The 57,671-nt window shown below is 45.0% G+C and carries 44 protein-coding genes, 2 tRNA genes and 1 riboswitch (1 of these 47 running past the window's edge); of the genes, 43 read left to right on the top strand and 3 right to left on the bottom strand.

From position 1 onward, the window contains the following. The 7 genes from D6855_RS12365 to D6855_RS12335 form a co-directional block, all read left to right on the top strand. Positions 1-102 carry the end of an MBOAT family O-acyltransferase gene (locus D6855_RS12365; protein ID WP_120741544.1) on the top strand. The gene continues 1,359 nt to the left of window position 1, outside the view, so 102 of the gene's 1,461 nt are visible here — the last part of the coding sequence; the start codon falls outside the window, past its left edge; it ends in the stop codon at positions 100-102. A gap of 30 nt (positions 103-132) precedes the next feature. Then, positions 133-1,227, top strand: coding sequence for a hypothetical protein (locus D6855_RS12360; protein ID WP_120741542.1), 1,095 nt, complete (start codon positions 133-135; stop codon positions 1,225-1,227). Next, positions 1,227-3,146, top strand: a complete 1,920-nt coding sequence (locus D6855_RS12355; RefSeq protein WP_120741540.1) for a DUF6020 family protein — start codon at positions 1,227-1,229, stop codon at positions 3,144-3,146. The genes D6855_RS12360 and D6855_RS12355 overlap by 1 nt, the downstream gene beginning before the upstream one ends. A 73-nt stretch (positions 3,147-3,219) precedes the next feature. Then, positions 3,220-4,368, top strand: coding sequence for an ATP-grasp domain-containing protein (locus D6855_RS12350; protein WP_120741538.1), 1,149 nt, complete (start codon positions 3,220-3,222; stop codon positions 4,366-4,368). Beyond that, positions 4,368-5,864 carry a hypothetical protein gene (locus tag D6855_RS12345; RefSeq protein ID WP_120741536.1) on the top strand — a complete coding sequence of 499 codons (1,497 nt, stop codon included), beginning with the start codon at positions 4,368-4,370 and terminating at the stop codon, positions 5,862-5,864. The genes D6855_RS12350 and D6855_RS12345 overlap by 1 nt, the downstream gene beginning before the upstream one ends. Positions 5,865-5,894: 30 nt before the next feature. Then, positions 5,895-7,574, top strand: a complete 1,680-nt coding sequence (locus D6855_RS12340) for a hypothetical protein (RefSeq protein WP_120741534.1) — start codon at positions 5,895-5,897, stop codon at positions 7,572-7,574. Positions 7,575-7,699: 125 nt separating this feature from the next. Then, positions 7,700-11,272: a GH25 family lysozyme gene (locus tag D6855_RS12335; protein ID WP_120741532.1), complete on the top strand. Its 3,573-nt coding sequence runs from the start codon at positions 7,700-7,702 to the stop codon at positions 11,270-11,272. A gap of 70 nt (positions 11,273-11,342) precedes the next feature. On the opposite strand, the gene D6855_RS12330 is transcribed toward D6855_RS12335, so the two are convergent. After that, the gene (locus D6855_RS12330) at positions 11,343-12,302 is read right to left on the bottom strand and encodes a glycosyltransferase family 2 protein (protein ID WP_120741530.1); all 960 of its coding nucleotides are present in this window, start codon (positions 12,300-12,302) and stop codon (positions 11,343-11,345) included. Between the two features lie 111 nt (positions 12,303-12,413). Between D6855_RS12330 and rfbB the strand changes: the two genes are divergently transcribed. The 18 genes from rfbB to D6855_RS12240 all read left to right on the top strand — a co-directional run bounded on the left by rfbB (position 12,414) and on the right by D6855_RS12240 (position 38,351). Further along, complete coding sequence (rfbB, locus tag D6855_RS12325; RefSeq protein WP_120741528.1) at positions 12,414-13,499, top strand: dTDP-glucose 4,6-dehydratase; 1,086 nt, start codon at positions 12,414-12,416, stop codon at positions 13,497-13,499. Between the two features lie 10 nt (positions 13,500-13,509). After that, on the top strand, positions 13,510-14,379 hold the full coding sequence (rfbA, locus tag D6855_RS12320) for a glucose-1-phosphate thymidylyltransferase RfbA (protein ID WP_120741526.1): 870 nt from the start codon (positions 13,510-13,512) through the stop codon (positions 14,377-14,379). A 20-nt stretch (positions 14,380-14,399) separates the two neighbouring features. After that, positions 14,400-14,972 (top strand): hypothetical protein, encoded by a 573-nt coding sequence (locus D6855_RS12315; protein WP_147368144.1) that lies wholly within the window; start codon positions 14,400-14,402, stop codon positions 14,970-14,972. Positions 14,973-15,014: 42 nt separating this feature from the next. Then, the gene (gene rfbC, locus D6855_RS12310; protein ID WP_120741523.1) at positions 15,015-15,560 is read left to right on the top strand and encodes a dTDP-4-dehydrorhamnose 3,5-epimerase; all 546 of its coding nucleotides are present in this window, start codon (positions 15,015-15,017) and stop codon (positions 15,558-15,560) included. Beyond that, complete coding sequence (locus tag D6855_RS12305; RefSeq protein ID WP_243111927.1) at positions 15,560-16,558, top strand: ABC transporter permease; 999 nt, start codon at positions 15,560-15,562, stop codon at positions 16,556-16,558. Before rfbC ends, D6855_RS12305 begins: the two co-directional genes overlap by 1 nt. 4 nt (positions 16,559-16,562) lie before the next feature. After that, a complete protein-coding gene (locus D6855_RS12300; protein WP_120741519.1) occupies positions 16,563-17,909 on the top strand; it encodes an ABC transporter ATP-binding protein in 1,347 nt (448 codons plus the stop codon). A gap of 90 nt (positions 17,910-17,999) precedes the next feature. Then, positions 18,000-20,168, top strand: coding sequence for a class I SAM-dependent methyltransferase (locus tag D6855_RS12295; protein ID WP_120741518.1), 2,169 nt, complete (start codon positions 18,000-18,002; stop codon positions 20,166-20,168). 6 nt (positions 20,169-20,174) lie between these two features. Then, the gene (locus tag D6855_RS12290) at positions 20,175-22,292 is read left to right on the top strand and encodes a glycosyltransferase (protein WP_120741516.1); all 2,118 of its coding nucleotides are present in this window, start codon (positions 20,175-20,177) and stop codon (positions 22,290-22,292) included. A 9-nt stretch (positions 22,293-22,301) separates the two neighbouring features. Next, a complete protein-coding gene (locus D6855_RS12285; RefSeq protein WP_120741514.1) occupies positions 22,302-24,359 on the top strand; it encodes a glycosyltransferase family 2 protein in 2,058 nt (685 codons plus the stop codon). A 28-nt stretch (positions 24,360-24,387) separates the two neighbouring features. Beyond that, complete coding sequence (locus D6855_RS12280) at positions 24,388-26,481, top strand: CotH kinase family protein (RefSeq protein ID WP_158589521.1); 2,094 nt, start codon at positions 24,388-24,390, stop codon at positions 26,479-26,481. Positions 26,482-26,509: 28 nt separating this feature from the next. Continuing rightward, on the top strand, positions 26,510-28,249 hold the full coding sequence (locus D6855_RS12275; protein WP_120741510.1) for a hypothetical protein: 1,740 nt from the start codon (positions 26,510-26,512) through the stop codon (positions 28,247-28,249). Next, positions 28,209-29,909 carry a ribonuclease J gene (locus D6855_RS12270; RefSeq protein WP_120741508.1) on the top strand — a complete coding sequence of 567 codons (1,701 nt, stop codon included), beginning with the start codon at positions 28,209-28,211 and terminating at the stop codon, positions 29,907-29,909. Before D6855_RS12275 ends, D6855_RS12270 begins: the two co-directional genes overlap by 41 nt. Before the next feature lie 202 nt (positions 29,910-30,111). Further along, positions 30,112-31,563: an MBOAT family O-acyltransferase gene (locus D6855_RS12265; RefSeq protein WP_120741506.1), complete on the top strand. Its 1,452-nt coding sequence runs from the start codon at positions 30,112-30,114 to the stop codon at positions 31,561-31,563. 36 nt (positions 31,564-31,599) lie between these two features. Beyond that, on the top strand, positions 31,600-32,694 hold the full coding sequence (locus D6855_RS12260; protein WP_120741504.1) for a hypothetical protein: 1,095 nt from the start codon (positions 31,600-31,602) through the stop codon (positions 32,692-32,694). 105 nt (positions 32,695-32,799) lie between these two features. After that, positions 32,800-34,539, top strand: coding sequence for a phospho-sugar mutase (locus D6855_RS12255; RefSeq protein ID WP_120741502.1), 1,740 nt, complete (start codon positions 32,800-32,802; stop codon positions 34,537-34,539). Positions 34,540-34,593: 54 nt separating this feature from the next. Further along, positions 34,594-36,051, top strand: coding sequence for a glycosyltransferase family 2 protein (locus tag D6855_RS12250; RefSeq protein WP_120741500.1), 1,458 nt, complete (start codon positions 34,594-34,596; stop codon positions 36,049-36,051). 43 nt (positions 36,052-36,094) lie between these two features. After that, positions 36,095-37,114 carry a glycosyltransferase family 2 protein gene (locus D6855_RS12245; protein ID WP_120741498.1) on the top strand — a complete coding sequence of 340 codons (1,020 nt, stop codon included), beginning with the start codon at positions 36,095-36,097 and terminating at the stop codon, positions 37,112-37,114. A 31-nt stretch (positions 37,115-37,145) separates the two neighbouring features. Beyond that, a complete protein-coding gene (locus D6855_RS12240; RefSeq protein WP_120741496.1) occupies positions 37,146-38,351 on the top strand; it encodes a protoporphyrinogen/coproporphyrinogen oxidase in 1,206 nt (401 codons plus the stop codon). 7 nt (positions 38,352-38,358) lie between these two features. On the opposite strand, the gene D6855_RS12235 is transcribed toward D6855_RS12240, so the two are convergent. Continuing rightward, a complete protein-coding gene (locus D6855_RS12235; protein WP_120741494.1) occupies positions 38,359-39,072 on the bottom strand; it encodes a glycosyltransferase in 714 nt (237 codons plus the stop codon). 168 nt (positions 39,073-39,240) lie between these two features. Between D6855_RS12235 and D6855_RS12230 the strand changes: the two genes are divergently transcribed. The 7 genes from D6855_RS12230 (at position 39,241) to D6855_RS12200 (ending at position 47,623) form a co-directional block, all read left to right on the top strand. Further along, positions 39,241-40,647, top strand: a complete 1,407-nt coding sequence (locus D6855_RS12230; protein ID WP_120741492.1) for an undecaprenyl-phosphate glucose phosphotransferase — start codon at positions 39,241-39,243, stop codon at positions 40,645-40,647. Between the two features lie 97 nt (positions 40,648-40,744). Next, a complete protein-coding gene (locus D6855_RS12225; RefSeq protein WP_120741490.1) occupies positions 40,745-42,163 on the top strand; it encodes an LCP family protein in 1,419 nt (472 codons plus the stop codon). Between the two features lie 98 nt (positions 42,164-42,261). Next, a complete protein-coding gene (locus D6855_RS12220; protein ID WP_120741488.1) occupies positions 42,262-43,203 on the top strand; it encodes a glycosyltransferase family 2 protein in 942 nt (313 codons plus the stop codon). Further along, positions 43,194-43,847 (top strand): GTP pyrophosphokinase, encoded by a 654-nt coding sequence (locus D6855_RS12215; RefSeq protein ID WP_120741486.1) that lies wholly within the window; start codon positions 43,194-43,196, stop codon positions 43,845-43,847. Before D6855_RS12220 ends, D6855_RS12215 begins: the two co-directional genes overlap by 10 nt. A gap of 267 nt (positions 43,848-44,114) precedes the next feature. Beyond that, positions 44,115-44,639, top strand: a complete 525-nt coding sequence (locus D6855_RS12210; protein ID WP_120741484.1) for a hypothetical protein — start codon at positions 44,115-44,117, stop codon at positions 44,637-44,639. Positions 44,640-44,641: 2 nt separating this feature from the next. Next, positions 44,642-46,237 (top strand): M23 family metallopeptidase, encoded by a 1,596-nt coding sequence (locus D6855_RS12205; protein WP_120741482.1) that lies wholly within the window; start codon positions 44,642-44,644, stop codon positions 46,235-46,237. Between the two features lie 96 nt (positions 46,238-46,333). Further along, positions 46,334-47,623, top strand: coding sequence for a UDP-N-acetylglucosamine 1-carboxyvinyltransferase (locus tag D6855_RS12200; RefSeq protein ID WP_120741480.1), 1,290 nt, complete (start codon positions 46,334-46,336; stop codon positions 47,621-47,623). A gap of 74 nt (positions 47,624-47,697) precedes the next feature. Here D6855_RS12200 and D6855_RS12195 read toward each other — a convergent pair whose 3' ends face one another. Next, on the bottom strand, positions 47,698-48,783 hold the full coding sequence (locus D6855_RS12195) for an HD-GYP domain-containing protein (protein ID WP_120741478.1): 1,086 nt from the start codon (positions 48,781-48,783) through the stop codon (positions 47,698-47,700). 106 nt (positions 48,784-48,889) lie between these two features. Continuing rightward, a riboswitch (FMN riboswitch) is annotated at positions 48,890-49,015 on the top strand. Positions 49,016-49,119: 104 nt separating this feature from the next. Here D6855_RS12195 and D6855_RS12190 point away from each other — a divergent pair. From D6855_RS12190 to D6855_RS12140, 11 genes are all read left to right on the top strand, one after another. Further along, entirely contained in the window at positions 49,120-49,902 is a 783-nt protein-coding gene (locus D6855_RS12190) for an ECF transporter S component (RefSeq protein WP_243111918.1), read from the top strand. A 194-nt stretch (positions 49,903-50,096) separates the two neighbouring features. After that, positions 50,097-50,534 (top strand): tRNA (adenosine(37)-N6)-threonylcarbamoyltransferase complex ATPase subunit type 1 TsaE, encoded by a 438-nt coding sequence (tsaE, locus tag D6855_RS12185; protein ID WP_120741476.1) that lies wholly within the window; start codon positions 50,097-50,099, stop codon positions 50,532-50,534. A 9-nt stretch (positions 50,535-50,543) separates the two neighbouring features. Further along, positions 50,544-51,800: a tRNA (adenosine(37)-N6)-threonylcarbamoyltransferase complex dimerization subunit type 1 TsaB gene (tsaB, locus tag D6855_RS12180; RefSeq protein ID WP_120741474.1), complete on the top strand. Its 1,257-nt coding sequence runs from the start codon at positions 50,544-50,546 to the stop codon at positions 51,798-51,800. Next, positions 51,797-52,717, top strand: coding sequence for a ribonuclease Z (locus D6855_RS12175; protein ID WP_120741472.1), 921 nt, complete (start codon positions 51,797-51,799; stop codon positions 52,715-52,717). The genes tsaB and D6855_RS12175 overlap by 4 nt, the downstream gene beginning before the upstream one ends. A gap of 12 nt (positions 52,718-52,729) precedes the next feature. Continuing rightward, entirely contained in the window at positions 52,730-53,305 is a 576-nt protein-coding gene (locus D6855_RS12170) for a DUF6715 family protein (RefSeq protein ID WP_120741470.1), read from the top strand. Further along, positions 53,298-54,194, top strand: a complete 897-nt coding sequence (locus tag D6855_RS12165; protein ID WP_120741468.1) for a ChbG/HpnK family deacetylase — start codon at positions 53,298-53,300, stop codon at positions 54,192-54,194. The genes D6855_RS12170 and D6855_RS12165 overlap by 8 nt, the downstream gene beginning before the upstream one ends. A 20-nt stretch (positions 54,195-54,214) precedes the next feature. Then, entirely contained in the window at positions 54,215-55,375 is a 1,161-nt protein-coding gene (gene tsaD, locus D6855_RS12160; RefSeq protein WP_199712448.1) for a tRNA (adenosine(37)-N6)-threonylcarbamoyltransferase complex transferase subunit TsaD, read from the top strand. Between the two features lie 29 nt (positions 55,376-55,404). Next, positions 55,405-56,118: a 2-C-methyl-D-erythritol 4-phosphate cytidylyltransferase gene (ispD, locus tag D6855_RS12155; protein WP_120741466.1), complete on the top strand. Its 714-nt coding sequence runs from the start codon at positions 55,405-55,407 to the stop codon at positions 56,116-56,118. Beyond that, a complete protein-coding gene (locus D6855_RS12150; protein ID WP_120741464.1) occupies positions 56,115-57,176 on the top strand; it encodes a glycosyltransferase family 4 protein in 1,062 nt (353 codons plus the stop codon). Before ispD ends, D6855_RS12150 begins: the two co-directional genes overlap by 4 nt. Before the next feature lie 152 nt (positions 57,177-57,328). Further along, positions 57,329-57,414, top strand: a tRNA-Ser gene (locus D6855_RS12145). 55 nt (positions 57,415-57,469) lie between these two features. After that, positions 57,470-57,558, top strand: a tRNA-Ser gene (locus D6855_RS12140). Positions 57,559-57,671: the final 113 nt, after the last annotated feature.

Here is a 57,671-nt window from a genome sequence, read left to right as displayed (position 1 = left end):
TGCAGGATCGGAGTTAAGACAACAGTATTTACAGCAGTTCTTCTGGTGTGGAGCATTGTGAGCTTTGCCGGTGTAAGTACATTTTTGTATATGAATTTTTAAAGCGTTTTTTTTCGGAGACAGATTAAGTAGATGAGTGATTCAGTAAAGATCGAAAAAACTCAATATAAGACTCTATTTGTGGTGCTGATGGTATTGGTTCTGACAGCTCTTTTAGCATGGGCTGCTGTTGTGGTGTATGTGGATCCGTTTTTCCATTACCACGCACCTATCAAGGGATTTCCCTACGTTGTTGACAATCAGCTCAGCCAGAATCCCGGAATGGCAACTCACATGGACTACAACGGATGCATCATCGGTTCATCAATGACGGTCAATTTCGATACAGATGACTTTAAGGAGCTTCTTGGTTATGATACTGTTAAGCTAAGTTACAGCGGAGCTTATCCCAAAGATGACTACAACATCCTGTCCATAGTGTTTGATGAGAGCACCTATGCAAGGAAGACGAGGCCCATGGGAGCGGTGTTCTTTGCAATGGACATTCCTACCATGACAGCTGATACAGAGGAGACCAAGTATCCTCTGCCTGATTATCTCTACGACAGGAATCTGCTTAACGACGTTAAGTACCTATTGAACAAGGATGTGTTCTTCCAGTATATCCTTCGCCCGGTGGTTCAGAGAAAGGGCTCAGACTTATCTGAGATTTATGCAAGCTGGTGGACTCCTGAGTACTACAACATTCAGTGGGTAATGCACACCTATGAAGAACCTCCAAAGTCAGACCAGGTCATCACTAAAGAGGATGTTCTTCCTACTACGGCTGCAAACCTTGAAAAGAACATTCTTCCTTTCGTGAAGGAGCATCCTGAAACTGAGTTTTATTTCTTTTTCCCGCCCTACAGTATCCTGTATTGGCATAACCTCAAGCAGGAGAACTTTTATGAGGCGGCATTTGCCCAGTATCAGTATGTGGCAGACGAGCTTTTGAAATATCCAAATGTGCACCTGTTCTATTTCCAGACCATGGATGAGGTGACAGATCTTAATAACTACGCAGACTACTCCCACTACAAGCCGGAGATAAACAGATTTATGGTAGAATGTTTTAGTAATGGGCAGTATCAGATAAAGTCCTCAGAAGAGATGGAAGCGGCTCTTGTTAAGATGAGGAGCATAGTTGAAAGCTTTGATTTTGAGGAACTGTTTAAAGGAGAGTATTGATGAGATTTTTGACTGATGACGGTAGGCCATATTCAAAGACAAAATGCTTTTTTGCAGGTTTTCTTTCTGCGGCAGCTCTTTTTGTCAGCTTTGATACAGCTGAGCCATATGAATCACATATTGGAGATCCAATAAGGCGAGGTCTTTTTAAACTGTTTGAATATACGACAGATGCTTTTGGAGGAAAAGCTTTTGTTATCACGCTTGTAGCGTTGGTTCTGTTTTTTATCTATAGTGAATTTCTTGGTGATAGTTTAAGGAGTGTAAATAGCTTTAGTCATGAAAGAGTTTTAGCTGGGTTCTTTTCTTTCATGTATGTTGGAGGGAGAGCGTTTAGGCAGGCGAACACTCTTAAAGTGCTGATAAGACCAGTATATAATTCTTTTAAAGCTCTGATAATTCTTGTCGGTTTTTATTTTTTGTTCATCATTTTTATCAGACTTGTGGGATATGTACTTGAAAACAGCAATACAGTATTTCAAATTAGAACTGAGAAGTTTACGAGAATATGTACCTTTTACAATAAACATCCATTTCTTTCAGTATTTATAGCTATATATTTGATGTGGATTCCTCATCTGATTTTGAGATATCCTGCGGCAATGGGCGCGGATGACTGGAATCAGTTGCAATTTTATTTTGGAAATCTTACATACAGTGCTTGGCAGCCTATTTTTCATACATGGCTTATGGGATCTTTTGCTAATGTTGGAATGACTCTTTTTGGAAGTGCAAATGTTGGTTTGTGTATTTATAAAGTTGTTGAGTCTGCATCGATGTCTGCTGTTCTGGCTTATACGATATATGAAATGTATAGATGGAGAACGGCTTTGTGGTTTAGACTTTTTACGTTGTTTTTGTATTGCGTTACCCCATATTTTACGGGCAACGCAGCATGGGTTATAAAAGATTATCCCCACATGATTGGGTACGTTATGTGGTCGTTATGTGTTATCAGAATTGTGTTGTCTGACAACCTTAAGTTCAGTTTCAAGAAGGATTGGGGACTGTTTGCTGCTTGGATTTATGGAGCATCAATGATGATTATGTGCAGGAAAAATGGTTTCTATATTTATGCCGCCATGACTGTTCTTCTTGCTGTTATCTGGATGGTAAAGCTGATTTCTAAGAAAGAAAGATTTAATGTATACATTTTAGCAGGACTACTGCTACCTTTTTTGATCACAGGGGGAATAGAAAATGCCATAACTGTGAAATATAATGTTGTTCCTGGACCTGTAGGTGAAGCTTTATGCCTCCCATTTCAGCAGACTGCAAGATATGTTGAGGAACACTATGATGAATTAACAGACGAAGAGATAGAGGTTTTGTCGTCGTTTTTCAATTGGGAATACTTCCCAACTTCTTATGATCCGTTATGCGCAGATGACATTAAAACCCTATATAAGGAAAGTGAAAGTCATAGGTTGGGACAATATTTTGTTCAGTGGATAAAGTTGTTTTTTAAGCATCCTATGAGTTACATAGAAGCAACTTGGAATCAAAGTTACTTCATTTTCATGCCAGACTATGACAATGTTGTGTACAATCAGGATTGTGATGCGGGAAGAGCTGTGGCAGATAAAGAATTTCAGGAATGGATTAATATCCATGTTCCAGAAACAATGCAGGGGCTTCCTATTATGGTGTGCAGTATGTATAGAATGTTAAACCAATTACCCTTTATAGCACTTATGAATAATCTGGCTATATATGTTTACATAGCATTTATATTAAGACGGTTGATGAAAGATAAGAAGTTTTATCGTGGAAGGATAGCCATGATTCCAATTTGGCTATCGTTGGTATTCGTGGTTTTGGCACCTATGATTCATGATCAGCCAAGATACTCTTGGGCTGTGATTTATATTCTTCCTACAATCTTAGCAATGTATATGTATGAAAGTTCTAAGGCGTGATTTATATGTAGTGATTTCAGATTGTTGATTGGTTGTAATATAATATAGTCAGTTTGATTTTTAAGGAGTATTCATGAGAAAGCTTGCGATAATTGGAGCGTCTTACCTTCAGAATCCACTTATTCTGGAGGCAAAGCGGATGGGATTGGAAACCCATGTGTTTGCGTGGGCAGCAGGAGATATAGGTGAAACTACGGCAGATTATTTTTATCCCATAAGTATCACTGAAAAAGAAGAGATCCTGAAAAAATGCCAGGAAATAGGCATTGATGGTATCTGCAGTATAGCCTCTGATCTTGCAATGGTGGCTGTAAACTATGTTGCAGACAAAATGGGATTATCAGGCAATTCCCTTGCTTGTACACTTAAGTCCACCAATAAATTTGCTATGAGGAATGCTTTATCTGAAAAAGGTGTTCCCTGCCCTAAATATGTTCTTGCAGATGCTTCAGTAAAACTGGACAGTCTGGATATGGAGTATCCGATCATTGTCAAACCAACTGACAGATCAGGAAGCCGTGGCGTTACTAAGCTGATGAATAAGTCAGGACTTATGGCTGCTGTTTCATCTGCCAGAGATGTAGGCTTTGAAAAGAAGGCTATAGTCGAGGAGTTTATTGAGGGAAAAGAGTACAGTGTAGAATGTATCTCTTTTAATGGACAGCATAAGCTTCTGGCAGTAACAGAGAAATTTACAACAGGAAGCCCGAACTTTATTGAGACAGGACATTTTGAGCCGGCACCAATTGATGATGCGGGTTATGATCATGTTAGAGAAGTTGTGTTTAGGGCGTTGGACGCTCTGGAAATAAGAAACGGTGCATCTCATTCAGAGATAATGATAAACGAGAACGGAACCATCAAGGTTGTTGAGATTGGTGGCCGAATGGGTGGAGACTGCATTGGAAGCTCTCTTGTCAGCCTTACTACAGGCATCGATTTTGTACATGCTGTTATTGATGTGGCACTTGGACAGGCACCAACACTCACAGTAGGCAAAAAGCATAACGCCGCAGGAATAAAGTTTGTTTTTTCAAAAGAAGATGCAGAATACTGCAACCATATCTGTGAAAAGTATCCGGATATGATCGTGGAAAAAGAAGTTGAAGAAATAACTGATAGAATAGTTGTGGACAGTTCATCAAGATTTGGATATTTCATTGTGGCTGGAGAAGATCCGGTTTTGGTCCGCAGGATAGTCGAAGGAGATAAAAGTCTTTAATGAAAAGTATATTTGCAAACAAAGAGCTACTAAATCGCATCTTTAATGTTATTCTGGTCATTCTGATAATCGGAGTGATCGCTACTCCACTTACAGGAACCATGTTTTCTTTCCTGAGTGAAGATGATTTCTCCTATGAGAGTGGCGGATTAGAAGGAGCTGCAGAGTATCAGTCTTCTATTGTTGGATCTTTATATAAGACCATCAATATCTATAAGGCACAGCAGGGCTGCTATACTCCAATGTTTTTAGATCACCTCGTAAGACCATATTCAAGGTATGGGCTTCCAGGTTTTCATATTGCATTGTTTTTTTATGTGGCATTCTGTCTGGGGGCTCTGGCTCTTACTTGCGCTATACTTGGGAAAAATAAGACAGTTTCGCTGGCAGCCATTCTTGCATCATTTATGTCTGTTTTCACCATGAGTGTAACAGAGCTTGATACAAGTATTATTCTCTGGTATACGGAGACTTTGGGATTTACACTTCTCCTTGGTTTTACGCTGCTTGCTTTGAGCTTCAGTATTCTGGCATTCAGGAACAAAGGTTGGAAAACTGTGATATATATTATTCTCAGTTCTATTTTTGCTTTCCTTGCATCTGGAGCTTCATTGACTCTCACTGCAGTTAACTGCGCACTTTTGCTGGCAGTGTTGATCCTGGACTACAAAGAGCTTGGTGAGAGAAAGTACCTTGCAGTACCATTTGCTGTCGGCTTCATTGGAGCGCTTATCAATGCAGTAGCTCCTGGTAATTTTATCAGAGGAGCGGAGTCGGTTACTCCCGGACATGAGACAGTTTTTGATGCACTTAGGGATTCTTTCAGCTGTCTGTTTAAGGCTTTTCCTCAGGCACTTGATCTGGTTTTTGTACTGGTTGCTATCGCACTGTTTGCGCTCTGCATGATATACAAGACAGATGTTTTACCTGATGGTGTTTCCCATGTGAGGATGGTAATAGTCATTGTGGGAGTATTTCTTTTGCAGTATTTTGAAACGTTCCCTGCAGCATTTGGAAACCATTATGATGAACAGGTAGGACACCTTCTTATTGAGCATGTGATAGTCACAAGGCTTACAGTATTGTTTGTAGTTATGTGCCTTGCCCAGTGGTGCAGAGAGAATTTCATTACATCAGGAAATAGTGCTGCCAAAGCTTTATCAAATAGCACTCTTTGGAAGGTAGTATTTGCTGCAGCTATCCTGCTTGTGCTTGTTCTTCCTGCTTCCAGAAGTATTATGAACAACAGCTTTACAGCGAGAACTTATAGAGACTTCAGATCCGGGGCTATGGTCAGAGTGTACAGGATAAGAGAGTTCCAGCTGGTAACCTTTGAAATGGCAGAAGATGGAACAGACTGTATAGTATATACGCCATGGGACGTTTCATCAGAATCGCTTCCAAACCTCGGAATCACAGCTGATTCTGAATGGCTGGTTAACAGATCTGCTGCTAATCTTTTTGGACTTCACACTACTACGGTGTTATATCCATAAACATGCGTGATTTTGGAGGAATAAAGAACAATGCTGAAAAACAAAAGAACGCTTATTATGGCTGTATCGCTGCTTTTGTGGATGATATTCATAACCGCGGGCTATGTTTCTTTCGAAGTCAACGATGACACGTTTCTTAACCTGTTATCTGCAGGAGCATACGGGACTGGGCGTCAGTACTTCATTTTTAGCAATGTAATCCTAGGCGGATTACTACGGGGCCTGTTTGATGTATTCCCACATATTAACTGCTATCTCTGGTTCTATCTGGTGTTTAACCTGATAGCAGTTATATCGGTATGCCTGGTTATTACCGACCATATGAAAAAAAGAGCTGCTCTTTTTACAGCCGTTGGTATTAATCTGCTGATGGCAGGCGATTTTTATGTACATATAACCTTTACCAAGAGCGCAACTTTATATGGAACTATTGGTCTGGTCATGCTGCTCTGGCAAGTTAAAAAAGAGAAAAGAGACAGAGGATATATGGTGCTGTCTTTCATTCTGATCGCAGTTGGAATGTGGGCGAGATGGACTTCGTTTGCGTTATGTGTTCCAATGGTGATCGGTGTTGAACTAATTGAGATTTTGTTTGGCGCTGTTACGAACAAGACAAAAGTATCCTGGAAGCGATATATTCCAATCTTTGTGGCTGGAATAATGTGTATAGCAAGTTTCTTTATTGACAATCTGGCATATAAAACCAATGCTGGATGGAATGAGTTCAAAAAGACTGACAACCGTCTCATCGAGATGAGAGACTATAACAGATATGTTTTTACAGATTCACCAGAGGAATTCCTTGCAGCTGGAATAACAGAAAATGATTTCAACATGATCAAGGGATACTGGATGTGGAATGATCCGGTATACTTTAGTTCTGAAAGGCTGCAGCAGATCAAGGATATAGGCTCAAAGTATGAAGAGCCAAATGTCAGGTTTGATATTGCTTTGGTCAAAGGTGTAGTCAAAGAAGCTCTGTGGATTTTGACAAGCAAATCCTTTGGTATCATTTTTGTTATCATTCTTTTGCTTGGCGCTATACATGGAAACAAGGCTATGTTCATGAAACTGGCATATTTATCTGTTGTAGCGGTTGGAGAAATCTATTACATGTTTTGCCTAAATCGCGTCTTATGGAGAGTAGAGGTTTGTGCTGTTTTATCTGCGGTTTTAGTAGGTGGATATCTTATTTCACAGGTTATTGTGAGAAAAGATGAAGAAAAAACAGAAAAGCATGTGTATCCATATGTGATATTTGCCACGATCTGCATTGCTTTTATATTAGTGAAATCTTGGGTTGTTGATAATTCAAGATATACTAATGGCGATACAAGATGTGAGGAGTTCCAGAATATCACACAGGCTGATGGTTTCTTTGTTGTACAGGATATTTCAAAATACGGAATGCTACTAGGGGCACGGGACATTTTTGGAATTACCCGCGCAAATTATGAAGATTTTTATAGTAATGTTGTTGAGCTTGGAGGCACTTCAGAGTCTCCGGCTGGAATGTACTTTGCAAGAAGTCATGGGATAACTAATCCGGTAAAAGATCTGATCGACGCCGATGGTGTTTATTTTGTAGGCGATGAGGAACCAAGACTTGCCCTTGCAGAATTCATGGATGAAAAATACGGCTCGAATCTGGTTTGGGAGCAGGTTTCTGTAGATGGAGTCGATGCCTGGAAAGTTTCTAGTGGCAAGTAGTGTTTGAGAAAAGTAGATAATAAAGCTATAAAGTGATAAGCTGTAATGTGTGTAATATGCTTATGAAATGGGTGTGAGATATCGATATACCGATATCCGTTGGGAGAATCAGAGTGAAAAAAAGTATGAATTTATTTGGAAAAAAGAAAGTGCGAAGACGTCAGAGGGAAGACGACTTCGTGGATTATGACGAGCGATACGACGAGTACGCTGATGAAGACTACGATGATGGATATGACGAGGATGATTATCCGGATGAGGAGTTTGAAGAAGAGTACGGAGATCAGGTAGACGAGCGCTATGAGGATGAAGAGTATCCCGAAGACGATCGCTACGAGGATGATCGCTATGAAGAAGATCGTTACGAGGATGATGATTATCCTGAAGATGATCGTGACTATGAGGCCGAGGACGATTACGACAGCGACTATGAGCCTCGCCGTGACGAGCGCTACGAGGATGAAGAAGACTATCCGGATGATGATCGCTACGAAGATGATCGTTACGAGGACGAAAGATACGCCGATGACGATTACGAAGATGGCGACTACGCTGATGAAGACGACTACGATTACGATTACGACCGCGAAGATGATCGCTACGCCGATGACGATTATTATGCTGGCGGACGCGGATCACGTGGCTCAAGAGGCGGCCGCGGTGGACGCGACGACCGCAGAAGTCGCAGGGGACGTGACAGAGATAGAGATGGCGAGTCTGTAGGAGCTAAGATCCTGGCATTTTTAGGAAATACTTCCGTTGCAGAGAGGGCAGCAGCAGTTGTAGCGGTTCTCCTTCTTGCAGGTGGTATTGCGTTCATGTCATTCTATGCCAAGGCCAAGAATTATGCGGCTGAAGTAGGCTCTTTTGCCGAAGTTGGCGCAGACCTTCAGATAGACGGTGTTGTAGGTTCTTCGGGACTTCTTGCAATTGCCGATGCTGAGATGGCAAGGGCTATGGCAGCAGGTCTTGTAGAGGAGATCGAGGAAGAAGAGGAAGAAGTTCCAGATACCGCTTCTAATGTCACCATCAAGATGACCCTTACAAGTATCAAGAGTGATATGAAGATCAAGTTCATTAACTCTGAGACCAAGAAGCTTGTTGCTAATGTACCTTTTGTTGTTTCTGTAGTGACACCTGATGGAACCAAGGTCAGCTACGACGATCACGACAGAGACGGAATTATTTACAAAAAAGATCTGACAGCAGGAAAATATAAAATCACACCTGAAGCTCTTTCTTCAGAGTATGACAGCTACAAGCTTGATACATCCACACAGACTCTCACTGTCAAAGATACTGTTGAGATGAAGGCTGTTGACGTATCAAACGAGATCAAGAAAGAGTCCCAGATCAACGCAGCCAAGGAAGATACAGCAGTACAGACTCAGGTGGAGTCAGTGCTCAACGACACTGTCGAGTGGGTAGATTCTAACCAGAACAGCTCTAACAGTGATGGAAGCACATACGAGAAGATCGATAAGAGCAAGCTTGATGGCATCCTGGTTGGAGCAGCTCTTAAGAATGGCAGCGTGAAGAGAATGGCTGCTACAAGAGCAAGAACTGGCACAGAGAATGGCGAACCTAAAGAAGGGGAAGGCGAACAGCAAGAGCAGCCTGAAGTTAAGAAACTCGAGCTGTCTGAAAGCTCAGTTACTGTAGAAGAGGGATCATCTACAACTGTAACTGCAAGTGGAAACACTGAAGGACTGTCATGCACAAGTAGCGACAGTTGTGCTACGGCTAGTGTAAGCGGTACTACAATAACAATAAATGGTGTTTCAGCAGGAACTGCAACTGTTACAGTGAGCGCTGGCGATGACAGCAAGACTATCAGTGTGACTGTTAAGGCAAAACCCAAGGAGAAGGTAAGCATTAAGTTTGACTCATCCTCGGTTACTATGAAGGCTGAAGAAACTAAGAGTGTCACTATTACTGAAGGTCCATCTGATCCACAGTGCAGCTCAAGTGATTCAAGTGTTGCCACAGTATCAGTAAGTGGTAAGACTATTACTATTACTGCAAAAGGAAAAGGTGAAGCAAAGATCTCAGTAAAGGGTAACGATGATTACCTTGATACTGATCTTTCTGTAAGTGTTTCTGATGCTGATCCAAAGGCAATGACTCTTAGCGTTAATAAGCTTTCTATCAAGAAGGGTGGACAAGGCGCCATAGATGTTACCGGACCAGCTGCTATAGAAAGCTGCACTCCTGCAAGCAATAACAATATAGCTAAGGCGACAATAAGTGGAAACAAGATAACTATTGACGCACTGAATGTTGGTACAGAGAAATTCACTGTAAAAGCTAAAGGCTATAGCGATGCTACTTTTGACATTGAAGTTACATCAGCTGATAAGAAAAACATGAAGGCAAGTCCTTCTGATGAAACCATCAAGATCAAGAAAGATGCAAAAACTACTATTACATTCTCAGAGCCAACTGATCTAAGCTGTGAAGTTGATAAGGATGGCAAGGATGTAGTCAAAGTAGAAAAAGATGGTGCCAAGTTCAACATTACTGGTCTGAAAGTTGGAACAGCAAAGCTTACATTCAAAGACAGCAAGGATGATTACAATCCATACCCTGTTACAGTTGTAGTAGAAGGTTTGGGAGAACTCAAGCTTAAAGTCTCAAGAGTAACTCTTGTTCCAGGTAAGACCTATAAGATAGAGACCACAGATTCTAACGTTAAGCCAACATATGAATCATCAAAGACCAGTGTAGCTACTGTAGACAGCGATGGTAAGGTCAAGGCAGTTGCAGAGGGTGAAACTACTATCACGGCCAAGTACTCTGATAAGACTGCAACTGTAACCGTTAAGGTTATTTCTGGAGAGACTGATCTTAAAGACAAAGATGGAAATGTGCTTTATGTTATCAAGTCAGATGGTACTTACAGAAAAGCTACTTACGCTGACCTGTTTGATTCATCAATAAAGGATTTCTATATTAAGAAAGCCGGTTCAGGTATCCGTCAGGGATGGTGGACTATTGATGGTAAGACATACTACTACAATAAGTATGGCGAAAAAGTAACTGGTGAACAGGTAATCAAGGGAGCCAGATACACATTTGGTTCTGATGGAGCTCTTTCTAGCTCATCGGGAACTATGGGTATTGATGTAAGTAAGTGGAACGGAAATATCAACTGGGCACAGGTTAAGAATGCTGGTGTAAACTACGCCATCATCAGATGTGGATACAGAGGTTCTTCCGCTGGAGCACTTATTGAGGATCCTAAGTTCAAGGCAAACATTCAGGGTGCTCAGGCTGCAGGAATCAAGGTTGGTGTATACTTCTTCAGCCAGGCGGTGAACGAAGTTGAGGCGGTTGAAGAGGCTTCCATGTGCATCAATCTGTGCAAGGGCTACAACTTAAGCTTCCCTGTTTACATCGACGTTGAGGGCAGTAACGGACGTGGTGACCAGATCAGCGCAAGCCAGCGTACAGCCAATATCAAGGCTTTCTGCGGAACGATCCAGAGTGCCGGATACAGAGCTGGTGTTTATTCCAACAAGACATGGTTCACACAGAAGATGAACGCATCAGCACTTACAAGCTACAAGATCTGGCTTGCACAGTATGCAGCTAACGTTACATACACAGCTACAAGATATGATATGTGGCAGTACACATCTAAGGGATCAATTTCCGGAATCTCTGGAAATGTTGATATGAACATCCTTTACAACTGATGATTGTCAGATGTCATAATAGACAAAAAAGAAGGTACAGAAGTTTTAAGCTTCTGTACCTTTATTATTTTTATTCTTCTTTTTCAGGGATGTTGATAGTTTCCTGAACGATGTAGAGTGGTCTCTCTTTTGTTACATCAAAGATATTGCCGATGTAGATACCCAGGACTCCAAGTGTGCTGAGGATCAGGCCTCCGAAAAAGAATACTGCGGCAGCTAAGGTGTTCCAGCCCTCTGGATTGGAAACGTTGGTTGCCCAGGAAACCAGCACAAAAATGATATAGATAAGTGATCCTACTGCTGAAATGGAACCAACATAGATCGGAACAAAAAGAATTCTGTTGGAAAATGTGGTCATGGCTCTTAAGGCGTATTCACATTTTTTGAGGAAGGTGTAGGATGATTTGCCTGCAAACCTTTCTTCATGTTCCAGTTCAACAAAGCCCTTGCGATAGCCTGTCCACAACAGGAACATTGTGAAGTCTCTGCCCTGTCCCTTGGTTTGGATATAGAGATCTGCTGCACGTCTGTGGGCTATCAGGTATGTTCCAAGCTCGTAATCAAAGGTGAGTTCAGACAGATAGCTGAATACCTTGTGGAACATTTTGGACAGCAGCTGTACAATAGCTGAATCCTTGCGCTTTTGACGTCTGACGATAAGTACATCCAGATTATCGGATCTTACCTTGTCATATAGCATTGGGATATTCTCAGGAGCATCCTGAAGATCACAGTCCATGGTGATCACCCATTCGCCTCTTGACACCCCTATTCCTGCGGTGATGGCCTTATCCTGTCCGCAGTTTTTGGTAAGGCTTATGGCCTTTACATGGTAATCGGAAACAGCGACTTTTTTTATCTCATCCCATGAGCCCATTCCGTCTCTGTCATCTACAAGGATGATCTCGTACTCTACCTTCATGCCCTGAAGGGTATCGGATAATCTGCGATGAAGTTCTGGTATGGCTTCAGGACAGCCATATACAGGTACTACAATGGAAATATCAATTTTCTCTTTAAAGTAATCCATAAAAACCCGGTTCTCCTATAATTTCACACCTATTCTAGGTCATTCTAACACAAATAAATACATATGTGGTATACTCTAATGGATAATGTTTAAAAATAAGAGAGGTTTACTATGAGAACTTATTTAGTAACAGGCGGAGCTGGATTTATCGGCTCAAACTACATTCACTATATGTTTAAAAAATACGGCGACGAGATTCGCATCATCAACGTAGATGTGCTTACTTACGCTGGCAATCTTGAGAACCTTAAGGATCTCGAGGGCAACCCTAACTATACATTCGTAAGGGCTAACATCTGCGACAGAGATGCCATCAACAAGATCTTTGAGGAGAATGACATCGACAGAGTTGTTCATTTTGCCGCAGAGAGCCACGTTGACAGATCTATCGTCAATCCTGAGATCTTTGTTGAGACCAACGTTCTTGGTACAGCTACAATGCTTAACGCTGCCAAGAAGGCATGGGAGAACCCAGATGGCACATTCAAGGAGGGCAAGAAGTTCCTTCATGTGTCAACTGACGAGGTTTACGGAACACTGGATGAGGATCCAAACGCTTACTTCTATGAGACAACTCCATATGATCCTCACAGCCCATATTCAGCTAGTAAGGCAAGTTCAGACATGTTAGTTAAGGCATATATGGATACTTACAAGTTCCCTGCCAACATCACTAACTGCTCTAACAACTACGGACCTTACCAGTTCCCAGAGAAGCTCATTCCACTTATCATCAACAATGCGCTTGCTGGTAAGAACCTTCCTGTTTACGGAGACGGCAAGAATGTTCGTGACTGGCTCTATGTAGAGGATCACGCCAAGGCTATCGATATGGTTCAGGAAAAGGGTAAGCTCTTTGAGACCTATAACGTTGGCGGACACAATGAGAAGCAGAACATTGAGATCGTTAAGACTATCATTGATATCTTAAGAGAAGAGCTTGATGATTCAGATCCTAGAAAAGAGCATCTGACCTACGATCTTATTACATACGTAACAGACAGAAAGGGTCATGACCGCAGATATGCCATCGCCCCTGACAAGATCAAGGCAGAGGTAGGCTGGGAGCCTGAGACAATGTTCAAAGAGGGTATCCGCAAGACCATCAAGTGGTATTTCGACAACCACGACTGGATGGAGCACGTAACCAGCGGAGACTATGAGAAGTACTACGAGAAGATGTACTCAAACAGATAAGGAGTAAACCATGAAGGGAATTATTCTGGCAGGCGGATCAGGAACACGTCTTTATCCTTTGACAAGGGCAATGTCCAAGCAGATGATGCCTGTTTATGACAAGCCAATGATCTATTATCCTCTCTCAACATTGATGCTTGCAGGTATCAGAGAGGTGCTTATTATCTCAACACCAAGAGATCTTCCTATGTTCGAGGAACTCTTTGGAACAGGTGAACAGCTGGGCATGAGCTTTAGCTATGCGATCCAGGAGCAGCCAAGAGGACTTGCTGATGCATTTATTATTGGCGCAGACTTTATTGGTTCTGACAGCGTTGCGCTGGTCCTTGGCGACAATATCTTTTACGGACAGAGCTTTAGTAAGCTCCTTAGAACAGTTGCGGCAAGAGAAAAGGGAGCAACTATCTTTGGATACTATGTAAGGGATCCAAGAGCTTACGGCGTTGTTGAGTTTGACGAGAATGGCAAGGCTATCAGCATCGAGGAGAAACCTGAGCATCCAAAGAGCAACTATGCTGTACCTGGTCTTTATTTCTACGACAATAACGTTGTGGAGATTGCAAGGAACGTTAAGCCATCAGCCAGGGGCGAGATAGAGATCACAAGTATCAACAATGAGTACTTAAGCCGCGGTGAACTTCAGGTTGAGACCATGGGTCGGGGCTTTGCATGGCTTGATACAGGCAGCCATGATTCACTTCTTGATGCATCTGATTTTGTTTGCGCCTTCCAGAAGAGGCAGGGACTCTATATTTCCTGCATCGAGGAGATCGCATATAAGAGAGGCTTTATTGACAAGGAGCAGCTTCTTAAGCTTGCTGAGCCTCTTATGAAGACAGATTACGGCAAGTATCTTGTCGAGGTGGCTAACGGACTTTAATTGTTAGCCGAGGGGGGTATATGGACAGACGAGTCTTTCGAATGGCTATACTGACCATAATAAGTGCATTTATTCTGGTGCTGATGATCGTCTATGCCACCAATGCCAAGAAGATCAACGAGCTTTTTGGATGGGGCAAGGCAAAAGAGACTGTCAGTGAGGAACTATCTGAAGAGCTTTCGGAAGAAGTCTTTACCGGAGATCAGATAGGCGACGACTTAAGCGGATTCATGCTGGATGAGGATTTCTTTGATGAGACAGAGAAGATTCCGTCTGTGGTTGTAAGAAAGAAAACATCAGCAGGAGCTTCAAGTGGTGCGGATGCCACATCTGGCGCAGCAGGTGCAAGTGGCGAAGCACTTATTGGAGACGACGGAATTAAGGGTGATGATGAGGATGCTGGCGATGGCACAGGAATGGCTGTTGTTGGCCAGATTACCAACCCAAATCCGGAGTACCCTTCCATGTATCAGGATGATGTGACGGGAGCTTCCGGGTATCTTACAAGTGTGCCACAGGCGCCAGCAGGCGGATTTGGCCAGTATATTCCTGCTGATCAGACAGTTACCGGAACACCGGTAGGAACGCCATAAAATAAATTGAATAAAAAGTTACAAGGAGATTATTACGTAGCTATGGGTAAGATTACTGTAGAGACATGTGAAATTGAGGGCCTTAAGGTCATTACACCTCAGGTGTTTGGAGATGCCAGAGGATATTTTATGGAGACATACAGCCAGAGAGACTTTGCAGCAGCTGGAATAGATGTACCATTTGTTCAGGACAATCAGTCTGCAAGCTCACAGGGAGTTTTAAGGGGCCTTCACTATCAGATCAACCATCCACAGGATAAGCTGGTTCGTTGCTTAAGAGGTGAAGTGTTTGATGTAGCTGTGGATCTTAGACGTGATTCCAAGACCTTTGGAAAATGGTACGGCGTGGTGCTGTCAGAGGAAAATAAGAAGCAGTTCTTTGTACCAAAGGGATTTGCACATGGATTTTACGTAATGTCAGAGTATGCTGAGTTTGCATATAAATGTTCAGATTTTTATACACCTGGCGATGAGGGTGGCCTTATGTGGAATGACCCGGATATAGGTATTGACTGGCCACTTGTTGAGGGTGTTTCACTTAACCTTTCTGAGAGGGATACTAAGTGGGGAGGAATCAAGGAGTTTTGATGGGCAATAAAAAGAAAATCTCCAAGGGCATAGCTCTTGGAGCTTTCTATGCGTTAGCACTGGTGCTGGCGCTTCTTCTCATTTTTCATAACAATCCCTTAGAGGATGCGGATACTGCCATGCTCAAAAAGATCTGTGGCTGTGTGCTTATTGGCATCAGCTGCATTCTGGTTTTCATTTGGTATGACAGGCTTCTGATACTGCCAGTTGAGCTCTTTCACTCAAGGAAGCTCATCAAGAGACTTGCAGTTAACGACTTTAAGAAGAGATATGCCGGATCATATATGGGAATCGTGTGGGCACTGGCACAGCCGGTGGTCACTGTTTGCATGTACTATATTGTCTTTGACAGGGTATTCCAATCCAGAGCACAGGCGGTGTCAGACGGCGTTGTTGTTCCTTACGTATTGTTTCTGACAGCGGGCCTTGTTCCCTGGTTTTTCTTTTCTGAGGCACTTACCAATGGAACTACCTCACTTCTTGAGTACAACTACCTGGTTAAAAAAGTTCTTTTCAAAATAAGTATTCTTCCGATCATCAAGATCATTGCAGCCATGTTTATTCATGTGTTCTTCACATGCGTACTGATGATAATTGCCTGCATATATGGCTATTATCCAAGCATCTACTGGCTACAGCTGATCTATTACATAGGGTGCGAATTTATTCTGGTGTTGTCCATAAGTTATGCGACTTCTGCAATAGTGGTGTTCTTCAGGGATCTTTTGCAGATCATTTCAATCGGACTTCAGCTGTTCCAGTGGGCCACACCAATTCTGTGGAATATTGATATTGTTCCGGACAAGTATAAATGGATCGTCAAGCTAAACCCGATGTCATACATTGTTGAAGGCTTCAGGAATACAATTTATGGCGAATCCTGGTTCTTTGAGCATTTCTATTCTTCAACATATTTTTGGATTTTCGTGGTTGCGGTGTTCTGTATTGGAACCCTGATATTTAAGAGGAGCAAGACGCACTTCGCTGACGTGCTGTAAATTTATGGATAAAGATACTGCGATTGAAGTAAAAAACCTGACGAAGGTTTATAGATTGTATGACAAGCCCATTGACAGGCTCAAGGACTCTATGGGACTCCTTCGAAAGAAGAGGTACAAGGAGCACCTTGCCCTTAACAATGTTACTCTTTCAGTCAAGAAGGGCGAGACTGTTGGTATCATCGGTACTAACGGATCTGGAAAGTCTACTATCCTCAAGATCATTACAGGAGTACTGTCACCTACAAGCGGCGAAGTTACCGTGGATGGTCACATTTCAGCGCTCCTTGAGCTGGGTGCAGGCTTTAACATGGAGTACAACGGAATCGACAACATCTACCTAAACGGTATGATGATCGGTTTCTCAGAGGAAGAGATCACCAAGAGACTTGATGCAATATTAGAGTTTGCGGATATCGGAGACTATGTGTATCAGCCTGTTAAGACATATTCAAGTGGTATGTTTGTAAGACTTGCCTTTGCGGTTGCCATCAACATCGACCCAGAGATCCTTATTGTCGATGAGGCTCTTTCCGTAGGAGATGTATTCTTCCAGGCCAAGTGCTACCACAAGTTTGAGGAGTTCAAGAAGCAGGGTAAGACTATCCTCTTTGTATCCCACGATCTCTCAAGTATCAGCAAGTACTGCGACAGAGCAGTTCTCCTGAACCAGGGTGTACTTCTTGGAGAAGGTACTCCAAAGAAGATGATCGACATTTACAAGCAGGTCCTTGTAGGACAGTATCCACTTCCAAAGAGCGACGTGGAGAATCTGCTTGATGACGAAGATATCAGAAAGGCTGCAGCAGACGCAGCTGAGAAGGCTGACGACAAGGTGAACAAAGGTGGCGATACGGCTGATTCCAAGGTTGGAAATAAGGATCCGCAGGAGAACCCTGACCTTCTGGAATATGGCGACGGCGCAGCAACCATCACCGACTACTATGTAACTGATGAAAAAGGCACTCGCAGCAACTCAATCATCAAGGGTTCCGAGTTCACTGTTCACATGCGGGTTAAGTTCACCAAGGACGTGGCAGCACCAATCTTCGCATTTACCTTTAAGAACATCATGGGTATTGAGATCACCGGAACTAACTCCATGGTGGAGAAGGCGTTCTTGGAACCAGTTAAGGCTGGCGATGAGAAGGATATTACCTTCACTCAGAAGATGACGCTGCAGGGTGGTGAGTATCTCCTGAGCTTTGGAGTTACTGGCTTTGAGCAGAATGACTTCACTGTGTACCATAGATTGTATGACGCGTTAAATGTAACTGTAGTATCCGACAAAAACACCGTCGGTTACTACGACATGGAGACTAAATGTACCGTCTCCGATGCCAACGCCTGATGTCCAGGGCTCAGCGGAGTGTTTGGCTCAACATGAGCAAATGGAAATATATTGTCCCTGGGCCAGGAAACAATAAACAGAGGAAACTACATGCAGGAAGAGATCAAGATAGGGGGCGTGTCCCTTAACTTCAAACACTACTCAGGGGTTGACCTCTACAGCGACGGCGCTATAGAGAACGACCTTCTTGAGATAGTCAAAAAGTATAAAAAAGAAGAGTATCAGCAGGTGATCGAGGAGAGGAATAGCTGGCCTATCCTTTACCACCTTTCTGAGCAGCGCTCAAATATCGTTGAGTGGATCCCTATGGATTCTAACGCCAAGGTTCTGGAAGTTGGCTCTGGCTGTGGCGCCATCACTGGAATGCTCTCTAAGAAGGCAAGGGAAGTTGTGGCATGTGACTTATCCCGCCGTCGTTCTGAGATCAACGCTACCAGAAACGCTGACTGTGACAATGTAACAATCCATGTTGGTAACTTCAGGGATATTGAACCTGACCTTCCAAAGGACTTTGATTATATCTTCCTCATTGGTGTGTTTGAGTATGGCCAGGGCTACATTGGCACTGACACTCCTTACGAGAGGTTCCTCAGGATGCTTAACCGCCACCTTAAAAAGGGCGGCAGAATTGTCATCGCCATCGAGAACCGTCTTGGACTTAAGTATTTTGCTGGCTGCGCTGAGGATCACCTTGGCAGCTACTTTACTGGAATCGAAGGGTACTCCGCAGATTCCGTTGCAAGGACTTTTAGCAGGAATGGACTCATCAACATCTTCAAGAAGTGTGGCATGAATGAGTACCATTTCTATTATCCATACCCTGACTACAAGCTCATGACCCTGCTTCATTCAGACAGCTATCTGCCTGGGCACGGAGAGCTTCAGGACAACGTCAGAAACTTCGACCGCGACCGAATGATCCTCTTTAACGAGAAGAAAGCTTACGAAGAGCTGGTTAAAGAGAAGATGTATCCGGAGTTTGCAAACTCCTTTGAAGTTATCCTCGGTCCCGGCTTTGATACTATCTACAGTAAATACAGCAACGACAGAGTTGATGAATTTAAGATCCGTACAGACATTGCCATCGATCGCGCTGGCCGCAAGGTCATCAAGAAGTTCCCTCTTTCAGAGGCAGCAAAAGAGCATGTCCTTGGCATCAGGGATGCTTACCTTGGCCTCATAGAGAAGTACAGGGGCGGTGATCTGGAGATCAATGACTGTCAGATCAACGAAACTGAAGGGTGCGCCGTATTCTCTTTTGTCAACGGCGTTCCACTGTCATCCCTTCTTGATCAGTGCATTGACAGGGACGACGAAGAGGCTTTCACAGCCCTTATAGGCGAGTATATCAAGAGAATAGGTCACAAGCCCGACTATCCGGTTTCGGACTACGACCTTATCTTTTCCAATATCATGGTCAATGGACCTATCTGGACCATCATTGATTACGAGTGGACCTACGGCAAGTGCATTCCGGTCAAGGACCAGCTCTGGAGAGCGATGTACTGCTACAGGCTTGAGGATAGGAAAAGAGATCACTTCGACCCTAAGCCTATCTACAACAGAGTGGGTCTTACAGAAAAAGAGATGCAGGATCTCCTTGAAGAAGAGTACGCATTCCAGAAGTACGTTACTGGCAATCGCAAGTCAATGGTTGAGATCTGGCGCGGAATCGGACGAAAGACAATTGTTCCAAAAGAGCTTCAGGGCGGCGCTAATGCTGCAAGACCAGACGACTGCGTGCAGGTTTACCTTGACGAGGGCGAAGGATACTCAGAGGACGATTCTTTCTTCCCTGAAGAGGTTTACGATGAGAAGAATGAGATCAGTCTGGACCTTCGGGTTTCAGGAGACTGCAGGACAGTTCGTGTGGATCCTGCCTTTGCACCATGCATCGTGACCATCATGGACGCCACATGGAATGACAAGTCCATTTCAGACAACACCTGTCACATCTCGATCCATCCGGTGAACGGCCAGTGGATCTCAGATGATTCGTTTGTATTTAACAGTGATGACCCTAACATCGAGTTCGGGCTTGAAAACGAACCAAGCAAGATGGACAGGAATCACTTAAAGCTGACTTTGCTCACAACGCTGATTCCAGCTAATGCAGCAAGTGCCATAGCAGAGTCAATACATGCCGATGAGCCGGTTGGGGAAAAAGCAAAAAAGGGCAAAGATATCATCGGCAAGATCAAAGGTAAGATCAAACAAAAGCGCGAGGAGCGCTTCTATAAAGACGAGGAGTGGGATTAAGGGGATATGTTAAAAGACCTGGCCAAAGGGACTCTGGTTAAGAAGCAGACAAATAAATACAATAAGCTCCTGGCATCCAAGGCTTCTGCCTACGACAAGTGGCAGAGGGCAAGGGAAAAAGAGCCTGTTCAGGAGGCAGAGGCACCGGTTCAGTATGAGACTGCAGAAAACGGTGAACTGGTTCCAAAAAAGCTCCCTACGCCTACTGTAAAGGTTGTGCCTTATGGCAAGGTTTGGGAAGTTCAGGACAACAAGAAGGACGAAACATGCGTCTATCTCTTTGTGAGCCCTAAGGGTAAGCTGGTCAAGAAGGCCGCTGACGTGGTGAAGCAGTACTTCATCGCCCACCCTGAGCACAACGTGGTTTATGGCGACGAGGACGAACTTGGAAAGGGCGGTAAGTATATCCATCCTTACTTTAAGCCGGACTGGTCACCTGATTCATATCTTAACGCTTTCTACATCGGCAGCTTTTTTGCCTGCAGAGCATCTGTTATGCATGAATCTGCACCGGAGTATGACAATGCTGTGAGAATGCTTGGCGGTACTGCGCACAAGAAGGGTTCTGTTGAACAGACAGGGCTGGAGGCATCTCTTTTGTCTGCAGACGTATTGTTCTGCATGCTGGCGATACATGAGCATGCCTTTGGAAAAAGAACCGGTCTCGAGTTCCCAATTGGTCACATAAGGGAAGTGTTGTTCCACCGAAATCCAGAGCAGGATGTGTTCTACGGTAGGAGCTTCCATACTTCAAGACATATGCTGCTGTCTCCAGCGACAGTCAGCATCATTATTCCATCCAAGGATCATCCTGAGGTGCTTCAGCAGTGCCTCAACTCTATAATTGCAACAACAGGCGATGACAACATCAAGTACGACATCGTCATTATTGATAATGGCAGTAGTGCCGCAAACCGTGTTAAGTACGGCGTTTATGCAAGCCGCGCAGAGCGTAAGAACGGTTTGACCAAGATCAACTATATCTATAAGACTCAGGAGTTTAACTTCTCTGCTATGTGCAACCAGGGAGTGAAGAACTCTACTGGTGATTATCTGCTGTTCCTTAACGACGACATCGAATGCGTCAAGGAAGGCTGGATGAGAGAGATGTTGTCACAGGCACAGCTTAAGCACGTGGGCGTTGTTGGAGCCAAGCTCATCTATCCTGAGACTGATCTTATTCAGCATGCAGGAATTGCCAATGTTCGCCGTGGCCCTGTGCACAAGCTTCAGAAGATGCACGACAACAAGAGTCACTACTTTGGCTACAACCGTGGTATACACAACATGATCGGAGCTACAGCAGCCTGCCTTATGGTGAGTCGCAAGAAGTTCAATGATGTGGGTGGATTCCCTGAGGAGCTTAAGGTTGCCTTTAACGACGTGGATTTCTGCTACAGCATGCATGAGAAGGGCTATTACAACGTATGCTGCAATCATATTCATCTGCTGCATCACGAGTCCCTGACAAGAGGACTTGATAACCTTGATCCCAAGAAGATGGAGAGACTGGCAGTAGAAGGTGATACCCTTATGACCAGGCACAACCATCTCTACAACGTGGATCCATTCTACTCACCTCACCTTACAGAGGATGAGACTATTTCTGCCATCATTCCTAAGGAGGACTACACTGCTCCTGAGGATATTCCATATGCTACAGCCAGCATCCACGAGCATGGTATTCGCGGAGCCCGTGAGGATCAGTGCCTGAGGATCGGCTGCGAGTACAACGGAACCATGGACAACTGGCTCTACGGCGTAACTGCCAAGAGCAATGAGGAAGGATATTTCCTCAAGGGATACAGCTTTGTCATCGGTTCAGACAATGCACACTTTGAGAAAAAGCTGGTGCTTCGACTTGTGCAGCGCTACGAAGACGGCGCAGGTCCTGTAGGACCAAAGGTGTACAGCTTCACTCCTTATGTGTGGTACAGACCTGACATCAGGGTTAGACTGGCAGATCAGGTAAATGTTGACCTGACAGGCTACAAGCTCCGTATCAAGAAGGGGCTGTTGCCACCTGGATACTACCAGATCGGAATGCTGGCAATCGACAAGACCAGCCGCACCAAGCTCATCAACTGGGTGCCAAATATACTCAAGATCAAAGCTACAAACTAGGAGATTTAAATGTCAGACGAGTTAGATTATAAAGCTGCATATGAGAAAGAGAAGCTGAAGGCTGCAGAACTTGCTGGAAGAATCGCTGAGCTGGAAGACAAGAACCAGGAGCTTGAATTTAAGCTCAACAGGATCAAGAACAATCCTATCTGGAAGGCATCTACACCAGCCAGAAATGCCATGCACTGGGTGATCAGGCAGCGTGATAGGATCAGAAATCAGGGGTCTCTGCGCGGAGTTATTGCCAAGATCAAGTACAAGCAGATCGAAAAGAAGGCCATGACTCACTACGGAACAGAGAGCTTCCCTTCTGAAGAGACAAGAAAAGAGCAGGAGGCAGCTGTATTTGAGAAGATGCCTCAGATATCTATTCTTGTACCACTGTACAACACACCAGAGAAGTTTTTAAGAGACATGGTGGAGTCAGTTCTGGTACAGACTTACAAGAACTGGCAGCTGTGCCTTGCAGATGGTTCAGATGCAGAGCACGAGGCGCTGGTTAAGAGTATCGTTGAGGAGTACCAGAAGGACGAAAGAGCTAAGGGGCTAGATGGAGCAGGCTGCAAGATCAAGTACCAGAAGCTTGTCAAGAATGAAGGTATCGCAGGCAACACCAATCACTGTCTGGAGCTTGCTGATGGCGAGTATATCGGACTCTTTGACCATGATGATATCCTTCATCCTGAAGTTCTCTACTGGTATGTGAAGGCGATCAATGAGGAGAACGCAGACTATATCTACTGCGATGAGACTACCTTTAAAAATGATGACATCAACAAGATGATCACCATGCACTTTAAGCCAGACTATGCTATCGACAATTTAAGAGCCAATAACTACATCTGTCATTTCAGCGTGTTCAAGAGAACACTTCTTGATGGAACAGAGCTCTTTAGACCTAAATTTGACGGAAGCCAGGACCACGATATGATCCTGCGTCTCACTGACAGAGCAGAGCACATCGTTCATGTGCCAAAGCTTTTATACTACTGGAGAAGTCATGCAGCTTCTGTTGCATCAGATATCTCTGCCAAGCCTTATGCAATTGAGGCGGCTAAAGGTGCTGTGGCAGATCACCTTCGCCGTCACGGCTATGATCATTTCAAGATTACAAGCACAAGAGCTTTTGAGACCATCTTTAAGATCACTTACGAAGTAACAGGAACCCCAAAGGTTTCCATCGTAATCCCTAACTGCGAGCACGCAGAGGATCTTAAGAGATGTATTGATTCAATATATGAGAAGTCTGTTTACGACAACTATGAGATCATCGTTGTTGAGAACAACTCCAAGGGCAGCGAAATAAGAGGCTACTACGAGGAGCTTAAGAACGGCGGACTTAAGGACGTCGTAAAAGTAGTAGATTTCACAGAGTGGCAAAAGAATAGCGGCGCAGCCACCACTGAGGGCTTCAATTACTCGGCTGTAGTTAACTACGGCGTTAAGAATTCAACTGGTGACTACATCATCCTCCTTAACAATGACACCCAGGTGATCACTGTTAACTGGATCGAGGAGCTTCTTATGTATGCTCAGCGAGAGGATGTTGGCGCAGTTGGAGGTAAGCTCTACTTCCCGGACAGAAAGATTCAGCATGCTGGCGTGGTTCTAGGACTTGGTGCCCACAGAACAGCAGGCCATTCACACTATGGCCAGGCAGGCATGAACCTTGGATACATGGGAAGACTTTGCTATGCCCAGGATGTCAGTGCTGTAACAGGCGCATGCCTCATGGTAAGCCGCAGGAAATATGATGAAGTTGGCGGATTCGATGAAGGATTTGCTGTTAGCTTAAACGACGTGGACTTCTGTCTTAAGCTTCGCGAAAAAGGATACCTCAACGTCTTCACACCATTTGCAGAGCTCTATCACTATGAGTCTCTCTCCCGTGGTCTTGACCTTGAGGGCAAGAACGCAGCCCGCTACGACAAGGAGTCTGAGCACTTCAGGACCAAGTGGAAGGAAGTCCTTGATAAGGGAGATCCATACTACAACCCTAACTTCTCCCTTGATAGAAGTGACTACAGCCTGAATGTGGAAGGATATTCGAGCCTTAGAGTTCAGTAAGGCACAGAACACAGTTGGTGGTATATCGATGAGTAGTAAAAGACAAAGGATTATTATATGCCTGCTTTTTGTGGGCATTATGCTCTTTTTTATAGCCTATGTGTTTAGTGATAAGCATAAAGAGCCTTTCACAGAGCATGTTGTTAGTGAAGATGAATATCTGGCATTGATGGAGGATCGTATAGAAACCGATGAGTTTTTATACAGTATCTTTATGGACGGTCAGGAACTCATCTATGATAGCGAAGAAAATTTTTATCTGTACTCTGTTTCTGAGGGTGGGTTAGACTCTTTTAACCCATCCATTCAGATCAATTCTTATAGCAGCAGCGTTGATATCATGTTCTGTGAAAAAGAGATTTCGCAGGATCTCATGCTTCAAAATGAAAGCATGGATTTTATTGTCTATGACAAGACCAGATATCAGACAGCTCATCTTAAATTCACATCATTACCAGTTATGGCTATAGATACTGATGAAGAGATCCCCTATACAAGAGATGAGATCGGCATGCATATGAAGCTCTACGACAATGGTGCTGATGCCAAGGAGAAACTGTCAGTATCAGATGGATTTATTCATCGAAGGGGAAAGAGCAGTTTTATGAATCCCAAAGGGTCATATAAGTTGTCTCTTACCCGCAGTACAGCAAATAGTATACATAGCAATAGAATGTCTCTATTAGGGATGCCTTCTGATGATGATTGGATCCTTACTTCCATGTGCGCAGACGATGAGAGAGTACGAGACCTGTTTTGCACCAATTTATGGGCAGAGTCCTTTGCGTTGGACAACAGGGATAGTATCAATCTTGGAACAGAATTTAAATACATCGAGGTGTTTTTAAATGGCAGATACAGCGGAATTTATGCATTAGGATATAAACTCCGCAATGAGCAGATCGGAACTTCTGAAGAAAACAAAGACAGAGTTCTGTACTTCAAACAGGATCAGGTACCATATGCTCCATTTTATGTAAGTCAGTCCGGAAGTGTGAATAACTTTACTATAGAGAGCGGGCAGAAAGATGAGAGTTTTACGATGTTCAGAGACTTTTTGATCAAAGCTTATGAATGTCGTGATAACAAGGATGAATTGTACAGTCTCATTGACCTGGACAATATAGTTGATATCTTTTTATATATCAATTTTATTCAGGGAGTCGACAATACTTTCTGTAATCAGTATCTGCTTTTGGATAATCAGGATGGTAATTACAGACTGCTCTATGCTCCCTGGGATATGGATTATTCTTTTGGAAGATATTTCAGCGATGAGAGTGATCTCGGTGAAGCCTATGTTCTTTCACCAGAGGACATGTCACTTATCAATGCCGGCATTGTAGGAAACGTCATAAGAGTTGATCAGGAAGCTTTTTCTGAGAAGCTTAGAGAAAAATATCTTGGTATCAGAGCAACAACCTGGTCTGATGAACATATTGATGAACTGATAGGAATGTATGAAGATGAGTTGTTCTCTTCTGGGGCGTATCTAAGGGAGTGCGACAGATGGAAAATTGCTGATACGCAGATTAAGGAAGCAAGGCTTTCAAGATTCAGAAGCTTTGTACACGATCGTCTCCTGGCAATGGACAAGTTCGTTGAGAACCCTGACTATCAGTTCCTTGACGAGGAAGAGATCCTGACATTCGGATCAGCAGAGGCATATTCTGCTGCATATGGTATGTTTGAACGCCCTAATAACGTAAGACTGCTTCAGATAAATGATGCCAGAATGCTTGATTATAATTATTACATTGAATCTATGAATTCCCTTGGAGTTCCTGAAGATATGGTCAAGACTGATGGATCATTAAGAGACATTTTGTGTTCCTTTGGTGACACTGCATTTTACTGGGAAATACCTGAGGATACTGATGTTATCGTGATCGAAGGAGACGGTGGAGAGCCTATGAGTTCTGCGTCTTTCTTTTCCGGAGACGATGCCATTAGTCTTTCCCTGGGAAATCTTACATATCATCCGGATGAGAACGGCAATGGAACCTTTTTACTAGATGATGAAGTTATATACACTGATAATAACTCTTCTCAGGATTATAGTTTGAGAGTTTTCCTGTTCGATCCTGATAGTCTGGCTGTCAAGAGTATTGAAGAGTGGTAATTTTTTATTGGATTGGAAGGATTTGTAAATGATCAAAAAGAGATTAAAGCTACCTGTTATCATAGTTATTTCACTGATAGTCTGGATTTTGAGTATTAACTTTGGTGGATTGTACTATGAAGACAATGATGATATCGCAATGAATATGATCGCTGCTGGTGCATATGGTGATCCGGGATCACAGTACTTTCTTTGCAGTGGTATTATCATAGGCCATCTGGTAAAAGCCCTGTACTCTGTTTTTGGAAATGTTAATTGCTATCTGTGGACCGATCTTGTGATCAGCTTAATATCTGTAATCTCTATCGCTGTTGTCCTTTCAGATGAATTTGATCTATTGGGATCAGCAGTTATTACATTTTTAGTAAGTGTGTTCTTTGCAAGAGATTTTTATATCAGCATCCAGTTTTCCAAAAATGCTGCAATGTATGCCGGGGCAGGTTTTCTTTTAATGCTCAGCTTCATATACAGAGGCGGAAAAGATTTTGTGAGATTGTTTGTGGCATCTTTTCTGTTTTTGATCTCCTATTCTGTCCGCAAGGAAGGTTTCTTCTTTTTGCTACCGTTTGCCCTTGTGGCGCTTGCTGTAGTCCTGATTCCTGTTATAAAGTCTGAGAATCGCAGCAAGATTCTTTTGCCTCTGCTTATACCTCTTTTTGGAGTTCTCTTATCTCTTGGGGCTAACTACTATACCTATGCCCTTGATCCTGAGTGGAAAGAGTATTATGTGAGGGACAGGATCTATACTGATAAAAGAGATTTTGGAAATTATAACTTTGAATGGAATAAAGAAGAATATCTTGAAGCTGGATTTACAGAGTGGGATTTCAAGCTTTTGGATATGTGGTACTACAATGACGTAGATAATTTTTCTGTGGATAAGATCAAGCTCTTAAAAGAGATCGGTGAATCCACCAGGATTGATCGGATACGTCTTGAATCCGGTATTGTTAAAGACACCTTTGTGGTTATCCGTGACGCGTTCAAAGAGGGGCCCCTTGCTGCAGTCACTGTAATTGTCATTGTTCTGTCTGCTATCTATTGTATCAGGCGGAAAAAATACATTGAATTGTTAGGCATCCTTGTGCTCTCGGGCGGGATTTTCATGGAATGCTATTATCTGGCGAATATAAGAAGGCCGCTGTGGAGAGTGGAATATGGCTCCTGGCTTGCGGGCTTACTGATGGTTCTTGGAAGTGCAGTAATGCCTGATATGAAAATGATAATAGAGCATTTGAAGAGCTCTGGTTCAGCATCTGATAAGAATGAGAAGCCCATATGGAAAGCTCTTTGTGTATGCGCATCTGTTGCAACAGTTGTAGTTGTATTTATCTGGCAGGCTAAAACTCTGGACTATAGCTATGATAACTACGCATACTCAGATACTGATCGCTATGAACTGTTTCAGGCGATAAGCAAGGCTGATGGATTCTTTGTGGTAAGCCCTGATGATATGTTTGGCGGACTTAACGGAGCCAGAAATATCATGGAAATTGACAGGCGTTATGCAGGGCTTTACTCCAATGTTACTGCGGCAGGAGGATATGTAGTTCCTGCGCCAAATGGCATGTATTATGCTCATCAGCATGGAATAACCAATGCGTTTGGATCTCTGGCTGACAGGGATGATATGTACTATGTAGGTGGCGGCGAGAGAATGGGCTATCTGCTTATGTACATTAACGAAAAATATGGACCTGGAATAGATGTTAAAGAAGTAGCGTTTGATGGCTTTACTGCATGGAAGTACTTCAGAAGCGGGGAGTAAGATATACGTGGCAGAGAATATTAAGATCATTCCCCTTGGGGGATTTGACAAGATTGGCATGAATATGACTCTGATAGAGTCTGAGGATAGCATAATTGCTATCGACTGTGGTATGTCTTTTCCGCCTGACAATATGCCAGGAGTCTCTTCAGTGATTCCGGATGTGTCATACATTAAAGACAACATCGACAGATTCAAGGGATTTGTACTGACCCACGGCCACGAGGATCACATAGGTGCTCTTCCATATGTTATTAGTGACCTGAAAGTTCCTGTTTACGGAACGCCACTTACCATAGCAATGGTGGAAAAGAAATTTCGTGATTTCGGGATAAAGGGGATAAAGACCAAGGCCATAAAGACTGGAAATACTATTGTGGTTGGCGGGTTCAAAGTTGAATTTATCAAGACTGATCACAGTATTCCGGATTCTGCCATGCTGGCTATATATACAGCCCAGGGGACAATCATAAATACCGGAGATTTCAAGTTTGACATGACCCCTGTCGTTGGTACCAGTACTGACCTTTCAAGGCTTTCCGCCATTGGATCAAAAGGCGTGCTGGCGCTTCTTTCAGACAGTACCAATGCGTCTATGGAAGGCTTTTCCAGGTCTGAGTACTATGTACATGAGCAGCTGGACAGGTTTTTTAACAAGTATAAAGAAAACCGTCTGATCATTATCACCTTTGCCACCAATATTGACCGTGTTCAGCAGATCATCAACCTGGGCAAAAAATATGGCAGGAAGATCGTTCTGGATGGTCAGCTTTTACTTGATGTTTTTTCTATAGCTAAAAAACTGGGATATGTTGATGCCTATGAAGATGTGCTTATAGATGCAGACAGTATCAATGATTATAGAGACGGTGAGGTCATCTTCCTGACCACAGGTAATCACGGTGAGTCTGTACAGGCGATTTCTGAGATTGCCTCAGGCAGTCACTCTTTTATCAAGATAAAAGATGGTGACGTGGTGCTCTTTAGTTCGGTGGCGATCCAGGGATATGAGGTTGAGTTTAACCGCACTTTGAACAATCTTGAGGAAAGTGGGACCAGAGTGGAGTTTCAGGATCTCCATGCCACTGGCCATGCATGTTCCGGGGAGCTAAAGCTTCTTTTCAATATGCTCCACCCCAAGTTTGTCATACCAGCTCATGGAGATTACCGATTCAGACGAGAAGCTAAAAAGATAGCGGCTGAAGTGGGAATATCATCAGATAATATATTCCTTATAGACAATGGTGATATTGTTGAGGTGTCACAGGATAGTTGTAAGGTGACTGGCAGGGTACCGCTTGAGGAGATACTTATCGATGGTTATGAAAAGAGATCCATTGATAAGGCTATCATCAGAGACAGGCAGCAGCTTTCTGAATCTGGAATAGTTGTGGCAGAAGTCTGTGTGGACAAAAATTCCGGAAGGCTTGCTTCGGGGATAAAGCTTACCAGCAGGGGATTTTTGGACCACGAGAAATTTGATGAGCTCTCAAAAGATCTGGAAAAAGTAATATCAAAAGAGCTCTCAAGATTTATAGGACAAGGTGTTACTGATGAGAGGGTTACCCAGGGAATAAGTGAGGTTACAAAGAAATTCATTGCAGAAAAATCAGGTAAGACGCCTGTAGTCATTGCCCTGATTACTGAAGTGATGATATAATAATCTTTGTTGGGGAATTTGTTGCAATATACAGCGGAGACGCTAAGGCTTTTAGGATACAGATTATGTCACTTTATATCCAACTAAGTGAATAATCTGAATCATGAAAAGATTCGTATATATGTAGCAGAATATGAATCGAGGGCTTTTGGGCCTCTATTCATGTTCTGCTTTTTTATTTGTCAGAAAAGGAAGTTTTTAAATGACTTTACAGATAACAACAATAGCATTTTTGATCCTGATGATGGTCCTGTTTCACTTTACTCAGGGAAGCTATCGCAGATGGATACTGTTTTTTGGAAGCATGTTCTTTATCTACGTGGAGGGTGGAGTTCTTGGACTTGCTGCGATATTTGTGGCTACGCTCTTTACCTGGAAGGCTGGAAGAGCTCTTTTTACCCAAAAAGAAAGCGGTAAAACCGGAAAAGCAGTAATGGCTCTGAGTATAGCTGTTCTTGTACTGGTCCTCATCGGATGGAAGTATATTCCACATATGATGCGAAGCAGGGGAATCGATGTCAGCACTGGCATTTTGTCACTGCCGGTTCCGATCGGCCTTTCCTTTTACATATTCCAGAGCATCAGCTACATTGCTGACATTTATATGGGGAAGATAACTCCTTCAGTTGGACTTTTGAACTTTGCTCTTTACATGGTGTGGTTCCCAAAGTGGATGAGCGGACCAATTGAGAGGGCTGACTCTTTTATAAGTCAGCTTCAATATCAGGGCAATATCAGGAATTTCTCTTTTCACCGTATTACACATGCGGCTTCATATATTGTCTGGGGACTGGTGCTCAAGCTTCTCATAGCGGATAAGCTGGCAGTAGTGGTAGATACAGTATTTTCTGATATATCACTGTATGGCGCAGGAACACTGATACTGGCTTCACTGATGTACACGATCCAGATCTATTGCGATTTTGCGGGATATACAGATATTGCGATAGGTGTTTCCAAGCTCTTTGGAATAGATTTAACAAAGAACTTCAGGACACCTTACATGGCAGAAAACATTGTGGATTTCTGGAGAAGATGGCACATATCTCTAAGTAATTTCCTTAGGGACTACATCTACATTCCTCTTGGTGGAAACAGGAAGGGAATAGTCAGGAAGCACATCAATACAATAATTGTATTCCTGGTCTGCGGAATGTGGCATGGCGTAGGCCTTAGCTTTATTGTGTGGGGTATGATCCACGCAGTGCTTAATGTTTTGACAAGTATCTTGCAGAAGACCAGGCTTAACTATCTTGTAAAAGGGAATGTTGGAAGGGTGATAACCTTTTTATGTGTCTCTTTTGCCTGGATATTCTTCAGAGCTGACTCCCTTTCACAGGGAATGGAGTTTGTTAAGGGTATGATCCCTTTTGTTAATGCCAATTCATTTTTTGCTGGCATGCATATTGAAGGGGCAGCAATACTTGGGCTTAGGACCATGGACTGGTGGATCGCATGGATTACCATAGCCTTTATGACCTTCCAGGATGCGTACTCATACAAGAGAGATACCGTACCAGCAGTAGCTATGATCACTGGCCTTAGTGATAACAGAAGGCTCGTGCTTCTTACAGCGATCATGTCTCTGGTACTGATCTTTGGCCAGTATGGATCTGGCGCGGAGATCCGCGAATTTGTTTATATGAACTTCTAGCTCTTACTTGGAAAAGAGTTTTTACAGGGGATTGAAATGGATATAAGAAATGTAAAAAAGATAGCCGCCTGCCTTATCAGTCTGATGATGCTGGTGGGTACTATAGCTGTGTCGGACAGCCTTTTTAAAGATGTCAGCCAGCATGGCGTCATGCAGAGCATAAGCATCTATGACCAGCCAAAGAATACAATAGATGTTTTGTTTGTGGGATCAAGTCATGTGCACTGCGGCATAAATACCGCCAAGCTGTGGGAGGACTACGGAATTGCTGCTTATGACTATTCTTCAGCTGAGCAGCCACTTTGGATCACTTATCACTATATTATTGAGGCCTGCAAGACGCAGAAGCCCAAGGTGATTGTGCTGGATTTCTATTCAGCTGCAGCATTTCAGGAAGATTACAAGAACAAATATCTCTATCTGTCTGATTCACTGTACGGCTTCAAGTTTTCTTTTAACAAGCTGATGATGATGCATGACAGCTTTGACGGAAAGCGCGAGCTGTGGAACAAGTATTTCCCGGGATTCTTTGGATATCATGATCAGTATACAAGTGTGGAGCTTGGAGACTTTGGCAAGCTTTTTGAAAATTACGAAGATTTTAAGGGATTTGTGCCCCGCTTTGGTGTTGACCACTATGTGACTTACCCGGATTCTCTTTCAAATGGTGTTCTGCCTCCATCTGAGAAGTCCCAGAAGTTTCTTAAGAAGATCATCGATTACACAAAAAAGAATGGCATAGAGCTGTATATCACGGCTGTGCCCTATGCTCTCAACACTGAGATGGTTGAAGGCGTAGCGCAGCATGAGGATGAGAGATACAACTGGCTTGAACAGTATGTGGAAGAGCTTCAGGAAAACGGCAATGACCACATCTATTTTGATAATACCTTCAAGCATATTGAATCCTTTGGGCTAAATATGACTGAGGGAGATAATATGTATGACGCAGGCCATGTCAATTACTATGGAAGCTGCCTTGTTACAGATTTTTATGGATATGATCTTTTGGAGCGCTATGGCAGAGAACTCATACCTGATCACAGAGAGGACCCTGACTATGCAAGCTGGGACAGAAATGTTGAGATACTCAGGCAGGATGTTGATGAAGAAGGATGGGAGTGGCGCTGATATTTCTTTTGCCCGATGTGCAACTTAGAGCTTAATTATGGTATACTGTAAACGTCCGAGAAACCGTTTTCGGGCGTTTAATTGCGTTTATTAGGAGGAATTAGCATGAGTGAGGCAACTAAGCAGTTTGAGTATTGGTTAAACGACGACTATTTCGATGAGGAGACCAAACAGGAGCTCCTTGCCATCAGAAACAATGAGGCAGAGGTTGAGGATCGTTTCTACAGAGAGCTTGAGTTCGGTACTGGCGGACTTCGCGGAGTTATCGGCGCAGGTACCAACAGGATGAACAAGTACACTGTTCGTAAGGCTACTCAGGGTCTTGCAAACTACATCAAGAAAAATGGCGGTCCTGATGCAGCGAAAAAGGGTGTCGCAATCTCTTTTGACTGCAGAAAGTTCTCACCTGAATTTGCTGATGAAACTGCACTTTGTCTTGCAGCTAACGGCATCAAGGCTTACGTTTCAGATATTCTTCGCCCTACACCAGAGCTCTCTTTTGCACTTAGAGAGTTTGGATGTATCGCTGGCGTTATGGTAACTGCTTCACACAACCCTCCAGAATATAACGGCTACAAGGTTTACTGGCAGGACGGTGCCCAGGTTACACCACCTCACGACACCGGAATCATCAGCGAAGTTGTAGCTATCACTGATTATCACGATGTTAAGACCATGTCAAAAGAGGACGCCATCGCCCAGGGACTCTATGTGAGCTTTGGCGAGGAGATCGACGACAAGTACATGGTTGAGCTCAAAAAGCAGATCATCCACAAGGATGTTATCGATGAGATGGCTGACAAGTTCACCATCGTTTACACACCATTCCACGGCACAGGTAACCTTCCTGTAAGGCGAGTTCTCAAGGAGCTTGGCTTCAAGAACGTATTCGTTGTTCCTGAGCAGGAAGAGCCGGATCCAGAGTTCACAACTCTTGAGTATCCTAACCCTGAGGATCCTAAGGCCTTCGAACTTGCTCTTAAGCTGGCAAAAGAGAAGGATGCAGATATCGTACTTGCAACCGACCCTGATGCAGACAGACTTGGAATCTATGCCAAGGATCTTAAGACCGGAGAATATGTACCTTTCACAGGTAACATGTCCGGAATGCTGATCGGTGAGTACATCCTTAGCGAGCGCAAGGCTACAGGCACAATGCCAGAGAGACCTGCATTCGTTACTACAATCGTTACAACTAACATGGCTAAGGCAATTGCAGATGCTTACGGCCTTCACTATATCGAGGTTCTCACTGGATTCAAGTACATTGGTGAGCAGATCAAGATCTTCGAGGAGAACGGACAGTCTTACAACTACGTATTCGGCCTTGAGGAGTCCTATGGATGTCTAGCAGGAACTCACGCAAGAGACAAGGACGCTGTTGTTGCAGTTATGATGCTCTGTGAGCTTGCTGCTTTCTACAAGAAGCAGGGCAAGAGCGTTTGGGATGCTATGATCGACATCTACGAGAAGTACGGCTACTACAAGGAAGGCCAGTACTCCATCACCATGAAGGGCAAGGAAGGCGCTGAGCAGATCGCTGCACTTATGGACAGACTTAGGAGCAACCCTCCTAAGGAAGTTGGCGCATGGAAGGTAGAGGAGTTCAGGGATTACAAGACTGGTAAGACCGTGAACATGGCTACTGGAGCGGAAGGGTCCACAGGACTTCCTGTTTCCAATGTTCTGTATTTTGCTCTGGATAACGATGCATGGTGCTGTGCAAGACCATCCGGAACTGAGCCTAAGATCAAGTTCTACATGGGTGTTAAGGGAAAAGATCTTGCGGATGCCGCTAAGCTTCAGGACGAGCTTACAACAGCAGTTAAGGCTATTGTGGGATAAAGAGCCTGCTGGAGACAGCGATTAGCGCAAAATAAATTCTAGGCGGATTTTTACATGAGCATACGAAATGCGGTCACTAAGACAATTGCATACGCGAGGCGCAATGGTTATAGGGCCGCATTTTTTGCTGCTCTTGAAAGGCTCTCTCTGAACAGGAAGGAGAAGTATACCTTCGTTCCACTTTCAGAGGCTGTGATCAGGGAGCAGAAGCAGGAGTACAAGCTTCTGGCAGAATCGGGGTGCCTGCTGCGTTTCAGCATTGTGGTGCCTCTTTTTAATACATCGGAATTGTACCTGCGTGCCATGATTGAATCTGTTATCGCTCAGACCTACGGAAATTGGGAACTTGTACTTAGCGATGCATCTCTTATACCCGATGTGGGACGGATCGTGGCGGAGTACTCCAAGGACGATCCCCGAATAAAGTACGTGAAGCTTGATAAAAACGGCGGGATCTCTGACAACACCAATCCTGGAATCGAGAAGGCTACTGGTGATTACATCGGACTTCTTGATCACGATGATGTGCTGACTCCGGATGCACTCTATGAGATGAGCCGCGTTATCAGAAAGAGCATGCAGAGCTACAAGCTTGTGAAGTTCTCTGACTGTCCGGTGAGGCTGATCTATTCCGACGAAGATAAGTTTGACGATGTTAAGGGCAGGTACTACGAGTGCCACAAGAAGCCCTCTTTCAATATGGATTATCTCTTTTCCAATAACTATATCTGCCACTTCACCATGCTGAGGGCAGATGTGATAAAGAGACTTAAGCTCCGCAGCAAGTACGATGGAGCCCAGGACTATGACTTATTCCTACGGGCCTGCACAGAGAGCTGTCTGCAGATGCCTCTTGCGGCAAACCAGATCGTACACATAGACAAGGTACTGTACCACTGGAGATGCCATCAGGGATCAACGGCAGCTAATCCTGCCAGCAAGTCCTATGCATATGAGGCTGGACGCCTGGCACTGCAGGATGTTGCGGAACGATATGGAATGGCAGCTAAGGCGGCGCATTTGCAGCACGTTGGATTTTACAGGCTGGACTATGATGGGCTGGCAGGAGATGGCGCCAACACCAATGCTGATGGCGATGCAGCCTTCTTTAAATCCAGGCCGGATGTGGGATGCATCGGCGGTAAGATCCTTGATAAGAAAAATCGTATCTGCGGAGGAATGTACCGCAAGGATGGAACCCTGGCTTTTGCGGGACTCCCGGAAGGTTACAGCGGCGGACTCCAGCACAGAGCCGTGCTTCAGCAGGATTCCTACGCAGTTGATATCAGATGTATAGCAGTAAGAGATGACCTTGTACAGGCGTTTGAGGATGCTACAGGAATTAAATATGTGAACGGACTTACTGAGAGCGATGCTGGTGTCAATGCTGTGCTTGCGGCTCTCCCCCAGGAGGAAATCGTTAAGCTCTCCCTTAAGTTTGCAGCGGAGGTTCACAAGAGGGGCCTACGCGTAATGTGGGATCCAAAGTTCGTAACAAAATGCGCAAAGTAATCAGAGCCCGCCATTAACTGGCGGATTCAGAAAGGCTGAAAATATGCCAAAAGTTACAGTGGTAATACCTAACTACAATGGAATGAAGTTCATAGATGACTGCCTGAGGTCGCTAAAAAAGCAGACCTTCAGGGATTTTGATGTTATCGTGGTGGACAACGGATCAACGGATGGAAGTGCAGAGTTTGTAAGAGACAGGTGGTGTGCGGAGAATCCTTCAGCACAGACTGCTAAGGTAACTGGTGGCTCTCATCACTTCAAAGTGCAGCTCATCGCCCTTAAAGAGAACACTGGCTTTGCCAATGCCGTAAATATAGGCATTGAGGCTACACCCAGTGACTACATATTCCTGCTTAATAACGATGCATTCTGCGACGAGGGAGCAATTGAAAACCTTGTCAGGGTAATGGACGGCAAGAAAAGGCTCTTTTCCGCCCAGGCTAAGATGCTCCAGACCAAAGAACCCCATAACATCGACGACTGTGGAGATCTGTACTGTGCCCTTGGATGGGCTTTCACTCCGGGCAAGGATGCTGACAATGCGAAGTTCTGTCGCCGGGAATCTGTGACCAGCGCCTGCGCAGGAGCTGCGATGTACAGAAGAGAATACTTCGAGAGAGTGGGACTTTTTGACGCAGAGCATTTCTGCTATCTCGAGGATGTGGATATAGGCTACAGAGCCCGCCTTAAGGGTTACGCCAACGTCATGGAGCCAAAAGCTGTTGTGTACCACGCAGGAAGCGGAACCAGCGGCTCAAGATACAATGAATTTAAGGTTGAGCTCACAGCAGCCAATAACCTTTTCCTTATTTACAAGAACATGCCGGTTTTCCAGGTGATCATCAATGCACCGCTGATCCTGGCGGGAATTATCATCAAGCACGCATTCTATACCAGACACGGTCTTGGAAGGGCCCACATAAAGGGACTTCGATTAGGCTTTAAGAAGATCGTGGACTTTGCTGACCACAAGGTGGTATTTGGCAAGGTAGAATTCATAAATGCTTTCAGGCTTCAGATAGAGCTCTGGGTCAACTGCGCAAGGCGTGCGCTTTCAGTTTAAAACGCGATAAAAAGTATTTGAGAGGTTTTTAATGAAATATCTTATATTGGGTGCAGGCCCGGCAGGACTAACAGTAGCAAACAAACTATTACTAAGCGGCGAAGACAGCTTTCTGGTTTTGGAAAAAGAATCTGAGGCAGGTGGTCTTTGCAGATCTACAGATGTGGATGGATCACCTTTTGATATTGGCGGTGGACACTTTCTTGATGTAAGAAGACCTAAGGTCAATGAGTTTCTGTTTGGGTTCATGCCAGAAGAAGAGTGGGATCTTTATGATAGAAAGACCACACTTCATGTCAACGGAAATGTTATTGGTCAGCCTATAGAAGCTAATATCTGGCAGATGAAACTGGAGGATCAGGTGGAGTACCTGAAATCTATCGCAGTTGCAGGCTGTAATCTCGGAGAACCAATGCCAGAGAAGTTTGTGGACTGGATATATTGGAAGCTGGGAAAAAAGATAGCTGAAGATTATATGCTTCCATACAATCGTAAGATGTTTGGCAAGAACCTGGATGAACTGGGAACATACTGGCTTGAGAAGCTTCCAAATGTCAGCTTTGATGAGACTCTTTTGTCATGCCTTGAAAAGAAGCCCTATGGAAAAGATCCTGGACATACTCAGTTCTATTATCCCAAGAAGTATGGATATGGTGAGCTGTGGAAGAGAATGGCTGATAGCCTTGGGGACAGGATAGTGTATAACACGGCCATCAGCAGTATAGATTTTGACTCCCGCACAGTGACCAGCACAGAGGGTGAGAAATATACCGCCGACGTGATAATCACAACCATTCCATGGCTTGAGTTTGCTGATATCAGTGGCATGCCAGATGAACTGGTCAGGGATATAAAGCGACTAAAATACAGTTCTATACAGACGGAATATCATCCTGAGAATCTGGATACTGAATCCCAGTGGGTGTATTATCCTGATCCGAAGCTTTCGTACCACAGGATCCTGGTACGACATAACTTCTGCCCGGGCAGCAGGGGATACTGGACTGAGACCAATAAAGAGAGAATTGACGCAGTAAGTTCAAACGAGAACTTTAAGTATATGAATAAATACGCCTACCCATTAAACACAGTTGATAAACCGCAGATAATGGATAGGCTCCTTAAGTGGTCTTCAGAAAGAAGAGTATATGGACTCGGAAGATGGGGTGAACATCAGCATTACAACTCTGATGTCACCGTTGAAAAAGCGTTTGGTCTCTTTGAGTCCTTGAGCTAAGCAGTAGTTACTGAAGTGGCATAACCCTTTTTTCATTCTCTTTTAACATAAACAGTATTCGAAGCGCTTCAGTAACAGACTTGAACTTAAGGCTGGAACCACCTGCTGTGTAGTGAATGGGAACTTCAACAGTGCTTAGGTTCCTGCAATAATAGCGCATCTCTGTCTGATACATGTGTCCTGTTGAAAGGAAGTTGTCCAGGTTCATGCCTGAAAGGATGCTTGTTTTGAAAGCCTCAAAACCACTTGTCATATCTTTGAGTTTTGTTCCGAGAACAAGGTTGGATAAAATGGTTCCTCCTGAGCTGAGGATCTTTCTGTAGAGAGGATCGTTTTCCATTCCTGCTCCCTTTATGAATCTTGATCCCCATACACAGTCGTAGCCACGATCAAGGGCTTCGATAAACTGTGGGATCTCCTCAGGGAGATGGCTTCCGCCGCCATCCATTTCGATTATCTGTTCAGCTCCGTCTTCGATAGCTCTTTTAAATCCATATAAATAACAGCTGACAACTCCGCGGGATTTCTCGTGGAATATACATTTTACACGTCCTGTGTGTTCGTATGATTCAATTACTCCCTGGGTGTTGTCCTTGGAATAATTGTCGATTACTGGATAAACATAGAGGTTATCGTAGGGAAGGGCAAGAATTCTATCAAGAATATCACCCATTGTTGCTTCTTCATTGGCAACAGGCATAACAATAATAGTTTTTTTCATTTTTAGATCCTTAATTTCTTCTTATTTAATCTGGTTTTTTCAAAACCATCTTTATGTATTATACACAAGAAAGAATCATTGTAAAATCGTTTAGTAGCCACTATATTTGCCCATTGCAGAAAATTAGTATACAATATAAGCAACTATGGGAAAGTATGGAAAAGTATTGTGATCAAGGATAATCAGGTACATCTGAATAGGGCACACGTCATCGTGGACGGGCTACTTGTAGCTGGTTCCTACGCGTTGTCTTACTATCTCAAATTCGAATCCATATTTGCAGACAAGACTCCCGGTGGACGACTTCCACTCGAGGTTTACTTCTCTGCACTTTATTTTTTGGTTCCCTGCTATCTTCTTTTGTATTATATGGTCCAGCTCTACACATCCAGAAGGGCGCTGCGGCTCTGGGATGAGTTCGTGGACATAGTCCAGGGCAATATCATGGGCGTTATCGGGTTCCTGGTTATCTTGTATATCATCAACCAGCCAAACTTCTCCCGTTCCATGATCGCCATCTTCTTTGTGGTGAACACGACGCTGACGACAGTAGCGCACTGGTTCCTGCGAAAGTTCTTAAGGTTTATCAGGAAAAAAGGTTACAACATCAAACACATTTTGCTGGTGGGATATTCAAGGGCTGCAGAGGCCTACATCAGCAGGATTTTGGAAAACCCACAGTGGGGATATGAGATTGCAGGTGTCTTGGACGACTTCGTGCCTCTTGATACCAAGTATCACGGCATCAAGGTTATTGGCAAGATCGATGAGCTCAACAGCTATCTTGAGAACAACAATTACGACGAGATCACCATCACCCTTCCGCTGGATGATTACGACAGACTTGAGATGCTGGTTGCGGAGTGCGAGAAATCCGGTGTTCACACCAAGTTCATTCCGGACTACTCATCTCTTTTCCCAAGTAATCCGTACACTGAGGATGTTCAGGGCATTCCCGTTATCAACATCAGATATGTGCCACTGACCAATTCGATGAACAAGCTGGCCAAGAGAATCGTGGATATCGTGGGATCTCTTTTCGCTATTATTGTGTTCTCACCCATCATGCTGATCTCTGCCATTGCCATCAAGGCTACCAGCGAGGGACCTATTATCTACAAGCAGGAGCGTATTGGCTTAGGCGGCGTTCCATTTAATATGTACAAGTTCAGGACCATGAAGCTTCAGACAGAGGCTGAGGAAAAGAAAGGCTGGACCACCAAGGGGGATCCAAGAGTTACCAAGATTGGCGCCATCTTAAGGAAGACCAGTATCGATGAGATGCCTCAGTTCTTTAACATCTTCATTGGTCAGATGAGCCTCGTGGGACCGCGCCCTGAGAGACCTCAGTTCGTTGAGAAGTTTAAAGAGCAGATTCCACGCTACATGGTCAAGCATCAGGTTCGTCCGGGACTTACAGGCTGGGCTCAGATCAATGGTTACCGCGGAGATACTTCCATCCGCAAGCGTATCGACTACGATATCTACTATATTGAAAACTGGAGTATGGCTTTTGATTTCAAGATCCTTATAGGAACTATCAGGCACGGCTTCATAAATAAGAATGCGTATTGATAATTGCACTGATATGTGGCAAAATATATTGGTGCAATTTTGCATTTTATTAAATTTAGTATTAAAAGTTTGTTGGGATAAGAGGAGAAAAGGGATCATGTCAAATAGAGACGATGAGTACTACGAGAGAGATGAGAGAAGATCTTCTCGCAGACGTGACGACAGATACGACGATAGATACGACGACAGGTATGACGACAGATACGAGGACGACTACGACAGAGACGATAGACGTCCTGCAAGAAGAGATGGCGGAAGACCTGCAGCTGGTCGCAGTTCCAGAAGTGAGTACGACCGCGAGCCTGTAAGGAGCAGCAGAAACGGCTCTAGCAGAAACGGTTCAGGCCGTTCAAGCAGCGCCGGCTCCAGCAGAAATGGCGGACGTCCAAGCAGCTCTTCAAGAGGTTCAAGCTCACGTGGCGGCTCCCGTGGTGGAAACGGCCGCGGAGGCAATGGAGGCAAGAAAAAGAGCAGCACTAAGGCAATAGTTCTTTTGGTTGCTGAGGTACTTGTAGCATGCGTACTTGTGTATGTTGCTTACACACTGTTCTTCAAGGTAGACGTAACCAAGGTTGGTAAGGTTAACCTCAACGAGGAAGCTATCACCAAGTCAATCAGTGAGACAGTTGCCAACAACCAGGAGATGTCCGGATACACCAACATCGCACTCTTTGGTGTTGACTCCCGTGAGGAGGCGCTCACCAAGAACACAAGATCAGATACGATCATGATCGCATCTATCAACAATGCAACTGGTGATGTTAAGCTCTGCTCCGTATATCGTGATACATATCTTAACCTTTCTAATGATACTTACACCAAGTGTAACGCAGCTTACGCCCAGGGTGGTCCTGAGCAGGCTATCTCAATGCTTAACATGAACCTGGATATGGATATTCAGGACTTCGTTACAATTGGTTTCAGAGGACTTACAGAGGTTGTTGATGCTCTTGGTGGCGTTGAGATCGACGTTACAGACGCTGAGATCTCTCACCTTAACAACTACCAGTCCACAATGGCTCAGGAATTAAAGCTCAACTACGAGCCTGTAACAAGCGCTGGATTGCAGACACTGAACGGCCTTCAGGCAACAGCTTACTGCCGTATCAGATACACAGCAGGTGATGACTTCAAGCGTGCTGAGAGACAGAGAACTGTACTTATGGCCTGCATGGACAAGGCTAAGGGCATGAACTACTCACAGCTTGAGAATGTGGCTAACAAGGCATTTGGCCATATCTATACATCAATGGATCTTACAGAGGATATCCTTCCACTGCTTAAGAACCTCACTAACTACGAGATCGTTGATAACAACGGATTCCCTTACGAGGAGATGCGTGCAACAGGCACCATGGGTAAGGCAGGTAGCTGCGTACTTCCTAAGGATCTTCAGGGCAACGTTAAGTGGCTCCACCAGTTCCTGTTCGACGACGCCAACTACGAGGTTTCATCAGACGTTCAGAAATATTCAGACAAGATTGCAGCTGACGTTAGCAGATATCTTGGAAACTGACGATAGCTCTTTTGCCAAAAAGAGTCAGTTCCAAAATGTAGTATTCTATCAGGGCTGGGTTCACATTGAGCCTGGCCCTGTTTTACAAAGGTAACAAAATGAGCACAGTTGATGTCATTATTCCGACTTACAAACCGGATATATCTCTTTTCAGCCTGATCGATGACCTGGAGAAGCAGGCACTTGCTCCGGATCACATCATCCTCATGAACACTGAGGAGCGCTACTGGAAAGAGCTTCTTGATAAGGCGGGCAAGAATCCGCTTGAGAAGTACGACAACATCATATTAAGGCACGTGGACAAAAGAGATTTCGACCACGGCAATACCCGTAACCAGGGCGTTGAGCTTTCTAAGGCAGAGTTCTTTCTTATGATGACCCAGGATGCATTTCCAAGGGACAAGATGCTGATAAGCAGCCTGGTGAAGGCATTTGAAGACAGTGACGTTGCTGCAGCTTACGGACGACAGTACCCAAAGAGCGACTGTAACCTGGCTGAGAGATACGCCCGCAAGTTCAACTATCCAAACGAGACCATCAAGAAGACCCAAGGCGACGTGGACAGGCTTGGTATCAAGACTTACTTCTGCTCCAATGTCTGTGCTATGTACAGGCGCGAGATCTTCGATAAGCTTGGGGGATTCACTAAGAGGACCATTTTTAACGAAGATATGGTCTACGCTGGAACAGCCTGCCAGAACGGATACGCAATAATGTATGTTCCAGAGGCCGGTGTTATCCACTCCCACAACTACACTTACCTTCAGCAGTTCCACAGGAACTTCGACCTTGGGGTATCACAGATCGAGCATCCTGAGATCTTCGGAAACCTTAAGTCCGAGACTGAAGGCAAGAAGATGGTAAAAGAGACAATGGAGCACTTCAGGCGCATCGGTAAAGGATACCTTATTCCTGACTACGTTATCATGTGCGGCTTCAGATTTTTGGGATACAAGCTTGGCAGAAACTACAAAAAGCTTCCAAAGGGGCTGGTAAAGGCCTTAGCTTCTAATAAGGAGTATTTTTCAAAATGGAATTAGATTTATCAAATTTCGACGTTAAGCTTTCAGATGACATCAATTCCTGGGAGGAAGTAAACCTCCTTTATAACTCTGCCCTCAAGCAGATCCAGACCAAGATCGAGATCCTTAACGAGGAGTTCCAGGAGGTTCACAGGTATAACCCCATCGAGCACGTTAAGTCCCGTGTTAAGGCTCCTGAGAGCATCGTAAAAAAGCTTAAGAGGAACGGATACGAATCAACCATCGAGAACATGGTACGCTACGTCAATGACATTGCAGGCATTCGTATCATCTGTTCATTTACATCTGATATTTACAGGATTGCTGAGATGATCAGCAATCAGAAGGATATCCAGGTACTGACTGTCAAGGATTACATTATGAATCCCAAGCAGAGCGGATACAGGAGCTATCACATGATAGTATCCCTTCCGGTGTACCTGTCTGACCGTATAGTCAATGTTAAGGTGGAGATTCAGATAAGAACTGTTGCCATGGATTTTTGGGCTTCACTTGAGCACAAGATCCAGTACAAGTTCGAAGGTAAGGCGCCACAGCACATCAATTCAGAACTGTTTGAGTGTGCGTCCATGGTGGCGAACCTTGATGAGAAGATGCTTCAGCTTAATGATGAGATTCTGGCGGTAGAAGCTGGGGAGTGAGATAGCTCTTTTCCCCATTAATGAGGAGTGGGTAGGCACATCGCTGCACCTACCCTATTATGAAAAAATCTATCTTTCTAAATTAGCTAGCCGCCTTGCTTACGACTATGGTATTAATATACAAGGCAATTATGAACAAATTATGAACGACCGGTGAACAAAGGGTAAAATTGTCCAATAAAAATCTTTGAAACAATATAAACTTGTCTAATTTGCATAATAAATGATAAGCTTAATGGGATGTCAAAGATCTGAGGGGACAAAATCATGACAAATGGATGGGGAGGAAGAATCGTGGAAAACTTTATGGACAAGCTCGCTGAGAAGATCGGAACCCGTGACATTATAAAGGCCAACGCTCAGGCAGAGGCCATGGAAGCCGAGAGGACCAAGCAGGAAGCTGAGCAGTTCAAGGCCCAGTTTGATGAGCTCAAGGCTAGTGAAGCAGAGCACAAAAAAGCTATCGACGGAGCTTTAGAGTCTCTTGAGAACCTCACAAAGAGGATGGACGACTCCGAAACAAAAGTTCACGACGTTGGCGTTCAGGTATATAGAAACGTTCAGGCCATTGTTGAAAAGGGCCAGGACAAGGAGCTCGAGGAGTTCGAGACTCTTAAAAAGAAGCTGGAGAAGAGCGAGGAAGCGGTAAAAGAGCTGACTAACAAGCTCGAGTCCATTCAGGTGGGCGTTGAGACCAAGAACAGCGCAGTTACTCCACTTCTTGTTATCACTATGCTCATTGCAGCAGCTGATCTTGTGATCAATATTCTTAAGATTTTAGGTATTATGTAATAATGAATTTAGCTCAGACAGTTTTCAGAAGAAAGATCAAAATATGGTTTCTCCATTCAGCCCTTGTGGTGATCGTGGCGTGGATCCTATTTATGCCAAGCCTCGTGAAATATGAAAAGGGTGGGGACAATATTTTTTCCGTAAAACTTAATAACCTGGTGGTTGGAACAGCTGGAACCAGGGAGGATGCATATAAGGCTTACAGAGAGGCCAGACGCGCCATTGCCAAGGGCAACGACGAGCTGGTTCTTTCCTATGCAGATCTCACCATCGAGGGCGATAACGTGCTCTTTGGGGAGGTGGATTCCGTAGGCCGCATGGCTGCCAACATGACCGGCATTCTTCGTGACAGTGAAAAGAGTACCTTCAACCGTGCATACTCCATCAAGATCAATGAGTTTGCTGTTAACCTTGGAAGTCTTTCAGATGTAATGGAGCTTCTGTCTACAGCACTTAATAACTTTGATGAGTCAAGGCTCTACAGCGTTGACCTCGTGGTGGATACAGAGAGGGAAGTTAATGTATTAACTCCTATTGTTAAGAGCAAGGAAGAGGTTAAAAAGGAGGAAGCCAAGGCAGAGATCACCAATAACATGCCTCAGGCGGGATTTGTCCTTGACCTTACACAGACCGTCAACGACGCCAAGCCAATTGCCTACGACAAGGATTTCTCAGATTATGAGCTGGGACTTCAGTCCATGGATTTTGCGGACAAGGTTGAGATCGTTGAGTGTTACCTTCCAGACAGTGAGATAACAGACCTTGCTACAGCTATTGATGATGTTACCAAGGATAAAGAGACTAACCAGATCTATGAGGTTCAGTCTGGAGATACACTGGGTCTTATCGCCCAGAAGTTTGACCTGACTGTTGATGACCTTGTCAGAATGAACGAGTCTCTTGAAAATGAAAATACAACCATCAGAGTACAGGATAACCTTATAGTTACTGTTCCAGAGCCTGAGCTTTCTGTGGTTTACCAGATACAGGAGTACTACGAGGAGGACTACGAAGCAGAAGTTCAGTACGTTCCCAATGATTCGTGGTACACTACCCAGACCAAGGTGCTGCAGGAACCATCTGCTGGACACCGCAAGGTTGTGGCTGTTGTGACCTACACTGACCACAACGAGGACTCCAGGGAGATCGTCAAGGAAGAGATCACCTACAGGGCAGTTCCTAAGATCGTAGAGCGAGGAACTAAGATTCCACCTACATATATTAAGCCTATTTCCGGCGGAAGACTCACTTCCGGTTTTGGAAGAAGAAAGCGTCCAACCAAGGGCGCCAGCTCATACCATAAGGGTGTCGACTGGTCTACACCAGTTGGAACATCAGTTGTGGCATCTTCTTCCGGAACTGTAACAAGAGCCGGATGGGGAAGTGGATACGGATACTGTGTATATATCAGGCATCCGGATGGCAGGGAAACCAGGTACGGACATCTGTCCAAGGTACTGGTTTCTGCAGGTCAGTCTGTATCCCAGGGACAGAGGATCGCTCTTTCAGGAAATACTGGTGTATCCACAGGACCACATCTTCACTTTGAGATCCTGATCGGCGGATCACAGGTTAATCCTCTTAATTACCTGAACTGATATAGGCGTTTTACCGCATGAATTGTGGCTGTTTTACAAATGACATTTCTTGTGGTATAACTTATATTTGTTCAAGAGGTTCGAAGAGAGAAATTTATGGAAAAATATATAATAAAAGGCGGAAATCCGCTTGTTGGCGAGGTTGAGATTGGTGGCGCCAAGAACGCTGCCCTTGCAATCTTGGCCGCTGCCACAATGACGGATGAGACTGTCTACATCGACAATATGCCAGACGCTTCAGATACCAATGCAATGCTTCAGGCTATCGAGAGCATTGGTGCATATGTTGAGAGAACAGGCAGGCATTCTGTTAAGATCAATGCTTCACAGATCCGCAGTTATACAATTGAAAACGATTATATCAAGAAGATAAGAGCAGGTTACTACCTTCTTGGTGCCCTTCTTGGCAAGTACAAGAGCGCAGGTGTTGCCCTTCCTGGTGGATGTCACATCGGACTTCGTCCTATCGACCAGCATATCAAGGGATTTACTGCACTTGGTGCCAAGGTTTCCATTCAGGGTATCATCTATGCAGAGGCAGAACAGCTCGTTGGTAATCACATCTATCTTGACGTTGTCAGCGTAGGTGCAACCATCAATATCATGATGGCAGCATGTATGGCTGAGGGTAAGACTATCATCGAGAATGCGGCAAAAGAGCCACACGTGGTTGATATTGCCAACTTCCTTAACAGCATGGGCGCCAACATCAAGGGTGCAGGTACTGATGTTATCCGTATCAAGGGTGTTGAGAAGCTCCATGGAACAGAGTATACAATCATTCCTGACCAGATAGAGGCGGGCACATTTATGCTGGCTGCAGCTGCAACTATGGGAGATGTTACAGTCAAGAACGTAATCCCCAAGCATTTGGAGTCCATCAGTGCCAAGCTTGTTGAGATGGGATGCCAGATCCACGAGTCTGATGATGAAGTCAGAGTTGTGGCAGCCAAGAGACTTCAGAATACCCACGTTAAGACACTGCCATATCCTGGATACCCTACGGATATGCAGCCACAGATCACAGTGGCCCTTGGTCTTGCCAGTGGTATCAGTATTGTAACAGAGAGTATTTTCGAGAGCAGATTTAAATATGTTGATGAGCTCACCAGGATGGGAGCCAACATCAAGGTAGAAGGCAGCACAGCCATCATCGAAGGTGTAGAGCGCTACACCGGAGCAACTGTGTCAGCTCCTGATCTTCGTGCAGGAGCAGCCCTTGTTATTGCTGCACTTACTGCAGAAGGTTACTCCACCATTGAGGATATCAAGTACATCCAGAGAGGCTACGAGGACTTCGAGGTTAAGCTTCGCGAGCTTGGTGCACAGATCGAGCTGGTGGATGACGACAGAGATATTCAGAAGTTTAAGCTTAAGAACGCGTGATGCGTATAAAATAAACAGCTGAGAGAAATGGTTCTCTCAGCTGTTTTATTTTCTGTATATCGTGCGTGATAGCTTTAAATAATTTCTTGTATGTATACCCCGGGGCACTTGCTAAGGTCTATGTAGTCGTTCTCAACCTTGATGGTTGGCCTTGAAAGAGCATTACTGTTTATGAAGATGATCTCTCCGATCTCGCCTGTGTTAAGCCGCACGGTGTTGCGAAGGTATGTATTTACTATGTTGTGGAGGAAGGCCAGTATCATCTCAGGGTCGTATCTCTGGAAGCCTTCATCCTCGAACATTGATATTGCAATGAATGGACAAAGTGGACCGCGGTAGTATCTTGCGCTTGTCATGGCATCATATACGTCAGCTATGGCAACAGCTTTTGCAAATTTATCTATCTGTGGACCACGGAGCTTAAGCGGATATCCGGTGCCATCACATCTTTCGTGGTGCATGAGAGCTGCGTTTTTAACATGGGAGCTTATTGGCAGGTTCTTCATGGCATCATAGCCCTTCTGTGGATGGGTCTTGATGACACTGTACTCCTCGTCGGTAAGTGGTCCTGGCTTGGAGATAATGGATTCTGGAACCAGTATTTTTCCGATGTCGTGGAAAAGACCAGCCTGGGTAGCGATCTCAACCTCTTCAGGATTCCACCTTAGCCACTGTGCCAGAATGTTTGTGATAAGAGCTACGTTGATACAGTGGGTATATGTGGCATCGTCGTACAGACGCAGGTTGTGAAGCATGTCAAAGATTCCTGACGCAGTTCTTCCCTGACCAAGAAGTGAATAGATAGGAGTCATCATGTCATCGATGTTGAGATCCTTGTTGCCCTGAATGATGTCCTGTATGGTATGCTCATACCTTGTGGCACAAGCTTCAAAGTCCTGTTTGAATTCCTTGAATTCCTCGGACTGTTTTAGACGCTCAGAATAAGTAAGCCCTTCAATTGTAGGACTAACCTCAGCAGCACTTTTAACAGGCGCATCTTCGATAAGTACGTCGATGACTGAGTAAAATGCCAGTCTTGCAATGTCTTTTTCATCAAGCACAGTTCCCTTATCAAGAAGCTTTAAGTTGGAATCTGCTGAAAAGACATCGTTTGCCAGCTTCATTCCTGGCAATAGCTTTTTTGTTAAAACCCTCTTCATCCGCAACCCCTCATTGTTACTGATATTCCAATTATATGTTCACTGAAAAAAGTTGTCAATTCCGCTTGACATGGTGGCTTGGCAGTTATAACATAACAACATAAAATAAATTCTTCGGGGCAGGGTGCAATTCCCAACCGGCGGTAGAGTCCGCGACCCGCTTTCTTATGAAAGTGGCTGATCTGGTGAGATTCCAGAACCGACAGTACAGTCTGGATGAGAGAAGAATGCAGATAGGTATTTTTATTTGTGTGCCCCAAGTATATTTTACTTGGAGCTTTTTTATTGCCTGAAGCACTTTACATCAAATTTCCCCCGATGGGAAAGAAGGAAAACATGAAAGAAAATCTAACAAACACCCTTGGAATGATACTGTCCAGCACATATCATTTCATAGCACTCATCGTGCTGATCATCCTGGCATTTGCCATTGGCTACGTTTTTGAGAGCATGGCAAGGAAGAGGGAGATCAAGGAAAACGGAAGCGCTGAAGCAATGTTCAGCACAAGAAAGATCGCGATAATTGGCGTGTTCTCAGCAATCTCTTTTGTCCTGATGCTGTTCGAGTTCCCACTTCCAATCGCTCCATCATTCTACAAGTTTGATTTCAGCGACATCCCGGCTCTGATCGGCGGATTTGCAGCAGGCCCTATGGTTGCTGTAATGATCGAGTTCATCAAGGTTACACTTAACGTCCTCATCCAGGGACCTACACCAGGTTTTGTTGGCGAGATCGCTAACTTCGTTGTTGGCTGCGCCTTCATCATTCCTGCAACAGTAATCTACAGATTCAAGAAGACCAGAAAGGTTGCTCTTATCAGCTGCCTTGTTGGAACAGCCTGCATCGCACTTGTTGGCTCACTTCTTAACGCATACTTCCTGCTTCCTGCATATGCGATCGCATACGGCTGCGATGTCAGCGCATTCGTTGCTGCTGGAGCAGAGATCAATTCAGCGATCACTAACGTGTTCACATTCTGCGCACTTTGCGTAGCACCGTTCAACATCATCAAGGGTGCAGCAGACAGCGCACTTACATTCCTGGTATACAAGCAGCTCAGCCCAATCCTTAAGGGCAACGTTCAGCCAGCTCGCAAGGCTGCAACCAGCGAGCAGTAATTTTGTATTCTGGCGCTCCCGATAGGCGAGTTGCCATAGAAGTGTCTGTGAGTTTGAGGGGAAAAGAAATATCGGCGGCATTGAGCCGCATTTGAGAAAGAGGCACCTTATGCGGTGTCTCTTCTTTATTTGGATGAATCCTGCAATTGTGGTAAGATAATTATGGCGTTATATGCGCAGAACAAGGAGTTTCTATGGAAATAGTAACGAAACACGAGACGAACTCAAGAGAGGAAACCTTCGAGATTGGCCGCAGGATTGGCGAGAGCGCAGCACCAGGTTCAGTGTTCACACTGATAGGTGATCTTGGCGTTGGCAAAACAGTGTTGACCCAGGGCGTGGCAGCGGGACTTGGCATCACAGGGCCAGTCAGCAGCCCCACTTTTACCATACTTCAGGTCTACGACGAGGGCAGGATTCCTTTCTACCACTTTGATGTGTACAGGATCGGCGACATCAGCGAGATGGACGAGATTGGCTACGAAGATTACTTCTTCGGAAACGGCATCTGCATCATCGAGTGGGCAAACCTCATAGAGGAGCTGCTCCCTGAGCACTACACAGAGATCGTCATAGAGAAGAACCTGGACAAGGGCTTCGACTACAGACTTATCACAATGACTAAACACTAAGGAATAAACATGAAGATTCTTGCAATAGACACATCGGGCCTTGTGGGCTCCGTTGCCGTAGCAGACGGCGACAATCTCACTGCCCAGTTTTCAATTCAATATAAGACCACACATTCCGAGATCCTGATGCCAATGCTTAAGGACATCGCGGACAAGATCCATCTGGATATGAAGACCGTGGATGCCATCGCAGTGGCGGCAGGTCCCGGCTCTTTTACGGGTTTGCGTATTGGCAGTGCCACAGCCAAGGGCCTTGCTCTTGCCATAGACTGCCCGATCATCCCGGTTCCAACAGTGGACGGCCTTGCTTACAACCTCTACGGCAACGAGAAGATCATCTGCCCAATGATGGACGCAAGGCGCAGCCAGGTCTACACCGGCATCTACACCTTCGTGCCTGCAGCCACTGAGGAAAAGAGCTGTGAGCAGAATTTCGTTATGCGGACCATCCACGAGCAGTTCGCAACATCAGTTGAAGACATCGCAAATAGGCTCAACGAGATTGGCAAACCAGTGATCCTTCTTGGAGATGGAATCCCGGTTTACCACGACAAGCTTGAGAGCCTTCTTACCGTGCCATTTACAGTGGCTCCGCCGCATTTAAACCGCCAAAGCGCAGCATCCATCTGTGCTCTGGCTGCTATCTATGCTAAGGAAGGCCGTCAGATTAAGTCAGACGACTTTGCTCCTGACTATCTTCGTCTGTCCCAGGCAGAGCGAGAGGCTCAGGAAAAAGAGCTTGCTGCAGCCGCCGGCGAAACTACCAAAACCGCAAAAGAAACCAAAGCCGAGAAGGCTTTAAACCACAGCACACCGGGCAGGATCCGTGTCCGCCAGATGACAGCTGAGGATATAGAGGACGCCTATGCCCTTGAGAAGGTCAACCTTGGCGAGGAGGCCTGGACCCAGAAGCAGCTCATGGACGCCATGACAAGGGATGATACCATCTACCTTGTGGCTGAGATGGCTGGCAGGATCGTGGGTCTATGCGGCCTGCAGAATATCTCCGGGGAAGGCGAGATCACCAATGTGTCCGTATCAGGGGATGTAAGACGACAGGGCTGCGGCTACAAGATGCTTCGCCAGCTCATTGAGAGGGGCTACGGAATCGGAGTTACTGACTATACCCTGGAAGTCCGCGCTGCCAACAAACCAGCCATTGCCCTCTACGAGAAGCTTGGCTTTAAGAGCGAAGGCACAAGACCCGGGTTCTACGACGATCCCAAGGACGACGCTATTATTTACTGGAAAAGGAAAGATTCATGATAGATGTATGTTTGCTGGGAACAGGCGGAATGATGCCACTTCCCAATAGGTTTCTCACTTCACTTTATGTGAGATATAACGGCAAGTGCATCCTCATCGATTGCGGTGAGGCTACACAGATTGCCATGAAAAAGAAAGGCCACAGTGCCAAGCCCATAGACGTTATCTGCTTTACTCACTATCACGCAGATCACATCTCAGGACTTCCCGGAATGCTGCTTACCATGGGCAATGCAGAGCGCACAGAGCCTTTGCTCCTTGTGGGACCTAAGGGCCTTGAGAGAGTTGTAAACGCCCTTCGTGTTATCGCTCCGGAGCTTCCATTTGAGATTCAGTATAAAGAGCTTGCGGACAACGAAGTTTCTTTTGATATAGAGGGCATGCCCTTCTTCACTATGACTGCATTTAAGGTCAACCACAACATCCCATGCTACGGCTATACCATGAGCCTTAAGCGTCAGGGCAAGTTTGACGTGGAGGCTGCAACTGCAGCAGGTATCGACAGGAATTACTGGAACGTACTTCAAAAGGGCGAGACTGTCACAGCAGATGACGGCAGGGTTTTCACACCGGACATGGTGCTTGGAGCAGAGAGAAAGGGCATCAAGCTCACATATTGTACCGACACAAGGCCAACTGACAGCATCGTGCAGAACGCAGCAGGTTCAGATCTTTTTATCTGTGAGGGCATGTACGGCGAGCAGGACAAGCTCCAGAAGGCTCGTGAGAACAAGCACATGACCTTCTACGAGGCTGCAAGGCTTGCAAGGGATGCTGAGGTAAAAGAGATGTGGCTTACCCACTACAGTCCATCCCTGGTGAACCCTAAGGAGTTCATGCCAGAGACCAAGAAGATCTTTGCAAATTCCATCGCAGCAAAAGACGGCAGAAGCGTTGAACTGCGATTTGAAGAATGATAGGAGGGGGATATGAAAAACGGGGCAGTTATAAAGGCAATAGTGATGACGGTCCTTGCAGCAATTGTGGTACTGGGCCTTTACATGGTCTTTACCCGCAGCAAGAAGGCAGGACCTGAGGAATCCTACGACATAACTGTTGTGGACGAGATCACTACTACCAATCTGGAAAAGAACTATCCAGCCAGTGCGCGCAAGGTCGTTGAGCTCTACGCCAAGACCATGCAGGTGCTTTATCGTGAGACCTACAATGACAGCCAGGAAGATAAGATGGTTGCAGTTATTGAGGGCCTTATGGATGAAGAGCTTCTGGCTGCCAACAGCTCTTTTGCCAAATCCATAAAGAATGAGGTCAAGGAGCGAAGAGAAGGGGACTACTCCATCTCAGCCTTCGTGGTTCAGACCAAGGAGCCAGACGAAGTCATGGTGACTGGCCGCAAAATGTGCAACGTGGACTGCCTCATCAATCTGCGCCACGGATCCAACGGCACAACAGCCAACTACTATCAGTTCGTTATGCGCAGAGAAAAAGAAACCGGCAACTGGAAGATCCTGGGCTGGACAATAAAGGACAATAACGATGATTGAATATCATGCAGACGACTACGGGCTTTTTCCCGCCCAGAGCAGACACATCGCGGACTGCTACTATAACGGGGCATTAAACGGCATCAGTATCATGCCAAATAGCCCTTATTTAAAAGAGTGTATGGATGCCATTGAAGGCATCAGAAGTAAGCTCTTTGTCACGGTGCACCTTAACTTTGTTGAGGGAGCGCCCATCACCGGCGATAAGGCCAAGCGCCTTATTGATAAAGAGGGCAACTTTAGTATAGGATTTGGAAAGCTTTTGCTGATCGGCTTTGTGCCGGTTTTAAGAAGGCTCTATTACAAGGCCATAAGGCGCGAGGTTGAGGCTCAGCTTCTTGCCTGCGAGCCATACATGAACGACGGCAAATTCAGGATCGATGGCCATGTGCACTATCACATGCTGCCTCTTGTCTTCGACGCTGTGATGGATGTGGTGAAGGCCAACAACCTTCAGGTGTCCTACATCCGCTTCCCAAGGGAGGAGCTGGACGTGTACAGACGCGCATCAGGTAAGCTCAAAGGCCTCAAGGCTATCAATGTGGTAAAGGTTCTGGTTCTCAACACACTGGCAGCCCGCAACGAGCGCAAGTACAGGGAGGACCTGGTTTCGCTTAATATCGAGCGCAAGCTCTTTATGGGAGTTATGCTCTCAGGCCACATGTTTTATGACAATGTAAAAGAGTGTCTTCCTCACGCAGCTGATATCCTTGCAGACAGGGGGCTTCAGGACATGGAGATCCTGTTCCACCCGGGCGACGTTTCTGAAAACGAAGAGATCGTGCAGGTTACCAGCAACGACGACTACAGCTTCCTGGTGGAGAACAAAGTTAACCGCGAGAAAGAGGCAGAGGCCCTTCGAAAGTTCGGCGGCGGACTTAAGAGATAATTTAGAAGGAATAGTAATTCATGCAGATAGATAAGAATGTAGAAAATGATGGCGTGATCTTCATGTCAATAAAGGGAGATGAGACAGGTGCGGCAGCTTTGGCTGGCGCTGGTCAGAGTGCGTCTGATGGCGCAGATGGCGATATCACTGTCCTTGCCATTGAGAGCTCCTGCGATGAGACCGCAGCAGCTGTTGTTCGCAACGGCCGAGAGGTTCTCTCAAATATAATCTCATCCCAGATCGCACTCCACACCGTATACGGCGGCGTGGTTCCTGAGATCGCGTCCAGAAAGCACGTTGAGAAGATCAACGGATGTATAAGGGCAGCTCTTTCTGAGGCGGGGCTATCTTTGGATGACATTGACGTGGTGGCAGCAACCTACGGCCCTGGGCTTGTAGGTGCCCTTTTGGTTGGAGTGTCTGCGGCCAAAGCGATCTCTTTTGCCACAGATAAACCACTTATCGGCGTCCATCACATAGAGGGTCACATAAGCGCCAACTTTATCGAGAACAAGGATCTTGAGCCGCCATTCGTGTGTCTTGTGGTATCGGGCGGTCACTCGCACCTTGTGGTTGTTAAGGACTATGGCGAGTATGAGATCATCGGCCAGACTAGAGACGATGCGGCAGGAGAGGCTTTCGATAAGGTTGCAAGGGCAATAGGCCTTGGATATCCTGGAGGCCCCAAGATCGACGCGGCAGCAAGGGAGGGTAATCCCGATGCTTTCACATTCCCTCAGGCCAAGATTCCTGATGCGGAGTACGATTTCTCTTTTTCCGGACTTAAATCAGCTGTGCTGAATCTCATAAACCAGGCCAAGATGCAGGGCGAAGAATTGAATCAGGCGGACGTTGCAGCTTCCTTCCAGAAGGCAGTTGTGGAGGTTCTTGCCGGACATGCCATTAAAGCCTGCAAGCAGTTCGGCTACGACAAACTGGCCATCGCCGGAGGTGTGGCATCCAACACCGATCTTCGAACCTTCCTGGAAAAAGAGTGCGCAGCAAACGGCATTAAGTTCTACAGACCATCACCAGTTCTTTGCACCGATAATGCAGCAATGATCGGAGCTGCAGCTTACTACGAATACAAAAAGGGCGTAAGGTTCGGCCTTGATATGAACGCCGTTCCAAACCTTCCACTTGGTGACAGGGAGAGAAGGTATCACGCCAATAAAATGTAAGACTATCGTCAGTTTAAGGGGGCTTTGACATGAAGACAGTAGCGATTGTCCTGGCAGCAGGCTCAGGCAGCAGGATGAATTCAGACGTTAAGAAGCAGTACATGGAGATCGGCGGTAAGCCGCTTATTTACTATTCTCTTAAGGCCTTTGAGGAGAGCTTCATCGACGACGTTATTCTCGTTGTCTCACGGGGTGACGTGACTTACGTGTCAAAAGAGATCGTGGAGAAATATAAGTTTGACAAGGTAAAAGCCGTAGTAGAAGGTGGACTTGCCAGATATCACAGTGTGCGCCTTGGTCTTCAGGCAGCGGATGAAGACTGCGACTATGCTTTCATCCATGACGGAGCACGCCCTTTTATTAACCGCGACATCATTGCAAGGGCCATGGCTGCGGTTAAGGAGTACAAGGCCTGCGTGGTTGGCATGCCATCCAAGGACACCATCAAGATTGCAGACGACAAAGGCTTTGCGGCATCTACCCCTGACAGAAATCTGATGTGGACTATTCAGACACCTCAGTGCTTTTCATACAGTATGATCCTGGACCTCTATCAGCGCCTTGACCGCGAGGAAGGCGAGCTGATGGCAAAGGGCATCAACATCACTGACGACGCCATGGTAGTTGAGTATTACACTGACACCAAGGTCAAGCTCATTGAGGGTTCCTACGACAATATCAAGATCACAACACCAGAAGATATCGCTGTTGCTGAGGCGATACTAGCAAGAGATAAGAGATGAGTGACAGATTAAAGATCCTTATGATAGGCCCGGACAGAAGAGTTCACGGCGGCATTTCTGCCCTGATGAACAGCTACTGCGAGGCGGGCCTTCAGGATAAGGTTGAACTTAAGTACATAGGCACCATGAAAGAGGGAAGCAAGCTTAAAAAGCTGATGGTAGCTGGGCTTGCTTTCATAGACTTTATGCGCTCAGTGGACAGATATGACATCGTCCATGTGAACTGCTCCTCTGATTCAAGCTTCATGCGCAAGTCTTACTTCATAAGGTATGCAAAGCGCCGTGGCAAGAAGGTTCTTTTGCATCAGCATGGCGGAGACTTTGTGAACTACTATAATAACGAGATCAGTGACAAGAAGCGGGCTTATATCAGGGAGATCCTGGATATGGCAGACCTGATGCTGGTTCTGACAAACCAGTGGAAGGACTTCTTTGGCGGGCTTACTGACGGGAACAAGATCCACGTGCTTCCAAATGGCATAGTTACGGAAGGAGTGAATACGCCTGCTCCGGGGACTAAGGATATGAATAAGATCCTGTTCCTTGGAAGGATCTGCCTGGCTAAGGGGGTAAAAGAGCTTGTTGCTGCCGTTCATGACATCCATGAGACCAACGACAAGGTGAAGCTCTACCTTGGCGGAATCTTTGAGGATCCAGAGCTTATAGATGATATCGAGGAAAACAGTACTTTTGTAAAGCATATAGGATGGGTCTCTGGCGAAGACAAGAACAAGTGGCTTGATGAGTGCGGTATCATGGCAGTTCCATCATATTTTGAGGGATTTGGCTTGTCTGTAGTTGAGGGAATGCTGCACGGATGCTGCGTTGTGGCAAGTAACGTAGGTGGAATCCCTGACATCGTTGAGGATGAAGTTGACGGACTTCTGGTTGAGCCAAAAGACGAAGATTCTCTAAGAAATGCCATTGAAAGAGTTATGAATGACAAGGATCTTGCCGATAAACTATCTGGTAACGGCGTAAAGAAGGCCAGAGACAAGTACTCTATCGAAAATATAGAAACCCAGCTTTTAAGCTACTATGAAGAGATTTCTGGGTGATATTTTAGAAGCTGCATTCACGGTTTAATAATTAATTAAAAAAAGTTAAAAAACTTGCTTGACATGTGAGCAGCGCTTTGTTAATATAAGTTTTGCGCTGCGCGAGATGCAGTTAGCACTTACAACTTATTTATATAGCGATAAGTTAACTCGGAGCGATATCGAAGCGGTCATAACGAGGCGGTCTTGAAAACCGTTTGGCGGCAACGCCACAAGGGTTCGAATCCCTTTCGCTCCGCTTAATTATGAACACGCTGTTATAACAACATACTTATTTAGTAGTCAACTATTTTGCAGAAGTACTCAAGTGGTTGAAGAGACACCCCTGGAAAGGGTGCAGGTCGTTAATAGCGGCGCGAGGGTTCAAATCCCTCCTTCTGCGTTGCCTTACGCAATCAGTAAGGATCATAATTACAGCACCTTGACAAATAAACAGTAATGCAACCCTGAAAAATTCCAAGAGAATTATTCAGAATTAACAAACCAAAAGTAATA

Origin of the sequence: Butyrivibrio sp. CB08 (genome assembly GCF_003625485.1) — a bacterium.
In the GTDB taxonomy this organism is placed as follows: domain Bacteria; phylum Bacillota; class Clostridia; order Lachnospirales; family Lachnospiraceae; genus Butyrivibrio.
The sequence above is the reverse complement of the archived record's forward strand: the minus strand, read 5'-3'. Positions and strand labels throughout refer to the sequence as shown.

Bases quoted from the DNA above. Each gene is read 5' to 3' on its own strand.
- D6855_RS12360 (WP_120741542.1), top strand. From the start codon at position 133: ATGAGTGATTCAGTAAAGATCGAAAAAACTCAATATAAGACTCTATTT.
- D6855_RS12355 (WP_120741540.1), top strand. From the start codon at position 1,227: ATGAGATTTTTGACTGATGACGGTAGGCCATATTCAAAGACAAAATGC.
- D6855_RS12350 (WP_120741538.1), top strand. From the start codon at position 3,220: ATGAGAAAGCTTGCGATAATTGGAGCGTCTTACCTTCAGAATCCACTT.
- D6855_RS12345 (WP_120741536.1), top strand. From the start codon at position 4,368: ATGAAAAGTATATTTGCAAACAAAGAGCTACTAAATCGCATCTTTAAT.
- D6855_RS12340 (WP_120741534.1), top strand. From the start codon at position 5,895: ATGCTGAAAAACAAAAGAACGCTTATTATGGCTGTATCGCTGCTTTTG.
- D6855_RS12335 (WP_120741532.1), top strand. From the start codon at position 7,700: ATGAATTTATTTGGAAAAAAGAAAGTGCGAAGACGTCAGAGGGAAGAC.
- D6855_RS12330 (WP_120741530.1), bottom strand. From the start codon at position 12,302: ATGGATTACTTTAAAGAGAAAATTGATATTTCCATTGTAGTACCTGTA.
- rfbB (WP_120741528.1), top strand. From the start codon at position 12,414: ATGAGAACTTATTTAGTAACAGGCGGAGCTGGATTTATCGGCTCAAAC.
- rfbA (WP_120741526.1), top strand. From the start codon at position 13,510: ATGAAGGGAATTATTCTGGCAGGCGGATCAGGAACACGTCTTTATCCT.
- D6855_RS12315 (WP_147368144.1), top strand. From the start codon at position 14,400: ATGGACAGACGAGTCTTTCGAATGGCTATACTGACCATAATAAGTGCA.
- rfbC (WP_120741523.1), top strand. From the start codon at position 15,015: ATGGGTAAGATTACTGTAGAGACATGTGAAATTGAGGGCCTTAAGGTC.
- D6855_RS12305 (WP_243111927.1), top strand. From the start codon at position 15,560: ATGGGCAATAAAAAGAAAATCTCCAAGGGCATAGCTCTTGGAGCTTTC.
- D6855_RS12300 (WP_120741519.1), top strand. From the start codon at position 16,563: ATGGATAAAGATACTGCGATTGAAGTAAAAAACCTGACGAAGGTTTAT.
- D6855_RS12295 (WP_120741518.1), top strand. From the start codon at position 18,000: ATGCAGGAAGAGATCAAGATAGGGGGCGTGTCCCTTAACTTCAAACAC.
- D6855_RS12290 (WP_120741516.1), top strand. From the start codon at position 20,175: ATGTTAAAAGACCTGGCCAAAGGGACTCTGGTTAAGAAGCAGACAAAT.
- D6855_RS12285 (WP_120741514.1), top strand. From the start codon at position 22,302: ATGTCAGACGAGTTAGATTATAAAGCTGCATATGAGAAAGAGAAGCTG.
- D6855_RS12280 (WP_158589521.1), top strand. From the start codon at position 24,388: ATGAGTAGTAAAAGACAAAGGATTATTATATGCCTGCTTTTTGTGGGC.
- D6855_RS12275 (WP_120741510.1), top strand. From the start codon at position 26,510: ATGATCAAAAAGAGATTAAAGCTACCTGTTATCATAGTTATTTCACTG.
- D6855_RS12270 (WP_120741508.1), top strand. From the start codon at position 28,209: ATGGCTTTACTGCATGGAAGTACTTCAGAAGCGGGGAGTAAGATATAC.
- D6855_RS12265 (WP_120741506.1), top strand. From the start codon at position 30,112: ATGACTTTACAGATAACAACAATAGCATTTTTGATCCTGATGATGGTC.
- D6855_RS12260 (WP_120741504.1), top strand. From the start codon at position 31,600: ATGGATATAAGAAATGTAAAAAAGATAGCCGCCTGCCTTATCAGTCTG.
- D6855_RS12255 (WP_120741502.1), top strand. From the start codon at position 32,800: ATGAGTGAGGCAACTAAGCAGTTTGAGTATTGGTTAAACGACGACTAT.
- D6855_RS12250 (WP_120741500.1), top strand. From the start codon at position 34,594: ATGAGCATACGAAATGCGGTCACTAAGACAATTGCATACGCGAGGCGC.
- D6855_RS12245 (WP_120741498.1), top strand. From the start codon at position 36,095: ATGCCAAAAGTTACAGTGGTAATACCTAACTACAATGGAATGAAGTTC.
- D6855_RS12240 (WP_120741496.1), top strand. From the start codon at position 37,146: ATGAAATATCTTATATTGGGTGCAGGCCCGGCAGGACTAACAGTAGCA.
- D6855_RS12235 (WP_120741494.1), bottom strand. From the start codon at position 39,072: ATGAAAAAAACTATTATTGTTATGCCTGTTGCCAATGAAGAAGCAACA.
- D6855_RS12225 (WP_120741490.1), top strand. From the start codon at position 40,745: ATGTCAAATAGAGACGATGAGTACTACGAGAGAGATGAGAGAAGATCT.
- D6855_RS12220 (WP_120741488.1), top strand. From the start codon at position 42,262: ATGAGCACAGTTGATGTCATTATTCCGACTTACAAACCGGATATATCT.
- D6855_RS12215 (WP_120741486.1), top strand. From the start codon at position 43,194: ATGGAATTAGATTTATCAAATTTCGACGTTAAGCTTTCAGATGACATC.
- D6855_RS12210 (WP_120741484.1), top strand. From the start codon at position 44,115: ATGACAAATGGATGGGGAGGAAGAATCGTGGAAAACTTTATGGACAAG.
- D6855_RS12205 (WP_120741482.1), top strand. From the start codon at position 44,642: ATGAATTTAGCTCAGACAGTTTTCAGAAGAAAGATCAAAATATGGTTT.
- D6855_RS12200 (WP_120741480.1), top strand. From the start codon at position 46,334: ATGGAAAAATATATAATAAAAGGCGGAAATCCGCTTGTTGGCGAGGTT.
- D6855_RS12195 (WP_120741478.1), bottom strand. From the start codon at position 48,783: ATGAAGAGGGTTTTAACAAAAAAGCTATTGCCAGGAATGAAGCTGGCA.
- D6855_RS12190 (WP_243111918.1), top strand. From the start codon at position 49,120: ATGAAAGAAAATCTAACAAACACCCTTGGAATGATACTGTCCAGCACA.
- tsaE (WP_120741476.1), top strand. From the start codon at position 50,097: ATGGAAATAGTAACGAAACACGAGACGAACTCAAGAGAGGAAACCTTC.
- tsaB (WP_120741474.1), top strand. From the start codon at position 50,544: ATGAAGATTCTTGCAATAGACACATCGGGCCTTGTGGGCTCCGTTGCC.
- D6855_RS12175 (WP_120741472.1), top strand. From the start codon at position 51,797: ATGATAGATGTATGTTTGCTGGGAACAGGCGGAATGATGCCACTTCCC.
- D6855_RS12170 (WP_120741470.1), top strand. From the start codon at position 52,730: ATGAAAAACGGGGCAGTTATAAAGGCAATAGTGATGACGGTCCTTGCA.
- D6855_RS12165 (WP_120741468.1), top strand. From the start codon at position 53,298: ATGATTGAATATCATGCAGACGACTACGGGCTTTTTCCCGCCCAGAGC.
- tsaD (WP_199712448.1), top strand. From the start codon at position 54,215: ATGCAGATAGATAAGAATGTAGAAAATGATGGCGTGATCTTCATGTCA.
- ispD (WP_120741466.1), top strand. From the start codon at position 55,405: ATGAAGACAGTAGCGATTGTCCTGGCAGCAGGCTCAGGCAGCAGGATG.
- D6855_RS12150 (WP_120741464.1), top strand. From the start codon at position 56,115: ATGAGTGACAGATTAAAGATCCTTATGATAGGCCCGGACAGAAGAGTT.